General features: G+C 66.3%; 48 protein-coding genes (2 of these 48 running past the window's edge). 32 read left to right on the top strand and 16 right to left on the bottom strand.

Features of this window, described 5'->3' with window-relative positions; all coding sequences use genetic code 11:
• From HTA01S_RS06495 to HTA01S_RS06455, 9 genes are all read left to right on the top strand, one after another.
• Positions 1-757 carry the 3' portion of a hypothetical protein gene (locus HTA01S_RS06495; RefSeq protein WP_157571987.1) on the top strand. Its footprint begins 653 nt before the window's first position, so only the last 757 of its 1410 coding nucleotides appear in the window; the start codon falls outside the window, past its left edge; it ends in the stop codon at positions 755-757.
• A complete protein-coding gene (locus HTA01S_RS06490; RefSeq protein ID WP_157571986.1) occupies positions 745-1428 on the top strand; it encodes a hypothetical protein in 684 nt (227 codons plus the stop codon). Before HTA01S_RS06495 ends, HTA01S_RS06490 begins: the two co-directional genes overlap by 13 nt.
• Positions 1425-2036, top strand: coding sequence for a hypothetical protein (locus HTA01S_RS06485; RefSeq protein ID WP_068168005.1), 612 nt, complete (start codon positions 1425-1427; stop codon positions 2034-2036). Before HTA01S_RS06490 ends, HTA01S_RS06485 begins: the two co-directional genes overlap by 4 nt.
• A gap of 17 nt (positions 2037-2053) precedes the next feature.
• Positions 2054-4579: a secretin N-terminal domain-containing protein gene (locus tag HTA01S_RS06480; protein ID WP_068168001.1), complete on the top strand. Its 2526-nt coding sequence runs from the start codon at positions 2054-2056 to the stop codon at positions 4577-4579.
• Complete coding sequence (locus HTA01S_RS06475) at positions 4579-5070, top strand: type II secretion system protein (RefSeq protein WP_068168000.1); 492 nt, start codon at positions 4579-4581, stop codon at positions 5068-5070. Before HTA01S_RS06480 ends, HTA01S_RS06475 begins: the two co-directional genes overlap by 1 nt.
• 37 nt (positions 5071-5107) lie before the next feature.
• Positions 5108-5542, top strand: coding sequence for a type II secretion system protein (locus HTA01S_RS06470; RefSeq protein WP_407656095.1), 435 nt, complete (start codon positions 5108-5110; stop codon positions 5540-5542).
• Between the two features lie 68 nt (positions 5543-5610).
• Positions 5611-6105: a type II secretion system protein gene (locus HTA01S_RS06465; RefSeq protein WP_157571985.1), complete on the top strand. Its 495-nt coding sequence runs from the start codon at positions 5611-5613 to the stop codon at positions 6103-6105.
• A 1-nt stretch (position 6106) separates the two neighbouring features.
• The gene (locus HTA01S_RS06460) at positions 6107-7063 is read left to right on the top strand and encodes a rhodanese-like domain-containing protein (RefSeq protein ID WP_068167993.1); all 957 of its coding nucleotides are present in this window, start codon (positions 6107-6109) and stop codon (positions 7061-7063) included.
• 146 nt (positions 7064-7209) lie between these two features.
• Positions 7210-7962: a transglutaminase-like domain-containing protein gene (locus tag HTA01S_RS06455; RefSeq protein WP_169804747.1), complete on the top strand. Its 753-nt coding sequence runs from the start codon at positions 7210-7212 to the stop codon at positions 7960-7962.
• 178 nt (positions 7963-8140) lie between these two features.
• Here HTA01S_RS06455 and fdhA read toward each other — a convergent pair whose 3' ends face one another.
• From fdhA to HTA01S_RS06390, 13 genes are all read right to left on the bottom strand, one after another.
• A complete protein-coding gene (gene fdhA, locus HTA01S_RS06450) occupies positions 8141-9343 on the bottom strand; it encodes a formaldehyde dehydrogenase, glutathione-independent (RefSeq protein WP_068167987.1) in 1203 nt (400 codons plus the stop codon).
• Positions 9344-9533: 190 nt separating this feature from the next.
• On the bottom strand, positions 9534-10604 hold the full coding sequence (locus tag HTA01S_RS06445; RefSeq protein WP_084235899.1) for a GlxA family transcriptional regulator: 1071 nt from the start codon (positions 10602-10604) through the stop codon (positions 9534-9536).
• Between the two features lie 19 nt (positions 10605-10623).
• The gene (locus HTA01S_RS06440; protein WP_068167980.1) at positions 10624-11496 is read right to left on the bottom strand and encodes an ABC transporter permease; all 873 of its coding nucleotides are present in this window, start codon (positions 11494-11496) and stop codon (positions 10624-10626) included.
• Positions 11489-12526: a quaternary amine ABC transporter ATP-binding protein gene (locus HTA01S_RS06435; RefSeq protein WP_068167978.1), complete on the bottom strand. Its 1038-nt coding sequence runs from the start codon at positions 12524-12526 to the stop codon at positions 11489-11491. Before HTA01S_RS06435 ends, HTA01S_RS06440 begins: the two co-directional genes overlap by 8 nt.
• Before the next feature lie 194 nt (positions 12527-12720).
• Positions 12721-13812, bottom strand: a complete 1092-nt coding sequence (locus HTA01S_RS06430; RefSeq protein WP_068167975.1) for a 2Fe-2S iron-sulfur cluster-binding protein — start codon at positions 13810-13812, stop codon at positions 12721-12723.
• A 36-nt stretch (positions 13813-13848) separates the two neighbouring features.
• Positions 13849-15105, bottom strand: coding sequence for an aromatic ring-hydroxylating oxygenase subunit alpha (locus HTA01S_RS06425; protein WP_068167970.1), 1257 nt, complete (start codon positions 15103-15105; stop codon positions 13849-13851).
• 12 nt (positions 15106-15117) lie between these two features.
• The gene (locus tag HTA01S_RS06420; protein ID WP_068167968.1) at positions 15118-15927 is read right to left on the bottom strand and encodes an adenine nucleotide alpha hydrolase family protein; all 810 of its coding nucleotides are present in this window, start codon (positions 15925-15927) and stop codon (positions 15118-15120) included.
• The gene (locus tag HTA01S_RS06415) at positions 15924-17027 is read right to left on the bottom strand and encodes an electron transfer flavoprotein subunit alpha/FixB family protein (protein ID WP_068167964.1); all 1104 of its coding nucleotides are present in this window, start codon (positions 17025-17027) and stop codon (positions 15924-15926) included. The genes HTA01S_RS06420 and HTA01S_RS06415 overlap by 4 nt, the downstream gene beginning before the upstream one ends.
• Complete coding sequence (locus tag HTA01S_RS06410) at positions 17024-18910, bottom strand: (Fe-S)-binding protein (protein WP_068167960.1); 1887 nt, start codon at positions 18908-18910, stop codon at positions 17024-17026. The genes HTA01S_RS06415 and HTA01S_RS06410 overlap by 4 nt, the downstream gene beginning before the upstream one ends.
• Positions 18911-19053: 143 nt before the next feature.
• Complete coding sequence (locus tag HTA01S_RS06405) at positions 19054-21114, bottom strand: NADH:flavin oxidoreductase (RefSeq protein ID WP_068167957.1); 2061 nt, start codon at positions 21112-21114, stop codon at positions 19054-19056.
• Positions 21115-21124: 10 nt separating this feature from the next.
• Complete coding sequence (locus tag HTA01S_RS06400; RefSeq protein WP_068167953.1) at positions 21125-21658, bottom strand: DUF5943 domain-containing protein; 534 nt, start codon at positions 21656-21658, stop codon at positions 21125-21127.
• A 188-nt stretch (positions 21659-21846) separates the two neighbouring features.
• On the bottom strand, positions 21847-22728 hold the full coding sequence (locus tag HTA01S_RS06395) for a glycine betaine ABC transporter substrate-binding protein (protein WP_068167945.1): 882 nt from the start codon (positions 22726-22728) through the stop codon (positions 21847-21849).
• A gap of 64 nt (positions 22729-22792) precedes the next feature.
• The gene (locus tag HTA01S_RS06390; protein WP_068167943.1) at positions 22793-23764 is read right to left on the bottom strand and encodes a dipeptidase; all 972 of its coding nucleotides are present in this window, start codon (positions 23762-23764) and stop codon (positions 22793-22795) included.
• A 259-nt stretch (positions 23765-24023) separates the two neighbouring features.
• On the opposite strand from HTA01S_RS06390, the gene HTA01S_RS06385 reads away from it, so the two are divergent.
• The 12 genes from HTA01S_RS06385 (at position 24024) to HTA01S_RS06330 (ending at position 39076) form a co-directional block, all read left to right on the top strand.
• Positions 24024-24950 carry a DMT family transporter gene (locus HTA01S_RS06385; RefSeq protein WP_068167941.1) on the top strand — a complete coding sequence of 309 codons (927 nt, stop codon included), beginning with the start codon at positions 24024-24026 and terminating at the stop codon, positions 24948-24950.
• Between the two features lie 282 nt (positions 24951-25232).
• On the top strand, positions 25233-26165 hold the full coding sequence (locus HTA01S_RS06380; protein WP_245638020.1) for a choline ABC transporter substrate-binding protein: 933 nt from the start codon (positions 25233-25235) through the stop codon (positions 26163-26165).
• Between the two features lie 95 nt (positions 26166-26260).
• Positions 26261-27718, top strand: coding sequence for a betaine-aldehyde dehydrogenase (gene betB, locus HTA01S_RS06375; RefSeq protein WP_068168204.1), 1458 nt, complete (start codon positions 26261-26263; stop codon positions 27716-27718).
• 49 nt (positions 27719-27767) lie between these two features.
• Complete coding sequence (gene betA / locus HTA01S_RS06370; protein WP_068167937.1) at positions 27768-29438, top strand: choline dehydrogenase; 1671 nt, start codon at positions 27768-27770, stop codon at positions 29436-29438.
• Positions 29439-29741: 303 nt separating this feature from the next.
• Positions 29742-31001 carry a serine hydroxymethyltransferase gene (glyA, locus tag HTA01S_RS06365; RefSeq protein WP_068167935.1) on the top strand — a complete coding sequence of 420 codons (1260 nt, stop codon included), beginning with the start codon at positions 29742-29744 and terminating at the stop codon, positions 30999-31001.
• A 16-nt stretch (positions 31002-31017) separates the two neighbouring features.
• Positions 31018-32394: an L-serine ammonia-lyase gene (locus tag HTA01S_RS06360; RefSeq protein WP_068167931.1), complete on the top strand. Its 1377-nt coding sequence runs from the start codon at positions 31018-31020 to the stop codon at positions 32392-32394.
• A 25-nt stretch (positions 32395-32419) separates the two neighbouring features.
• On the top strand, positions 32420-33664 hold the full coding sequence (locus HTA01S_RS06355) for a sarcosine oxidase subunit beta family protein (protein WP_068167929.1): 1245 nt from the start codon (positions 32420-32422) through the stop codon (positions 33662-33664).
• Between the two features lie 180 nt (positions 33665-33844).
• Positions 33845-34153, top strand: a complete 309-nt coding sequence (locus HTA01S_RS06350; RefSeq protein ID WP_068167926.1) for a sarcosine oxidase subunit delta — start codon at positions 33845-33847, stop codon at positions 34151-34153.
• On the top strand, positions 34150-37143 hold the full coding sequence (locus HTA01S_RS06345; protein WP_068167924.1) for a sarcosine oxidase subunit alpha family protein: 2994 nt from the start codon (positions 34150-34152) through the stop codon (positions 37141-37143). The genes HTA01S_RS06350 and HTA01S_RS06345 overlap by 4 nt, the downstream gene beginning before the upstream one ends.
• Complete coding sequence (locus tag HTA01S_RS06340) at positions 37136-37756, top strand: sarcosine oxidase subunit gamma (RefSeq protein ID WP_169804746.1); 621 nt, start codon at positions 37136-37138, stop codon at positions 37754-37756. Before HTA01S_RS06345 ends, HTA01S_RS06340 begins: the two co-directional genes overlap by 8 nt.
• Entirely contained in the window at positions 37753-38205 is a 453-nt protein-coding gene (locus tag HTA01S_RS06335; protein ID WP_068167920.1) for a dihydroneopterin aldolase, read from the top strand. Before HTA01S_RS06340 ends, HTA01S_RS06335 begins: the two co-directional genes overlap by 4 nt.
• Positions 38186-39076: a formyltetrahydrofolate deformylase gene (locus tag HTA01S_RS06330; RefSeq protein WP_068167918.1), complete on the top strand. Its 891-nt coding sequence runs from the start codon at positions 38186-38188 to the stop codon at positions 39074-39076. Before HTA01S_RS06335 ends, HTA01S_RS06330 begins: the two co-directional genes overlap by 20 nt.
• A gap of 222 nt (positions 39077-39298) precedes the next feature.
• Here HTA01S_RS06330 and HTA01S_RS06325 read toward each other — a convergent pair whose 3' ends face one another.
• On the bottom strand, positions 39299-39934 hold the full coding sequence (locus tag HTA01S_RS06325; RefSeq protein ID WP_245638012.1) for a L,D-transpeptidase: 636 nt from the start codon (positions 39932-39934) through the stop codon (positions 39299-39301).
• An 865-nt stretch (positions 39935-40799) separates the two neighbouring features.
• Between HTA01S_RS06325 and HTA01S_RS06320 the strand changes: the two genes are divergently transcribed.
• Together HTA01S_RS06320 and HTA01S_RS06315 are read left to right on the top strand one after the other, a co-directional pair.
• Entirely contained in the window at positions 40800-41729 is a 930-nt protein-coding gene (locus HTA01S_RS06320; RefSeq protein WP_068167916.1) for a hypothetical protein, read from the top strand.
• A gap of 38 nt (positions 41730-41767) precedes the next feature.
• On the top strand, positions 41768-42082 hold the full coding sequence (locus tag HTA01S_RS06315; protein WP_068167915.1) for a hypothetical protein: 315 nt from the start codon (positions 41768-41770) through the stop codon (positions 42080-42082).
• 221 nt (positions 42083-42303) lie between these two features.
• Here HTA01S_RS06315 and fusA read toward each other — a convergent pair whose 3' ends face one another.
• Positions 42304-44364 (bottom strand): elongation factor G, encoded by a 2061-nt coding sequence (fusA, locus tag HTA01S_RS06310; protein WP_068167914.1) that lies wholly within the window; start codon positions 44362-44364, stop codon positions 42304-42306.
• 576 nt (positions 44365-44940) lie between these two features.
• Between fusA and pyk the strand changes: the two genes are divergently transcribed.
• Positions 44941-46374 carry a pyruvate kinase gene (gene pyk / locus HTA01S_RS06305; RefSeq protein ID WP_068167912.1) on the top strand — a complete coding sequence of 478 codons (1434 nt, stop codon included), beginning with the start codon at positions 44941-44943 and terminating at the stop codon, positions 46372-46374.
• Between the two features lie 209 nt (positions 46375-46583).
• Here the strand turns inward: pyk and HTA01S_RS06300 are convergent, their stop codons facing one another.
• Positions 46584-47351, bottom strand: coding sequence for a DUF481 domain-containing protein (locus tag HTA01S_RS06300; protein WP_068167910.1), 768 nt, complete (start codon positions 47349-47351; stop codon positions 46584-46586).
• 203 nt (positions 47352-47554) lie between these two features.
• On the opposite strand from HTA01S_RS06300, the gene fba reads away from it, so the two are divergent.
• From fba to HTA01S_RS06260, 8 genes are all read left to right on the top strand, one after another.
• Positions 47555-48619 (top strand): class II fructose-bisphosphate aldolase, encoded by a 1065-nt coding sequence (fba, locus tag HTA01S_RS06295; RefSeq protein WP_068167908.1) that lies wholly within the window; start codon positions 47555-47557, stop codon positions 48617-48619.
• Positions 48620-48720: 101 nt separating this feature from the next.
• Positions 48721-49629 (top strand): phosphoribosylaminoimidazolesuccinocarboxamide synthase, encoded by a 909-nt coding sequence (locus HTA01S_RS06290; RefSeq protein ID WP_068167906.1) that lies wholly within the window; start codon positions 48721-48723, stop codon positions 49627-49629.
• Positions 49630-49873: 244 nt separating this feature from the next.
• Entirely contained in the window at positions 49874-52078 is a 2205-nt protein-coding gene (locus tag HTA01S_RS06285) for a TonB-dependent receptor (protein WP_068167904.1), read from the top strand.
• A 99-nt stretch (positions 52079-52177) separates the two neighbouring features.
• Positions 52178-53581, top strand: a complete 1404-nt coding sequence (locus HTA01S_RS06280) for a Y4yA family PLP-dependent enzyme (protein WP_068167902.1) — start codon at positions 52178-52180, stop codon at positions 53579-53581.
• Positions 53582-53606: 25 nt separating this feature from the next.
• Entirely contained in the window at positions 53607-54602 is a 996-nt protein-coding gene (locus HTA01S_RS06275; RefSeq protein WP_068167897.1) for a PLP-dependent cysteine synthase family protein, read from the top strand.
• Positions 54603-54616: 14 nt separating this feature from the next.
• A complete protein-coding gene (locus HTA01S_RS06270) occupies positions 54617-55750 on the top strand; it encodes an NAD/NADP-dependent octopine/nopaline dehydrogenase family protein (protein WP_068167894.1) in 1134 nt (377 codons plus the stop codon).
• Between the two features lie 11 nt (positions 55751-55761).
• Positions 55762-57669: an IucA/IucC family protein gene (locus HTA01S_RS06265; protein WP_068167891.1), complete on the top strand. Its 1908-nt coding sequence runs from the start codon at positions 55762-55764 to the stop codon at positions 57667-57669.
• Positions 57666-57671, top strand: the 5' portion of a protein-coding gene (locus HTA01S_RS06260; protein ID WP_068167888.1) for an MFS transporter. It continues 1251 nt past the right edge of the window; only the first 6 of its 1257 coding nucleotides appear in the window; its start codon is at positions 57666-57668; the stop codon falls past the right edge of the window. Before HTA01S_RS06265 ends, HTA01S_RS06260 begins: the two co-directional genes overlap by 4 nt.

Below are 57671 nucleotides of genomic sequence, written 5' to 3'. Positions count from 1 at the left end.
TTCAGACGTGGTCCAACAACTGGCGCACGGATGGCGCCGGCTGGCTTTGCGGTTTCCGCAGTGGGCGTCCACCACCGACCTGCCTTTGCTCGATGGCAGATTGGGCGATCCCCGCCGCACGGAATGGCCGGCCCCGTTTGTGTCCATGAAGACCCGGATGGCATCGACGGGTGAGCTTGATCCTTCGCTGGGCGATGTGCTGGTTGGATTGGTCGACGCTGCGCCTCCCCACGCGCTGGATGCGGTCTCGGACCGTCGCCCCAGAAAAGCCGTGCTGGTCCCGTTGGCGGTGGGCTTGTGCCTGGGCTTGCTGCTGCTGGGTTCGATGGCAGGGAGCCGGGCCCGTTTGACGGCGTCGATCGAGGCCTCGGTGGCCCAGCACAGCCAGCCCGCAGCCCTTTCTGTGCCGGCGAATCCGCTGACCAAACAGGAGCTGGCGCGCATTCCAGCGGTCAATCAGGCGATTCGACAACTCAACTTGCCGGTGCACGCCTTGCTGCATTCTCTCGAACCTCCCCAGGACCTGAGGGTGGCGGTCTTGAGCGTTGACAGCGTGGGTCGGGGAGGGCCGTCGAGGCAATCGTCCAGCGTGCGCATCGTGGCGCAGGCGCCCAGCAGCGCCGACATGATGCGCTACGTGGCCTTCGTGTCGGGGCGAAGGCCTTTCACGGGTGCCTATCTGCGAAAGCATGAGTGGGTCGACGGCGCGACCGAGAAGCAGGTTCGGTTCACCTTGGAGGCGACGTGGAACAACTGATCGTCGGCAGTTCCCGGAATCGCCATCCCGCGTCCCGGTTCGGGCGGGTTGCGCTGTGGAAGCTTGGCCAGCTTGCCATGCGGTTCAACCTCCGGCACGGTGTGTGGGGCTGGCTCAATCTGTCGTTGCTGCTGGCATCGTTGGCGCTGCTGGGGTTTCTGGCGCTGCAGCAAGACGCGCTCAAGCGCTTGCAGCGGCAGTTGGCCAACGCGGAGGCGTCCACGGCATCCCGGCCGACGACCGGTGCCGCTTCGACGCCGTCTTTGCCGGACCCCAGACGAGAAGCGCGGGCGCACCTGCTGGCTTTTGAGAAACACCTGTTGGCGCACGACGCGATTGCGCAGGCGGTTCAGGATCTGCTCCGGAACGCCGAGGATCAAGGGTTGTTGATCGAACGGGGGGACTACGAGTCCCAGGCCGACCCCCAGGGTGAGTTTCTGCGGTTCCGGATGAACCTGCCCGTCAAGGGCCCCGCAGAGGCGATCCACCGGTTCATCAAGGCCGCTTTGCTGGCGCAACCCCAACTGGCGCTGGATGGGATCCGCTTCAAGCGGGAGGGGGTGCAGACGGGCGACATCGAGGCGCAACTGAGCTGGGTGCTGTTCACCCGGACGCCCGCCCACAGTGCTTCGGGTCGTGGGTCCATGTCCGAAGAAGGAGTGGGGCGATGAACCGTACCCGATGGGTCCTGTTGCTCGTGTTGATGGCCACCTTGATCGCAGCTTGGCTGGCGCCGCCTGCGGAAGACCCGGCAGATGTCGCCTTGAGTCCGCGAGCACGAGACCAGGTTTCTCGTCCGCAGGCTCAACCAGCGGTCGCACCGGGCAACATGGGGCGCGCCGCAGAGAAGCAACCTGGCAGGGAACCATCTGGCCGGGAAAGCGCTGGCTCTGCCGCTGACAAAAACGAGGCCGAGGTCCTGGTCATTCGCGCCCGTTTTGACGCAGAGGACTCGGACCCGCTGAGCGATCTGTTTGCATCGCCCGCCTGGGCACGAAAGGCGCCTCCTTCAGCGCCGGAGGCCGCCGGGCCGCAGGATGCGGTCGCCGATCCCCCTGCGCCCACCGCGCCACCGCTGCCGTTCACGGTGATCGGCAGCATGAACGAGGGCGGACAACCCAAGTATTTCCTTCGCTACGCAGAGCGGAGCTTCGTGGTCCAAGTCGGCGATACCTTGCTGGAGCAGTATCGGGTCGAAGCGATCGAAGGCAGCAAACTGATGCTGCGCTACCTGCCCCTGGACCAGTTGCAAAGCCTTGAGTTGGGCAACCCGTCATGAAACCCAGAACACTTCACATGATCGCGTCTCCGAATCCAACAAATCACATCGAACTCAAACGCGGTTGGGGCCTCGTGTTGTCGCTGAGTGCCATCGCACTGCTGCTCACGGCCTGCGCGGGCATGGCTTCCTTCAAAGAGGGTAAGGCCTTGGTGGCGGAAGGAAAAGCCGAGGAGGGGCTGCGCAAGCTGGAAGAGGCGGTTCAGCTGGAGCCCAAGAATGCGGAGTACCGCATTCACCTGGCCAACAGCCGCACATCCGTGATGAACCGCCTGTTGGATTCCGCGGACTCGGCGGCCCGAAGTGGGCAGATCAGCGAGGCGGAGAAGCTGCTGCGCCGGGCCCAGAACCTTGATCCCCGCAATGATCGGATCCGCCAGGGGCTTGATGGCCTGGTGAAGGAACGGCAACACAGGCAAATGGTCCAGGAGGCAGACGCGCTGTTCAAACAGGGGGCGCCCGGTTCGTTGGCCGGGGCGCTTGAGAAAGTGCGGGTGGTGCTGGCCGAAAACCCTGCGCAGCGCGATGCGCTGGCGTTGAAGGCGCGCATCGATGAGCAGCGCGCCAAACTCAAGCGACCCGACGCGGTGCTGGCCGCTTCATTTCGAAAGCCGATCTCTCTGGAATTTCGAGAGGCCCCTTTGCGAGCCGTGTTCGATGTGGTGGCCAAGGTGTCGGGTCTGAACTTCTACTACGACCGCGACATCCGCCCCGATCTCAAGGCCACGATCATGGTCAAGAACACGTCCATAGAAGACGCGATTCGCATGATGCTGCTGACCAACCAGCTCGAGATGAAGGTGCTGAACGAGAACTCGGTTCTCGTGTACCCCAACACGCCGCAAAAGCTCAAGGACTACCAGGCGCTGTCGGTGCGCACGTTCTTTCTGACCAACGCGGACGTCAAGGCGGTGTCCACCTCGATCAAGACGCTGGTGAAGACCAAGGACCTGGTGGTCGATGAGCGGCTGGGGGTCATCATCATGCGCGACACGCCGGAGGCCATTCGCATGGCCGAGCGCATCGTGGCCCTGCAGGACATGAGCGATCCGGAAGTGGTTCTGGATGTGGAAATCCTGGAGGTCAAGCGCTCGCGGCTGCTGGAGCTTGGGATCCAGTGGCCGAGCCAGTTGTCGCTGTCGCCGGTTCTGGTGGACGACCTGCCGCTGCGATTGACGGACCTCGCACGCATTCGACCTTCGACCATCGAGGTGGGTGTCGGCAAAGGACTGGTCAATGCCAGAAAAGAAGACCAGGATGGTCGGATCCTGGCCAACCCGCGCATCCGTGTCCGGAACAAGGAAAAGGCCAAGATACAGATCGGCGACCGCGTGCCGGTCATCACCACCACCTCCACCACGACCGGGTTTGCTTCGGAGTCCGTGAGCTATGTGGACGTGGGCCTGAAGCTGGAGGTCGAACCCAACATCTATCTGGACAACGAGGTGGCGATCAAGGTCAATCTGGAAGTCTCCAACCTGGTTCGGGAGATCACCAGTGCGGCCGGATCGCTGTCCTACCAGATCGGCACGCGGGGTGCCAACACGGTCCTCCGGCTCAAGGACGGGGAAACCCAGGTGCTGGCGGGTCTGATCAGCGATGAGGATCGCAGCACGGCCAACAAGGTTCCGGCCCTGGGTGAGCTGCCCGTGGCGGGCCGCCTCTTTGGAAGCCAGAAGGACGATACACAGCGCAGCGAAATTCTTCTGTCGATCACCCCGCGCGTCGTCCGCTCCATTCAGCGCCCTGATCTTCTGGATGCACAGTTCGAGAGCGGAACGGAATCCAACGTGGGCGCCGCCGATTTCCGGTTGGGGGCTGCAGAACCAGTGGATGCCGGGGGCACCGACACGCCGGCACTGGCTGCGAACCCCGCTTTGCCATCACCCAAGGCAGCACCTACGACCGCACCAAAGGCCGTACCAACGGCGCCGTCGCCGATTGCTCCACGTGAGCCGGCACCAGTTGCAGGCGACAGCACAGCGGCGACGGAGCGGCCCGAGGTTCAGGGCGGCACACAACCGGCGTCAGCGGCGCCCTCGGCGACTCCTGCTTCGGTTGCACCGAAGGGGAACTCGTTGACAAAGCCACCCGCATCGAATGGCCCCGCGGTGGCGGGTGATGGGCCCAAGCTCTCCTGGCAGGCTCCTGCTCAGATACGGGTGGGAGAGCAGTTCAGCATGGTGCTCCAGTTGAGCAGCCAGACACCCTTGCAGGGCATGCCTCTCCTGTTGGCCTTCGATCCCCTGCTCCTGCAGGTGGCCCATGTCAAGGAGGGGGACTATTTCAGGCAGGGGGGCGCGCGCACGACGTTCAATCAGCGGGTCGACCCGGCGCAAGGAAAGCTGTTCCTGTCCCTGGTTCGTCAGGGTGCCAATGGGGGCGATCCCGGGATCAATGGCAACGGCAGCGTGGTCGTGGTGACCTTCAAGGCCATCAAGGCGTCGTCCGAACCCAAGGTGCAGGTGCTGTCGGCATCGCCGGAACCGGCCGGTGTGTCGATGGTTTTGCCGCCGCCGCAGGCTGTGCGTGTGACACCGTAATGGCGCGGCTGCCAAGACTTCGAGGCGACGCCGGCTTCACGTTCGTGGAGCTCATGGTGACCTTGGCCATCATGGCGATCCTCGTGACCGTGGCCGTCCCCTTCGCCCAGATCGCGGCACAACGGGAGAAGGAGCGTGAACTCCGGACCGCGTTGACCGAGATACGGGAGGCGCTGGACGCCTACAAGCGTGCGACGGAACAGGGCAGGATCGCGGTCCATCTCGGGGAGTCCGGGTACCCCAAGTCGCTTGAGCTTCTCGTCGAGGGTGTTCCGGACCAACGCAGCCCCACCGCCAGGAAGCTGTATTTCCTGCGGCGCCTGCCAAGGGACCCGATGGCGGCCACAACCAGCGAGGAACCCGCGCAGACCTGGGGCTTGAGAAGTTATGAGTCACCGCCCGATGATCCGCAGGAGGGTGACGACGTGTTCGATGTCTATTCGAAATCCGAGAGGGTGGGGCTCAATGGCGTTCCCTATCGGGAGTGGTGACGGTTCAATGATGCATTCGAGATTCGGATTCCTGGTTGTGTTCCACCAGGACCCAAAACTTCGTGGCGCCGGGCGACGGACCGTGCGTGGTGGATGGGCGCGCAGGGGCCTCGGATTCACGTTGATCGAGTTGCTGGTCGTTTTGTCGATCGTGGCGCTGTTGTTGACAATCGTGACCCCGAGATACATGGGGTCCATCGACCACGCCAAGGAGGTGGCCTTGAAGGAGGACCTCAAGGTCATGCGGCTCAGCATCGACCGGTTCCACGGCGACAAAGGGCGGTATCCCGAGTCGCTGGCCGAACTGGTCGAAGCGCGTTACCTCCGCGCCGTCCCCCCGGATCCGATCACAGACTCCGCAACGACCTGGGTGGTCGTTCCGGTGGATGACCCGGAGTTCGAAGGCATTTCGGATGTCAGCAGCGGTGCGCAGGGTGTCGCCAAAGACGGTTCGGCGTTCGCGGAATGGTGATGCCTTGTTCCGTTCCCCACGGGTCCAGAGGGAGGCGGGCCCAATCCGGGTTCAGCTATCTGTGGCTCTTGCTGCTGGTCGGTTTGATGGGGTTGGGTCTGTCCGTGGCCAGCGACGTCTACAGCACGGTTGCCAAGCGGGAGCGAGAAAAGGAGCTGATGGCCATCGGGCGACAGTTCCAGGAAGCGATCCGCCGCTACCGTGAGTTTCGATCCGACGGTGGGCGGCGCGAATACCCTGCTTCCCTGGAGGATCTGTTGCTGGACCCGAGATCGCCGGGCAAGCTCAGGCACCTGCGCAAGATCTTTGTCGATCCCATGACGAGGAAAGCCGAATGGGGGTTGGTTCTGAAGGGTGGCCGGGTGGTGGGTGTTCACTCTTTGTCCACCGACGCGGTGCTCAAGAAAGACGGATTCGATCCCGATCTGATGGCACTCGCGGACAAGTCCAACTATGCAGAATGGTTGTTCGTTGATCCTTCCGTGCCGGAGGCCGTCCCCCCGGAAAGACAGAAGGATGGCGAGAACGCCGATCCCATGGACCCACCGCCAGTTGCCAAGTGATATGACCCATCCACCGATGTTGAGCGTTTCTACCGATCGACTCTGGCCACGTGAGTTTCGACAGCTGCTCCTGTCGATCGTCATCGTGACCTTCGCGTCCCTGGCCGATGCACAAGCTCTCTCGCCGAGTGAGCTGCCCAAGGTTCTCAAGGAGTTGCCGAGGGCCGGTTCCATGTGCCGAAGAGACGCGCCGGAGACGGCTGCACTGCTGGCGTCGGGAGAGGTGGCCTCCGAAGCGGATCTGGGTTGTGTTCGCTCCCCTGCTGACGTGCAGGCGGAGTGGCATCCATCAACGTCCGTCTTGTTCGATCTGCGTTCGCGCGCGAAGTACGAACAGTTTCACGTCGAGGGCGCCATCTCGTCCAACGAGGCCGAGCTGCTGGCCAAGCCGTACTGGCGTGACAAAAACGTTGTCCTGATGGGTGGAGGCACCGATGACCTGCAACTGGCCATGGTGTGCGGCAGGCTCAAGCGGAAGGGGTACCGGCATGTGGTGGTCATGCAGGGGGGCGCGCTGGGCTTGGTGAGAGACGGGGCCAGCTTGCGTGGCGTGGCCGACCGATTGAGCGACCTGGTCAGACTGACCGCTCCTGAGGCCTGGTACCTCGGCAGGCAGCCACAGGTGTTGGTGTTGGCCGGTGCCGATCGGTCCGAATTTCTCAAGGACATGCGGCATGTGCGGCCGTTGCCGGCAGTCCATGAGCAGGATCTGAAAAAAGCGCTTTCAGCCTACGTCTCTGTGGACAAGAAGACCCCCAGGACGCCGATGGCGGTCGTCTTGTTGACGTCCAAGGAGCTGGGTGACGAAGCCTTGCTCAAGCTGCAGAAGGCCGTGAGCCCCACACCACTGCTAATCTACCCGGGTTCCTATGCGGACTACACGCGAGAAATCGCGAAGCAGAACGCGGTGTGGAAATCCCATGAACGCGGTCCCAAGAAGACCGCCTGTCTCGGTTGAACATGTCGCAGAGTCGGCGCGCGCTTCTGTTGACCGCAGCGGCGGGGGCCGGTGTGCTTCACGGTGGCCCTTTGCTGGCTGCGGTGGCTTCCAGTTGCCCATCCGACCGGGCGGGGGATGGCTTGACGCAGGACCGGCGCTTGCGAATGCAGGTGCTGTTCCACAACCCGCTTCCTCGCGAGTTGCGTGACCAGCGCTTCTGGTGCTATCTGCCCATGACGGATTCGGGGCAGACGCTGTCCCAGGTGACGGCATCTGTGGAACATCAGATGACGATGGACGCCTGGGGTCATCAGGTGCTCTCGCTGCGTTTCGATCGTTTTCCCGCGTATGGAAGCCAAACGGTCGGCATCTCGGTGCTTGTCAGGCAGAGCGAGATCCCGTGTGCTCATGCCTCCGACGATCCACACCGATGGTTGCGACCAGGGCTGTTCGTCGAATCCGACGCCCCCGAAATCCTGACGCTGGGCAATCGGTTGCGCAGGTCCACGGAGATGGAAACCCTGCGATCCATTTACCAATGGGTCAAAGAAGAAATGACCTACGAAGGCTACGTGCCCCAGGATCGGGGGGCCCTGCATGCGCTGCGCACGAAGACGGGAGATTGCACCGAGTACGCCGCGTTGGTGGTCGCGCTTTCAAGAGCCAATGGCATCCCGGCACGCATGCTGGGGGGATATGTGGTGGATCGCGACGCCCTGCTGCGCGCCGTGGACTATCACAACTGGGCCGAGGTGCTGCTGGACGGGGGCTGGCGCATTCTGGATGCCCAAAAAGGGCAATGGATGCCATCACACAAGCAGTACGTCCCATTCGAGGTCTACCGCGATCAGGTCACGAATGACATGGGATCGGCGCACCGGTACAAGGTGGCGGGCGATGTGGAGGTCACGGTCTGATCGCATGCCATGGGTAAAGACCCTAAAGTCAGTCGCCACCCTTGTTGCCAACGAAGCTCTGCACAACACCCGCCGCGGCGTGGGTTGATGCATCCGATTTCAGATGACGGCGATTTCCGGCTTCGAGGTTCCCCACCATGGCGGGGCACCGACGGTGGGGAGCCTGGCCTGGTGAGGATCAGGCGGCCAGCTTCAGCTGGTCATGGGGATCGATGACAAACTTCTTCGGCGCGCCGGCGTCGAATGCCGCATAGCCCTTGGGCGCGTTGTTGAGAGAAATCACCTCGACGCCCACGATGTCGGCGATGTGGATCCGGTCCCACAGAATCGCTTGCATCAGTGCGCGGTTGTACTTCATGACCGGCGTCTGTCCGGTGAAAAAGCTGTGCGACTTGGCCCAGCCGAGGCCCAGGCGGATGCTCAGTGAACCTTGTTTCGCTGCCTTGTCGGTGGCGCCAGGGTCCTCCGTGACGTACAAGCCGGGAATGCCGATCTTGCCCGCGGCCCGCGTGACTTCCATCAGAGCGTTGAGCACCGTGGCAGGGGCATCCTCCTGCGACCCGGCATGGCCATGGCCGCGCGCCTCAAAACCCACGGCGTCGATGGCGCAGTCCACCTCCGGTGTTCCCAGAATCTGGGCAATCTGTTCACCGAGCGTGGCGTCCCGGGACAGGTCCACCGTCTCGAAACCCACATGGCGCGCATGGACCAGGCGCGCGGGATTGACATCGCCGACGATCACCACGGCCGCGCCCAGAAGGCGTGCGGATGCCGCCGCAGCGAGGCCCACGGGTCCGGCACCGGCCACGTACACGGTGCTGCCGGTGCCGACCCCGGCCGTCACGGCGCCGTGGTAGCCCGTGGGAAGGATGTCGGAGAGGCAGGTCAGGTCACGGATCTTCTCGAACGCCTGTTCGCGATCGGGGAACTTCAGCAGGTTGAAGTCTGCGTAGGGCACCATCACGTACTCGGCCTGCCCGCCGATCCAGCCGCCCATGTCGACATAGCCGTAGGCGCCGCCGGCGCGAGACGGATTCACACTCAGGCAGACACCGGTGTGTTGTTCCTTGCAGGTGCGGCAGCGTCCGCAGGCCACGTTGAACGGCACCGACACGATGTCGCCGCGCTGGAGCGTCTCCACATCGCGACCGACTTCGAGCACCTCGCCCGTGATTTCATGACCCAGCACGAGCCCGGTCGTTGCCGTGGTGCGGCCACGCACCATGTGCTGGTCCGAGCCACAGATGTTGGTGGTGAGCACCTTCAGGATCACGCCGTGTTCGGCGGTTCGCCCCAGCGGGCTCAGCAGTTTGGGGAAAGGGATGGACTGGACTTCGACCTGACCCTGGCCCAGATACACGACGCCTCGGTTGTCTGACATGGCTGTCTCCTCTGTTGGTTGGTTGTTCCACGTTGGGTGGCCAGCGGTTGCTGCCACCCTCGGGCCATCCACGCGGCGCGTGGGGATGACCCGTGGGGAACTGTCACAGATCGGAGAGGGAGGAATTGATCCCGTGCGACGCCAAATTGTGTTGTGTCGGCAAGGGAGGGCCCAGGCGCCCGCCCGAGTGTCACGCCGCCCGGACCAGTTCGGGTGGGCGTCTGTCCTGGGGTGCGCGTCCCGTGCCTGCCTCGGCCGCCTGACGCCGGCGTTCGTCGCTGGGCGCATGGCCGAACAGGCAGCGATAGGCCTTGCAGAAATGCGAGGACGACTGAAAGCCGCACGCCACCGTGACCTGCATGATCGGCAGGCTGGTGTGCGTCAGCAATTCCTGGGCGCGGCGCAGGCGAAGGTTCAGGTAGTACTGGGCCGGGTTCATGCTGAAGTAGCGATTGAACAGGCGCTCGAGCTGCCGCAGCGACAGCCCGACCAGGCCGGCCAGATCGATCAGCGACAAAGGCTCTTCGATGTTCGCCGCCATGATCTCCGCGGCTTCGGTCAGGTGCTGATAGCCCGGGCCGATGCACTCGGGTTGCGGGATGCGCTGGCGGTCGCTGCTGGCGCGCAGCCGCTCCACGATGAACTGCTCGGAGATCGCCATCACCAGCTTGGCGTCATGGTGTCCGCGGATCAGATGCAGCATCAGGTGCAGCGGCGCGGTGCCGCCCGAGCAGGTGATGCGGTCGCGATCAAAGATGAAGACCTCCGGCGTGAACCGGACCTTGGGGAACTCTTCGCTGATCGCCGCCAGGTTCTCCCAGTGGATGGCACAACGGTATCCGTCCAGCAGACCCGCGCTGGCCAGGGCAAACGAGCCCGTGCACAGCGCACCCATGACGGCGCCCTTGGCGGCACATTGGCGCAGCAGCCTGCGCACGGCTTCATTGGTGACCTGTCGGATGTTGAGGCCCCCGCAGACGAACACCGCGTCGCAGGTGGCCAGGTCCTCCACACCGCCGACCGGGGAAATGGTCAATCCATTGCTCGCCACGGGTGGCGACTTCTCGGGTTCCACGACGGTCCATCGGTACAGGGTGCGCCGGCTGATGTAGTTGGCCATGCGCAGCGTCTCGACCGCGTTGGCAAACGCGATCATGGAGAAGTCCTGGAGCAGGACGAACCCCACGTGAAAGCCTTCCGGGGAGGGGGGCTCCCGGTGGACGGCGCCGGGTGACAAGGGCTCAGGCGGGGGGCGTGTCATGGGGCGCTCCTGAGGGCGTTCAGCCCTTGTTGCTTTCGCGGCCGGCACCGAAACTTTCGGTGATGCGGTCCAGGATGATGGCCAGCAGCACCACGGCCAGCCCGCTCTCGAAACCCAGGCCGATGTCCAGCCGCTGGATGCTGGCGAGCACGTCGTTGCCCAGACCGCCGGCGCCGACCATCGAGGCGATGATCACCATCGAGAGCGCCATCATGATGGTCTGGTTGACGCCGGCCATGATGGTGGGCAGGGCAATCGGCAACTGCACCTTGAACAGCAGCTGGGTCGATGTGCAACCGAAGGCATTGCCGGCTTCCACCTGCTCGGCACTCACCTGGCGGATGCCCAGGCTGGTCAGGCGCACCACCGGTGGCATGGCGAAGATCACCGTCGCCAGGATGCCGGGCACGCGCCCCAGACCGAACAGCATGGCGGCCGGTATCAGGTAGACAAAGGCCGGCATGGTCTGCATGAAGTCGAGCATGGGCCGCACGACCGCATTGACGCGGGGCGCACGCGAGCACCAGATTCCCAGCGGGATGCCATAGAACAGGCTGATGAAGGTGGCCGAGAGCGTGAGCGCCAGGGTGACCATGGTCTGCAACCAGAACCCGGTCACGACGATCAGCATCAGAGCCAGCGCCACGAACGTGCCGAACCGCCAGCTCACCCTGCGGACGCTGACCCCCACCGCGACCAGGATCACGAGCCAGAAGGGGATGGCCAGCATGGCGGTCTCGACCCATTGGGCGAACTGTTCGACCACGAGGCCGATGGCGTCGAACAGGGCGGCGCCGTTGTCCAGCAGCAGCTTCACCCCGGCGTTGACCCATTGCCCGAGAGGCAGCATGTTCTCGGAGGCCTGGGTTACCTGTGAAAGCAGATCAGACATGGCGGGCCTCTTGAGCGATTTTCTGGAGCAGGCTGCGGGCGGAAATGCCGCCCAGCAAGCGGTTGGTTTCGTCGAACACGCCCACCGGGTGCTCGATGCCCAGCACGATCTTCATGGCCTCGGGAAGGGGTGTCCGGGAGGACATGCGGTGGTGGTCGCTGAACGTGTGACCCTGCAGCGAAGGGTCCAGCAGGTCCCCGGCTGTCAGGTAGCGCGAGGTGTCCACGCCCTTGAAGAAGCGGCGCACGTAGTCGTTGGCCGGCCGGGTGATGATCTCGTGGGCCGTGCCCTCCTGCACGAGATTGCCGCCTTCCATGATGCCGATCCGGCTCCCGATGCGAAGCGCCTCCTCGAGGTCGTGCGACACAAAAATGACCGTGCGCCGGTGCTCGCGTTGCAGGTCCAGCATCAGGGACTGCATCTCGACACGCTTGAGGGGATCGAGGGCCGAGAAGGCCTCGTCCATCAGCAGGATGTCCGGGTCCACCGCCAGCGCCCGGGCCAGCCCCACCCGTTGCTGCATGCCGCCCGAAAGCTGTGCCGGGTACTTGCCTGCATAGGTCTGCAAGCCGACCTGGCTCAGCACGGCCATCGCGCGTTCCTCGCGCGCCTTGCGTGGGGTGCCCGCCATCTCAAGACCGAAGGCCGCGTTGTCCAGCACGCTGCGGTGCGGCATCAGGGCGAACGATTGAAACACCATCGCGACCCGTCGGCGCCGCCACTTGACCAGCGCGTGTGGCGGCAAGGCAGCGATGTCTTCACCGTCGATGTTGATGGAGCCGGACGAGGGCTCGACCAGGCGGTTGATGAGCCGGATCAGGGTGGACTTGCCCGAACCCGACAGCCCCATCAGCACATAGATATCGCCGGGCGCCACGTCAAAGCTGACGTTGTTCACACCGACCACATGGCCGGTCTTCGAAAACACTTCGTCTTTGCTGAGCCCCTGGGCCAGCAGCTTCTGTGCTTCTGCAATGTTGTTGCCGAAGATCTTGTACAGACTTCGAACGCTGACTTTGGGTTGTTGCATCGTGGGCCTCTGGTTGTCTTCTGTCGGGAACTGTTTTTTTTATGAGCAAGCTGCATGCCATCGACGTGGCCACCGATCCTCTGTCAAGTCGGGGGTTTCGGGTATGGGACAAGCCCCAGTGACGCGTCGGTGCACGGTCTCGGCGGTGTCGCGGAGGTTCGGGGTGACTGAAACCGTGCATGCATGTTCCGCACTCACCGTTCCAGTGCGACATCGCTGAGCGGCTTGCTGCAGCAGGGCAGGATCCAGCCCTGATCGACCTCGCGTGGCCGGATGCCGCCGTTGTGTTTCATCTCGACTTCACCGGACTTCTTGCGTGTCTTGCAGGTGCCGCACACGCCGTTGCTGCAGGAGGAGGGCAGACGCAGGCCCGCCGCCTGGGCCGCTTGCAGCAGCGTCTGATCGCTGCGGCACGAGAAGGTCTGGCCGCTGGTCTGCAGCACGATGTTGTGCACAGCCGACGTGCCCTCGGCCTGAGGGGCCGGTTCGGGCAAGGCTGGCGCGGCAAACGAGAAACTCTCTTCCCGGTAGCGCGCCATGTCGTAACCCGCGACCGACAGGAGCTGACGGATCGCGGCCATGAACGGTGCCGGGCCGCAGGTGTAGATGTCGCGCGCCATGAAGTCGGGCGCGATGTGCGCCAGGCGCGCCGCGTCCATGCGGCCGAGGTGCCCGGCGTACGCGCTGCCCGGGGCATGCTGCTCGCACACCATGGCCAGCCGGAGCTTCGCCATGTTGCGCGCCATCAGCGTGAGTTCTTCGGGGAAGATCAGGTCGACCGGCGAGCGGGCGCAATGGGTGAACACGATGTCGGCCTGGCTGCCGAGGTCGTGCAGCGCGCGCGTCATCGACATCAGCGGTGTGATGCCGCTGCCACCCGAGAGGAAGAGGTAACGCGGTGCGGGTGCGTGGTGGAAGCAGCTGAAATCGCCCGACGGACCGATCGCGCCCAGGGTCATGCCGACGGACAGGTGGTCGTGCAACCAGTTGGACACCGGGCCACCCGGCACGCGCTTGACGGTGATGCTCACCAGATCGGGGCGGGTGGGTGTGCTCGACAGCGTGTAGCAGCGGTTGACCTTGCGCCCGCCGATGTCCAGTTCGAGGGTGATGAATTGTCCCGGCAGGTAGCGGAAGTGGCGGGGACCATTGGCCGAGAGCACGAAGGTCTTGACGTCGTGTGTCTCCTGTCGAACCTGTACGCAACGCAGGGTGTCGTCCCGATCAGAGTTCCACACCGCCGGGGGCGGCGCGGCAAGGTCGTGCGCGTGGGAGGGGGTGACCATGGGGAGGATGCTGGCGCGTGGTGGGTGATCGGGCGGTCAACGCGAGTGGGCGTTCAGGCGGTTGACGTACCAGTTGCAGAACTTCTCGACCAGCCCTTCGGTGTAGGGGGAGTAGGGGCCGGGCTGGTAGGCGCCGGTGGCAATGCCGATCTGGGACTCTTCGACCAGGCGGCGGTCCTGCGCGTTGGTGGCGTTCCAGACGGCGGTGAGGTTCTCGACCGTGTAGTCCACGCCTTCCACCGCATCCTTGTGCACACACCAAGTGGTGCGCACCAGGGTCTTGGTGGCCGAGATCGGCAGCACCGAGAAGCTGACGATGTGGTCGCTCATGAAGTGGTGCCAGGAGTTGGGCTGGGTCCAGAAGGACAGCCCGCCCAGCGCGGGGTCGGTGAAGTCGGCCAGCAGCTTCTTCGACGCCACTTCGGTGTTCATGGTCTGCGACTGGCCGGCGCGGTCGATCGGCAGGCGCTGTGTGCGGTAACCGGTGATGCGGTCGTCCAGCCGTTCGATTTCGGCCGAGGGCAGGCCCATGCTTTCCCAGCGTTCGCACGCGGCGTTGGTGATGTCGATGAAGCGCTGCTGCTCGGCGGCGTTCTCTGCGCTGGGCTGGTAGCCGAAACCGAACTCGTAGAGCGAGATGGTCAGCTCGGGGTGGTTGGCCACGCAGTGGTAGCACTCGCGGTTGTTCTCCATCGTGAGCTTCCAGTTGCAGTCCTCGATGATGTCCACCTGCGCCGCCACCTTGCAGTCCTGCAGGCGGTGTGGTGCCAGGTAGGGCGTCATCTCCGCCGCCATCTGCTCGAAGTCTTCCGGGGGATCGTCGGCCAGGCAGATGAAGATCAGGCCCGACAGGGTGCGCACGTGCACGGTCTTGAGGCCCATTTCCGAGGGGTCGAAGTCGGCGCCCATGTGCTTGGCGTGGATCAGCTTGCCGGTGAGGTCGTAGGTCCACTGGTGGTAGGGGCAGACGATGTTGCCCAGCTGGCCCTGGTGGCTCTCGCACAGCCGTGAACCCCGGTGCCGGCAGACGTTGTGGAAGGCCCGCACCCCCATGTCGTCGTCGCGCACGATGAGGATGGACTTGCTGCCGAATTCAATGGCGACGTAGTCGCCGGGCTCGGGGATCTGCGGTTCGACGGCGACGAACAGCCAGTGCTTGCCGAAGATGTGTTCCATGTCGGCCTGCAGCACCGTGTCGCTGAGGTAGAAGGGGGCTTCCAGGCTGTAACCCGGGCGGCGGCGTTCCAGCAACTCGCGGGTGAGCAGTGTCTGAGCAGAGATGGTTCTTGTCATGAGGGTGTCCCTTCAGAAGTGAACGAGAGAATGGGTTCGCAGGTAGTCCAGCACCGCCTGTGCCTTGCTGCGCGTGTCGCCGGTCTGCAGCACCGTGCCGCCGGTCGACGTCGATTCGATGGCGCCCAGCATCCGGGCATGCCCACTTTTCTGGCTGCGGGCTTCCAGCACTTTTCGGCGCTTGGGGCCTGGCACGAGCGGGCCTTCTGCGAACGCGGTGGTGTTCGCGGCAGAGAGGGGCTGGCGCGTGATGTGCCCGGCCAACGCGCTGGCCAGGGAATGGCGCAGCGGCTGCGGCGCGGCGGCGCTCACCGCCAGCACGGCCGGCGGGTGCACGCGGAGCTTTCGCCGGGCGCCCCTGGGCAGGGCCTGGGTCACGATCCAGACACCCCCTTCGGGCTGGACCGACAGCACGTCGGTGATCACGGGCCGGTCCAGTGCCGCGCCCAGCGCAAAGGGCAGAAACCCTTCGCCGTGTTCGGGCGCCTGGCGGGTGCCGGTCAGCACCCAGGCCACGGACCGCAGCTCGGACTTCAAGGCGGTCGTGAGGTCGGTGGGGGCTGCGCACTCCAGCACCTCGACGCGTGCGGCGCCCAGGGCCAGGTAGTCGCGCGCCACGCTGTCCGGCAGGGTGCCAACCGAGAGCAGCCGGGCCTGGTCCGACAGGCCCAGGGCCAGCGACGCCGCGATGGCGTCGGCCCGGCTGCGCACGGGCCGGCCGCTGACGGGGTGCTCGCGCGCAGCGACCAGTACCGTGATCTTGTTCACGGGCGTACCGTCGCCCTGCGGGCTGCTGTGGGAACGGTCCGGTGCTGTGCTCATGGGGCCTCCTTGTGCTGTCGCACCAGTTCGAGCAGGGCCTGCATCAGGGACCGGCTGTCTTCGATCACCGTCAGGTTTGCGCGGCGCGTGATGGGCGCGGACGCGTCCAGGTTCACCGCGATCACGTGGCGGCAGTCCTTGATGCCCTGCAGGTGTTGCACGGCGCCCGAGATCCCGAGGGCGAGGTAGCCCGACGCGGTGACCGTCTTGCCCGTGGCGCCGATCTGCTGGGCGCGTACGAATCGGCCGTCGTCCACGGCCACGCGGGACGCGCCGACCGCGGCCCCGACTTCCTGGGCCAGCGTGTGGAACAGCGGCAGGTCGTTCACGCCATTGCCGGCGGCGAGGATGAAGTCCGCTTCCTCCAGGGCCATCGTGGCGGGATCGCCGGTCACCACGCCCAGGTCTTCGACGCCGCGCTCGTTCACCACGGGCCAGCGGGGCGCCTCGGCGCGCACACCCTGTCCCACGAAGGGCAGCGCGGTGCTGGCCACGCCCTTGGCCAGCAGCATCACGTCGGTGTGCGGCAGCCGCCGGTCCTGGCCCGTGCCCGCCGGGATGCGCAGGCTGTCGGCGTCCAGCTCCGCGACCCCGCAGGCGCAGCGCAGGCCGGCCTGGGCCGCGAACCGGCGGCCCAGCTGGCCATCGGCGCCGCGCTCGGCAAAGAACCAGCGCCGTGGTGCCAGGCGGGCCGAGAGGTCCTGCAACCACTGCACGCAGGCGCCGGGCTGGTAGCGCTCGGCGTCAAACCCGTCGGCGACCACGGCGCGGTCCACGCCCAGGGCCGCGACGTCGTCGTGGCAAGGGCCCAGCACCGCCAGTACCACCTCGGTGTGGGGTGCCGCCAGGATGGCCGCGGCCGCAATCGCCTGGTGCGCCAGATCGGTCAGCGCGCCCCGGTCCGAGTGAGTCACCACCAGGGTGATCTCGCTGAAGGGGCCGGCGCTGCGAACCGGCTTGGCCAGCGGCGCATGCGCGGCGCTGGTGGCCAGGCGTTCGCCCTCACTGCTGCCCAGGACGATGCGGCGCAGGCCTTGCGGCGTGATGATGGCTGGGCGGCGCGGATCAACGCGGCGCAATGCGGTGGTGTTTGTGCTCATGCGACCTCCAGTGCACGGGCCACGAGCTCGGCAACGTCCAGCACCTCGGGGCGCGGGCCGACCACGCCTTCGAGCATGGCGGTGCAGTTGGGGCAGGCCACGGCCACCACGGTGGCGCCGGTCTGCCGGGCGTCGGCGATGCGGATGTCGGGGATGCGTGTCTCGCCCGGGATGTCGGTGAACGGCGCGCCACCACCGCCACCGCAGCAGCGGCCGCGCTCGGCGTGGCGCTCCATCTCGACGACCCGGATGCCGATGCCTTTGAGCAGCTGGCGCGGGGCATCCACCTCGCGGCCGTAACGACCGAGGTAACACGGGTCGTGGTAGGTCACCACGTCCTGGCCGGGCGCCTTGGTGGGCGTGATGGCGCCCTTGGCCAGCAGGTCGGCCAGCAGCTGGGTGTGGTGCCAGACGTCGTAGCTGCCCCCCATGGCGGGGTATTCGTTCTTCAGCACATGGAAGATGTGCGGGTCGGGCGTGACGATGTGCTGGAAGCTGCGCGCCTTCAGGGTGGCGATCAGCTGGCGCGAGAGCCGCTGGAAACCCGCTTCGTCGCCCAGCCGTCGTGCCAGGTCGCCGCAGTCGGTCTCCGCCGCCCCGAGCAGGGCGATCTTCAGGCCGGCCTTCTGCAGCGTCTTGACGAAGGCCCGCAGGCTGCGCTGGTAGCGCATGTCAAAGCCGCCTTCGCCCACCAGCACCAGCCAGTCGGTGTGCTCGCCGGCGGTCAGCACCGGCACGTTCAGGTCGGCGGCCCAGTGGTGGCGAGCGCTGAGCGGGAAACCACCCACGGTGTCGGTATCGCGCAGCTGTTCCAGCGCTTCCATGCCCTTGTTCGGCACCTCGCCCCGCACCAGGGTGATGTGGCGGCGCATGTCCACGACGGCGTCCACGTGTTCGATCAGCATCGGGCATTCCTGCACACAGGCGCGGCAGGTGGTGCAGGACCACAGCGTGTCGGCGTTGATCAGGCCGTTGACGATGGGCCGATGGGGCGCGCCGCCGTGCTGGCCCACGGGCTGGCCGGGGTAGGGGCTGCCGGCGTAGGCGGCGTCCGTGCGGCCGCTCATGCCGACCACCAGGTCCTGGATCAGCTTCTTGGGGTTCAGGGGCTGGCCGGCGGCGAACGCGGGGCAGGCCGCTTCGCACTTGCCGCACTGCACGCAGGCGTCGAAGGACAGCAGCTTGTTCCAGGCGAAGTCGGCCGGTTGGCCCACGCCCATGTCCTCGGGGGTCAGCTTCAGCGGTTTCAGGGCCGTGGCGAAGCGCTGGTCGCCGAAACGCTCGGGGCGGGGGTGCAGCCCCAGGTGCAGCAGGCCAGCCACGGCGTGCTTCATGGGGCCGCCCAGCCCGATGCCCAGCGCCAGCTCGGCGACGCCGGCGGCGAAGGCCAGGCTGATCAGGCCCGCGAGCCAGGGCGCGAGGGCGGTGCCGGTGAGGGCCACCGCGCCGACCAGGGTCGCGGCGGCGGCGAAGGCCAGCAGGGAATAGGGCAGGCGTTTCCAGGCCCCCTGCGACAGGCGCGGCGGTGCCGCGCGGCGGCGCCAGGCCATCGCAGCGGCGCCCACGATGGCCAGCAAGCCGGCGATGAGCAGCACCACGTCCAGCGCGGCCCAATACAGCCCGAGGCCGTAGTTCAGCGCCACGATGAACAGGGCCAGCAGCGTGCCCCCGGCGACACCGACGTGCGCCCGCGCCACGAAGGGCTCGCGCGCCACGACATCGTGCAGGTCCACGAAGTAGCGCCTGGGGATCTGCAGCAGGCCGCCGAAGTCCACCACCGCGGCACGGCCGCCGCGCCAGATCGCCGCGCGCCGGGCCAGACCGATGACCAGGCCCAGGACGGCCAGCCAGAACACGGCGCTCACCAGATGCTGGAGCAACATCTCAGGCCTCCACGGCGCCGGCGCGCAATCCGCCACGCACGAAGGAACCCAGCCCAAGGGCACCGCCGGGCCGGCTTTGCCGGACGGCCAGTGCCGCCCCTCTGGAGGGGGGAGACGCGAAGCGGCGCAGGGGGTGCTTCATCTCAAAAATCCTTACAGAGGCGCAGCGAGTCGTAGATCGCGGCGTGGATGTTGTGCATCGACACGCAGTCGCCGACGCGGTAGAGCAGGAACTGGTCGCCGTCGGTGTTCAGGCCCAGCGCGGGTTGCGGCTGTGCATCGAACAGGGCGTCGATGTCGGTCTGCCCCTTGTTCAGCGACAGGGGTTTCAACTGGTGGTACAGGCCGTCGTTGGGCAGGATGCCGTTCTCGATCACCACCTGATCGACCGCGCGCTCCTCCAGCGCCTCGGTGTACTCGTTCTTGAGCACGGCGATCAGCTTGTCGCCCTCGCGGTACACCCGCTCCAGCCAGAAGTTGGGGGTCTGGATCACGCCGTTGGCGTAGAGCTGGCGGTAGAAGATCGGGAAGGTGGTGCCGCCGGTGTCGTCGGCCACCTTCACGTCGGGCGTCACGATCTCCACCAGCTTGCCGCGCGCGGCGATGAAGTCGGCCACGCCGGTGCCCGCGTGCGTGCTGATACTGTCGTAGACCAGCACGTTCTCGGCCGGAGCCACCGTGCCCGAGAGGATGTCCCAGCCGCTGACGCACAGGCCTTGGTCCGCGCCCCAGGCCGGGGTCTGGCCCGTGTGCGGCGTGCCGCCCGTGGCCAGCACCACGATGTCCGGCTGCTCGGCGCGGATCATCTCGGCCGTGGCCGCCACGCCCAGGCGCCGATCCACCCCCAGGCGCACCGTCTCCATGTCGAACCAGCGGATGATGCCGGCCATCTGTTCGCGCTTGGGCGGCTTGGCCGCCAGGTTCACCTGGCCGCCCACGGCGTTGTGCTTCTCGAACAGCACCACGTCGTGCCCGCGCTCGCGGGCCACGCGGGCGGCTTCGAGGCCCGCCGGGCCGGCGCCGACGACCACGACCTTGCGGCGCATGCCCGTGGTCTTTTCGATCACGTGGGGCATGGTCTGTTCGCGGCTGGTCGCGGCGTTCTGCACGCACAGAACATCCAGGCCGTTGTACTGGCGGTCGATGCAGTAGTTGGCACCGACGCACTGCTTGATCTGATCTTCGCGGCCGTCGCGGATCTTGATGACCATGTGCGGGTCGGCGATCTGCGCGCGCGTCATACCCACCAGGTCCACCATGCCGGTGGCCAGGATGCGCTCGGCCTGCGACGCATCGCGGATGCTCTGCGCGTGCATCACCGGCACTTTGGAGACCGACTTGATGCCGGCCGCCAGGTGCACGAAGGGCTCGGGCGGCAGGGCCATGGGCGGCATGCAGTTGGCCAGGGTGTTGTGGGTGTCGGCACCCGAGCCCACCACGCTCAGGAAGTCGATCAGGCCGCTCTCGGACATCGCCTGGGCGATCTCCTTGGCCATCTCGTGGCTGATGCCGTCTTCGTGGAATTCGTCGCCGCACATACGCATGCCCACGCAGAAATCGGCCCCCACCTGCTCGCGCACGGCCTGCAGCACCTCCATGCCGAAGCGCAGGCGGTTTTCCAGGCTGCCGCCGTACTCGTCGCTGCGGTGGTTGACGCGCGGGCTCCAGAACTGGTCGATCAGCTGCTGGTGCGCGGCGGAGATCTCGATGCCGTCCAGGCCGGCGTCCTTCACGCGTCTGGCGGCGCGGCCGTAGTCGGCCACGATGCGGCGGATCTCCTCGATCTCGATCATCTTGGCGTTGCCGCGGTGCACCGGCTCGCGGATGCCCGAGGGGCTGACCAGGTGCGGCCAGTCGAAGCCGTGCCAGGCGTTGCGCCGGCCCATGTGGGTCGCCTGGATCATCAGCTTGGCGCCGTGTTTGTGCATGGTCTCGGCCAGGTTGGCCAGGGGCTGGATCACGCTGTTGGTGGCCAGGTTGACCGAGCTCCACCACGACCAGGGGCTGTCGCGCGAGACCGGGCTGGAGCCGCCGCAGATGGCCAGGCCCACGCCACCCTTGGCCTTCTCTTCGTAGTAGCGGATGTAGCGCTCGGTCGGGTGGCCGCCTTCGGCGTACACCTCGGCGTGCGCCGTGCTCACGATGCGGTTGCGCAGCAGCACCTGGTTCAGGCGCAGCGGTTCAAACAGGTGCGGGTAACGCATGGTGGCTCTCTCAGAGGGGGCTGACGGTGAATTCGCAGTGACCGTGGCCTTCCGCCGCACATTGCGTTTCCGCGCTGGTGGTGCGCAGCGCCGAGCCGCTGGTGTCCAGCACCCAGTCCATCGCGCCCGAGAACCAGCCGGCGAACAGGTAGCAGACCTTGCTGTGGTCCACGGGCACGCCGGCGATGCCCTGCGCCAGCACGAACACCGAGTGCTCCAGCCGGATGCGGGCGTGGCCCGTGGTGGCGTCGGCCTCGATGAAGGAGAACAGGCCCCAGCCGCGTTGCGACAGGCGCTTGAGGTAGTGCTCGTACACCGCCATGCCGCTCAGCCCGTGGGTGGCGGCCTCTTTCTGGCACCAGAACCAGGCCGAGCGGTGGCCCGCCTTGTAGAGCGCGGGGGCGTAGATCTCGCGCCCCACCACGGCCTCGGTTTCCACGTGGTTGTTGACGAAGAAATGCCGGGGCACATAGATCATCGGCAGACCGTCGGTGGTCCAGATGCCGGTCTGCGCGTCGACGTCGATGGGGAGTTGGGGATTCATCGTGGGGCTCTTGAAATGACGGATGACGAAATCACTTCGCCACGCGGGCGCGTGACCCGCGACGTGTGAAAGGGTCCAGTTCAGTGCACCCGTGGAACGGGCTTGGCCCGGCCACTGGGTGCGTCCCCCTCCAAGCCGAAGGCGCCCGCGAGGGGGAAGCCGCGCAGCGGCGCAGGGGGTGTTTCCGTTCAGGAGGTCCACTCGGCGACGCGCGCCGCGTTGTCGGCCATCCACTTTTCGGCGGCGGCGGCGGGCTTGCTGCCGCCTTCGACGGCCAGCATCACCGCGCCGATCTCCTCGGGCTTCCAGGAGAACTTCTTGAGGAAGGCCACGACCGACGGGGCCTTGGCGTTCAGGCCGGGGTTGATCACGCTGTCCACATGTTCTTCGGCGCCGTAGATGTTCTTGGGATCGGCCAGGAAGCGCAGCTTGTACTTGGCGAACATCCAGTGCGGGATCCAGCCGGTCACGGCGATGGCCTTGTTGGCGCGGTAGGCGCGGTCCAGCTCGGCCGCCATGGCGGGGCCGGAGCTGGGCAGCAGGCGCATCTCCAGGCCGTAGGCCTTGATGGCCTCTTCGGTCTTCTTCATCACGCCGGCTCCGGCGTCGATGCCGACGATGCGGTTGTCGAAGTCGGCACGGAAGTTGTTCAGGTCCGTCAGGCTGGTGGCCTTGACGTACTCCGGCACGATCAGGCCGATCTTGGCGCCCGGGTAGTTGGCGCCGATGATCTGCACCTTGTCCTTGAAGTTGGTCAGATAGGCCTCGTGGGTGACGGGCAACCAGGCCGACAGGGTCATGTCCAGGTCACCACGCGCCACGCCTTGCCACATGATGCCGGCGGCCAGCGGCACCAGTTCCACCGGGTGACCCAGCTTGCTGCGGATGATGGCCGCGGCCAGGTGCGTGGTCGCCACGCTGTCGGACCAGCCGTCCACGAAACCGATCTTGAGCGCGGACTTGGATTGCGCCAGGGCGCCCATGCCCGTGGCGGCCAGCGCGGTCAGACCCAGCGACTGGGCCAGAAACGTTCGGCGGGGACGGGGGGACGGTTGCTGCGACTTGATCATGATGGGGAACTCCTGCGATGGATAGAAGAAAGCGAGAAAGGCCCGGGGGGCGGGGCGACTTGAACTACACACTCCACACTTCACCAAAAACACGGAGCCAGTTGCGCCCCATGACCTTTGTGATCTTGCTGGCCGGCCAGCCGGCGCGCTCCATGGCGGCCGTCAGGTTGGGCATTTCGCCGATGGTGCGGATGCCCAGCGGGTTCTGCACGGTGCCGAAGTTGGTGAGGCGACGACCACGGCCTTTGTCGTGGGTGATGTGGTCGAAGAACTCCTGTCCGTAGCCCTGCGTGTGGTCGGTGCCGACGCCCACGCAGTCTTCACCGACCAGGTTGATCACGTAGTCGATCGCTTCCACGTAGTCGTCCACGGTGGACTCGATGCCGCGCCGGAGGAAGGGCGGGAACATGGTCACGCCGATGAAGCCGCCGCGGTCGGCGATGAACTTGAGCTGCTCGTCGCTCTTGTTGCGCGGGTGCTCCTTCAGGCCCGCGGGCAGGCAGTGGCTGTAGGTTACCGGCTTCTTCGATTCGAGGATCGCTTCCTCGGAGGTCTTGGCGCCCACGTGGGACAGGTCCACCATGATCCCGACGCGGTTCATCTCGCCGATCACCTCGCGGCCGTAGCCCGAGAGGCCGCCGTCGCGTTCGTAGCAGCCGGTACCGATCAGGTTCTGCGTGTTGTAGCAAAGCTGGACCACGCGCACGCCCATGTCGGCGAAGGCTTCGACGTACCCCAGGTGGTCTTCGAAGGCATGCGCGTTCTGGAACCCGAGGATGATCCCGGTCTTGCCGTCCTTCTTGGCCTGTTCGATGTCGGCCGTGCTGCGCACCAGGGTCAGCAGGTCGCTGTTCTCGCGGATGGACTTCTTCATCTGGGCGATGTTGTGCACCGTGCTCTTGAAATCGTCCCACACGGAGACGGTGCAGTTGGCGGCGGTCAGGCCGCCCTTTTTCATGTCCTCGAAGACCGAACGGTCCCACTTCGAGATGATGAGACCGTCGATGACGATGGCGTCCTGGTGCAAGTTGCTCATGGGTTGAGGGTGGTAAGGGTTTACGCGAATAAGACGTGGTTCTGTGTTAGGCGGTGCTGTCGAGTGCGTTCATTGTTGTGGCGCGGTCCCTGGCGAGCTTGTGCACGACAGACGCGCACTTGCTCAGAAACGACATGGCGGCCGACGGGTACCGACCGCAGGTTTTCAGCCGCTTTTTTCTGCCGGGGCGCCGGACGCTGCTGAGACAATCCGGGCTGTTTTTTCCAGCCGCTCACCCTCCCCCCTGAAAGCACCTTCCATGCGGTCAAACGCAAACATCCGGCTCGCCATGTGGTCCATCTGGCTGATCCCGCTCATGTGGACGGTCAACAACCTGCTGGCCCGTATGGCGCCGGGGGTTGTCGGGCCCTACACGCTGGGTTTCATGCGCTGGGGATTGGCCGGCGTGTTGCTGAGCTGGCTGGTGCGCGACGAGCTGCGGCGGGAATGGCGCCACCTGGTCCAGAACTGGTACCAGTACCTGGTGCTGGGCTTTCTGGGCATGGTGGCCTGCGGGGCGTGGGTGTACATCGGCGGTCGGACGACCAGCGCCACCAACATCGCCCTGATCTACTCCGCTGCACCGGCGCTCATCGCCGTGAGTTCGGCGGCGTGGTTGAGAGAACGGATGGGTGGCCTTCAGTGGACGGGCCTGGTGCTGGCATTGGCCGGCGTGTTGCATGTCATCGTGCAGGGCAACTGGATGAGCCTTTCCGAGTTCCGGTTCGTCGAAGGGGATCTCTGGATTCTGACCAGCGTGGTCTGCTGGGCGCTCTACGCGCTCCTGCTGGAGGCCTGGCGCAGTCCGTTGGGAGCGGCCGCCCGTTTGGCCGCCGCCGCCTGGGGCGCACTGCCTGTGCTGGCCGCGGGGGCGGTCTGGGAGATGTCTTCGCCCTTTGCTCCCGCGATAGGCACCGAGGCCCTCTTGATGGGGCTCACCGCGGCCCTGGTTCCGGGCCTGATGGCCTTCAGCCTGTACGGCTGGTCGCAGCAGGTCCTGGGCGCCAGCAAGGTGGCTGCCACCCTGTACCTGGGCCCGCTCTATGGGGCCGTGGCGGGCTGGTGGCTGCTCGGTGAATCCCTGGGCTGGTACCACCTATGGGGTGGCATGCTGCTCTTACCCGGCGTCTACCTGGCCTCTCGCCCTGTCGCCTTCTCACGCAAGGTGAACGCTGCGCCGCCGTGAGCTTTTTCCGCCAGCGGCTCGTTGCGATGGCGGCCGATTCACGGTGAGGTCGCCCCGTTGCATGTCGGAATCAGGCCAGAAACTGGCGTGTTCAGCGAATCGCCAGGCGCCGATGCCCCGCATCATGGCCTGGCGTTACAAGCCGTTCCAAGCCGTTGGTGGTGGCGGCGGACGCTTCCCGCGCCCCTTGCCCGGGGGTGTGTTCCCAACTGGCGCGGCACGGCCTGGTCAACGACCATCCGGGCGCCTGCGTCGTCTTTTCCAGCTGGAGCAAACATGCAGATGAAGGTAGCAGGAATACTCGCCGCGGTGAGCTTGTTGACGGGGCAGCAGGCCTTTGCCGAAGACGCCGGTTGCAAGACCGTCAACTTTGCGGACGTGGGCTGGAGCGACATCGCGGCCACCACGGGGCTGGCCTCGGTGGTGCTCGAAGGCCTGGGCTACCAGCCCAGGGTCACCATCGCGTCCGTGCCCATCGTCTTCGCGGGCATGAAGAAAAAGCAGATCGACGTGTTCCTGGGCTACTGGAACCCGTCCATGACGCCGGTCATCGAGCCCTTCGTGAAGGCGGGTGACATCAAGGTGCTGGAGACACCCAACCTGGTGGGCGCCAAGTACACGCTGGCCGTGCCGACCTACCTGTACGACAAAGGTCTCAAGACCTTTGCCGACATCGCCAGGTTCGAGAAGGAACTGGGGGGCAAGATCCACGGGATCGAACCCGGCAACGACGGCAACGCCCTGATCGCGGGGATGATCAAGGACAACAAGTTCGGCCTGAAGCCGTTCAAGCTGGTGGAGTCCAGCGAGGCGGGCATGCTGGTCGAGGCGCAGCGCGCGGGCAAGGAGCAGAAGGCCATCGTGTTCCTGGGCTGGGAGCCGCACCCGATGAACGTGCAGATCAAGATGAGCTACCTCGCGGGGGGCGACGACGTGTTCGGGCCGAACCTGGGTGAAGCCAAGGTCTACACGGCGGTCCCGCCGTCCTATGAAAAGCGCTGCCCCAATGTCTACGCCTTCCTCAAGAACCTGCAGTTCAGCACCACCATCGAGAACGAGGTGATGGGCCCCATCCTCAACAAGGTCAAACCCAACGTCGCGGCGCGGGCCTACCTCAAAAAGAACCCGGGCACGGTGGACCAGTGGCTGGCGGGCGTGACCACGTTCGATGGCAAGCCCGGCCTGGACGCGGTCAAGGCCGCTCTCGCGAAATAAACCCGCCCGCACCGCCGGCCTCCATCCGTGTGGGGGTGGCCGGTGTGCGGCCCCGAGCGCCCGGCCTGCATGGGCCGGGCCCCGCAAGGATGGTCATGAATCCCACAACCCTGTTCAGTTTCATCAACGGCCAAACCGTCAACGGCGGGGGGCAGGTTTTTGAGTCGGTCAACCCGGCGACCGGGCGGGCTTACGCCGTCGTGCACGAAGCCACGCAGGACGACGTGAACCGGGCGGTGGAGGCCGCGGGGGCGGGCTTTGCGCTGTGGTCGGCGATGAGCGCCACCGAGCGGGGGCGCATCCTGCGCCGGGCGGCCGACATCCTGCGCGAGCGCAATCACGAGCTGGCGGCGCTGGAGGTGCGGGACTGCGGCAAGCCGATTCAAGAGGCCCTGGTCGTGGACGTGATGAGCGGCGCGGACTGCATTGAGTATTTCGCGGGCGCGGCCGCGACGCTGACCGGCCAGCAGTACCCGCTGAAGAACGCGTTTGCCTACACCCGCAAGGAACCGCTGGGCGTGTGCGTGGGCATCGGGGCCTGGAACTACCCGATCCAGATCGCCTGCTGGAAATCGGCGCCCGCGCTGGCGGCGGGCAACGCGATGATTTTCAAGCCCTCGGAGCTGACACCGGCCACCGCCGTGAAGCTGGCCGAGGTGTACCTGGAGGCCGGCGTGCCGCCGGGCGTGTTCAACGTGGTGCAGGGGCGCGGGGCGGTGGGTGCCATGCTGGCGGCCCACCCGGACGTGGCCAAGGTCTCGGTCACCGGGTCGGTGCCCACGGGCAAACGGGTCATGGAAACGGCGGCCGGCACGTTGAAGCGGGTGACGATGGAGCTGGGCGGGAAATCGCCGCTGCTGGTGTTCGACGACGCCGACCTGGAGCAGGCGGTCGCGGCCGCGATGATGGGCAATTTCTACACCCAGGGCGAGGTCTGCACCAACTGCACCCGGGTGTTCGTGCAGCGCGGCATCGCCCCGCGGTTTCTGGCCCGCCTGAAGGAGCGCACGCTGCTGCTGCGCGTGGGCGACCCGACGGACCCCGACACCGAGATCGGCGCCCTGATTTCCGAGGCCCACACCGCCCGGGTGATGGATTACATCGCCAGCGGACAGGCCGAGGGGGCGACGCTGGTCTGCGGGGGTGAGCGGGTCGCGGTCGAGGGCCTGGGCGACCAGTTCGTGGCGCCGACGATCTTTGCCGATTGCCGAGACGATATGCGCATCGTGCGCGAGGAAATCTTCGGGCCGGTGCTCTCCATGCTGACCTTCGACACCGAAGCCGAGGCCATCGCGCGTGCCAACCAGTCGCGTTTTAGTCTGGCCGCCGGCGTGTTCACCACCGACCTGCAACGCGGCCACCGCGTGGCCGCGCAGATCCGGGCCGGCATCTGCTGGATCAACAACTACAACATCACGCCCATCGAGATGCCGTTCGGCGGCGTCGGTGAATCCGGCATCGGCTCCGAGAACAGCATGGCCGCCCTGGACCACTACACGCAGCTCAAGACCGTGTATGTTGAGCTAGGCGAGGTGGCGACTGGCTACCGCTGAGCCGGTCTTTCCCCTGTCTCCCTCACATCGCCGCACACGCTCTTTCCGCATGACCAAGCCCGCCGCAGCGTTCGACTACATCATCATCGGCGCAGGCTCGGCTGGCAGCACACTGGCCTACCGCCTGGGCGAAGACCTGGACGTGAAGATCCTGGTGATCGAGGCCGGCCCGATGGACCACAACCTGTTCATCCACATGCCCAGCGCGTTCGCCTACCCGATGGCCAACCCGCGCTACAGCTGGCAGTTCGAGGCCGAGGCCGACCCCGGCATGAACAACCGCCGCATCCATTGCCCGCGCGGCAAGACCATTGGCGGCTCCAGCAGCATCAACGGCATGGTCTATATCCGCGGCCACGCCGAGGACTACAACGGCTGGGCCGAGCAGTTCGGTCTGCCCGAATGGCGTTACGCGAACTGCCTGCCGTATTTCCGCAAGTCCGAAACCCGGGAGCAGGGCGGCGATCACTACCGCGGCTCGGACGGTCCGTTGAAGGTGTCCACCGGACGTTGCGAGAACCCGCTCTACAAGGCCTTCATCGAAGCCGGGCAGGAAGCCGGTTATGGCTACACCGCCGACATGAACGGCCACCGGCAGGAGGGCTTCGGTCCCATGGACATGACGGTGCACAAGGGCCGGCGCTGGAGCACGGCCATGGCCTACCTGCGCCCGGCGCTCAAGCGCGGCAACGTCACGCTGCACACCGGCACCGCCGTCTCGCGCATCCTGTTCGAAGGCAAGGACCTGCCCCGGGCGGTCGGCGTCGAGGTGGAGCAGGGCGGGCAGAAGGTGGTCTACCGGGCGCAGCGCGAAGTCATCCTCAGCGCCGGGGCCATCCAGTCACCGCAGTTGCTGCAGCTCTCCGGTGTGGGCCACCCGGACCTGCTGCGTCCGCTGGGCATCCCGGTGGTGGCCGCGCGTGCGGGCGTCGGCGAAAACCTGCAGGACCACCTGGAAACCTATGTGCAGTACGCCTGCAAGGAGCCGATCACGCTGTACTCGGCCACCAAGCCGCTCGCCATGGGCGCCATCGGCGCGCAGTGGCTGCTCACGCGCACGGGTCTGGGGGCGACCAACCACTTCGAGTCCGGCGGCTTCATCCGCAGCGACGCCGGTGTCAGGCACCCCGACCTGCAGTACCACTTCCTGCCGATGGCCGTGCGTTACGACGGCAGCGCGACGGTGGCGGGCCACGGCTTCCAGGCCCATGTCGGCCCCATGCGATCGACCAGCCGCGGCCATGTGCGCATCCGCAGCGCCAGCCACCGCGACGCGCCCGAAATCCGCTTCAACTACATGAGCACCGACCAGGACCGCAAGGAGTTCCGCGCCGCCATCCGCCTCACGCGCGAGGTGTTTGCGCAAAACGCCTTCCACCGCTTTCGCGGCGAAGAGCTCTCGCCCACCGCCCAGGTGCAAAGCGATGCAGAGATCGACGAACACATCCGCAACCAGGCCGAAACCGCCTACCACCCCAGCTGCTCCTGCCGCATGGGGCATGACGATATGGCGGTGGTGGATGGAGAGGGGCGGGTGCACGGCGTGCAGGCCCTGCGTGTGGTGGACGCCTCCATCATGCCGCTCATCGTCAGCGGCAACCTGAACGTGCCGACCATCATGATGGCCGAGAAGATCGCGGACGCGATCAAGGGCCAGGCACTGCCGCCATCGGATGCACCCGTCTGGCTGCATCCGCACTGGCAGACGCAACAGCGCTGAAGTGAAGCACCCCCTGAGCCGCTGACGCGGCTTCCCCCTCCGTGGCGCGCCTTCGGCGCTTCGAGGGGGACGCACCCTGTGGCCCGGCAGAGCCGGTTCCACGGGTGCCCTGGACCCGGGCACGCGCTCCGGGTGGATTCTGTGTGCTCTCCCTGTGTCACTGCCCGTGGCATGTCGGAATCCGACGCGTGCACATGTCGAATCGGGAACAGAAATTGGCGCGATCAGCACAGCGCCTCCAGGCGATGAAAACGAAGATTCATCCCAGTTCGAACCCCCCTACAAGACCCGAGGAAACACCCCATGTTCAGCTACCGCGATCAGTCTCTCCAGGCCACCGACCCCGCGCTGTGGTCCATCGTCCAGCAGGAGCACCAGCGCCAGGAACAGCACATCGAGCTGATCGCCAGCGAGAACTACACCTCGCCCGCGGTGATGATGGCCCAGGGCAGCCAGCTCACCAACAAGTACGCCGAAGGCTATCCGGGCCGCCGCTACTACGGTGGCTGCGAGTTCGTCGACCAGGCCGAGCAACTCGCCATCGACCGCGTCAAACAACTCTTTGGCGCCGACCAGCACGGCTGGGCCGCCAACGTGCAGGCGCACTCGGGTGCGCAAGCCAACGAGGCCGTGTTCATGGCCTTCATGAAGCCGGGCGACACCTTCATGGGCATGAACCTGGCCGAAGGCGGCCACCTCTCGCACGGCATGGCGCTGAACATGAGCGGCAAGTGGTTCAACGTGGTCAGCTACGGCCTGAACGACAAGGAAGAGATCGACTACGACGCGATGGAACGCAAGGCCCACGAATCGAAGCCCAAGATCATCATCGCCGGCGCCTCGGCCTACGCGCTGCGCATCGACTTCGAGCGTTTCGCCAAGGTCGCCAAGGACGTCGGCGCGCTGCTGATGGTGGACATGGCTCACTACGCCGGCCTGATCGCCGCCGGCGAGTACCCCAACCCGATCCCGCACGCCGACATCGTCACCAGCACCACGCACAAAAGCCTGCGCGGACCGCGCGGCGGCATCATCCTGATGCGCCCCGAGCACGAGAAGGCGATCAACAGCGCCATCTTCCCCGGCCTGCAGGGTGGCCCGCTGATGCACGTGATCGCGGCCAAGGCCGTGGCCTTCGGTGAGGCGCTGAGCCCCGAGTTCAGGGCCTACCAGCAGCAGGTGGTGAAGAACGCCGCCGCGCTGGCCGACACCCTGGTGGCGCGCGGCCTGCGCATCGTCAGCGGTCGCACCGAAAGCCACGTGATGCTGGTGGACCTGCGCGCCAAGGGAATGACCGGCAAGGCCGCCGAAGCCCTGCTGGGCAGCGCCCACATCACGGTCAACAAAAACGCCATCCCCAACGACCCAGAGAAGCCGATGGTGACCAGCGGCGTGCGCCTGGGCTCGCCGGCCATGACCACGCGCGGTTTCAAGGAAGCCGAGGCCATCCAGGTGGGCCACCTGATCGCCGACCTGCTCGACCACCCCGAGGACGAGGCCGTGATCGCCCGTGTGCGCGCCGACGTGGCCGCGCTGACCGCGGCCTTCCCGGTCTACGGCTGAACCCCGGTCACCCACCATGGCACTGAGCACCTTCGACCTGTTCAAGATCGGCATCGGGCCGAGCAGCTCGCACACGGTCGGCCCCATGCGCGCGGCGCTGCTGTTCGCGCAGGCCCTGCGCGATGGCGGCCTGCTGCCCGCCGTGATATCGGTGCGCTGCGAGCTGTACGGTTCCCTGGGCGCCACCGGCAAGGGCCACGGCAGCGACAAGGCCGTGCTGCTGGGGCTGGAAGGCGAAGCGCCCGACCTGATCGACCCCGACGCGATCGCTCCTCGCCTGGCGGCCCTGCGCGAGTCGCAGTCGCTGAACCTGCTGGGCACGAACCGCATCGCCTTCAACGAGCGCGAGGGACTGAAGTTCCTGCGCAAGGCCTTGCCCTTCCACCCCAACGGCATGCGCCTGTTCGCCTTCGATGGCAGCGGCGAGGTCTTGCTGGAGAAAACCTACTACTCCATCGGCGGTGGTTTCGTGATCCAACAGAGCGAAGCGGGTGAACCCGCGCTGGTGCCCGACGCCACGGTCTTGCCGTACCCCTTCACCACCGGCGACGAGCTGCTGCAGCGCTGCGCCGAGAGCGGGCTGAGCATCGCGCAGCTGATGTGGCACAACGAGCTGGCCTGGCGCGATGCGGCGGCGGTGCGTTCGGGGCTGCTGCGGATCTGGGCCGTGATGCAGGCCTGCGTGAAGCGTGGCGTGGCCACCGAGGGCGTGTTGCCCGGCGGCTTCCAGGTCAAGCGCCGCGCGGCCGAGCTGTACCGCTCGCTCACCGCGCACCCCGAGGCCGCGTTGAAGGACCCGCTGCAGGTGATGGACTGGATCAACCTGTACGCGCTGGCGGTCAACGAGGAGAACGCGGCCGGCGGTCGCGTCGTGACGGCGCCCACCAACGGCGCGGCCGGCATCGTGCCGGCAGTGCTGCACTACTACACGCGCTTCGTGCCCGGCGCGAACGAACAGGGCGTGATCGACTTCCTGCTGACCGCCGCGGCGATCGGCATCCTCTACAAGGAAAACGCCTCGATCTCGGGCGCCGAGGTCGGCTGCCAGGGCGAGGTGGGCGTGGCCTGCTCGATGGCGGCCGGTGCGCTGGCGCAGGTCATAGGCGGCACGCCCGAGCAGGTGGAGAACGCGGCCGAGATCGGCATGGAGCACCACCTGGGCCTGACCTGCGACCCCATCGGCGGTCTGGTGCAGATCCCCTGCATCGAGCGCAACGCCGTCGCCTCCGTCAAAGCCATCAACGCCTCCCGCATGGCACTGCGTGGCGATGGCACGCATTTCGTCAGCCTGGACAAGGTCATCCGCACCATGCGGCAAACCGGCGCCGACATGCTGACGAAATACAAGGAGACCTCGCGCGGGGGTCTGGCCGTGAACATTGTCGAGTGCTGAAGAGAACGAGAGAAGGAACCCCCCCATGCAACATTTTTCCATCTGGTCACTGCTGCGCAACAGCATGTCCTACCACGAGGGCTGGCAGAAGCAGTGGCGCTCGCCCGAGCCGAAGCGTGAGTACGACGTCGTTGTCGTGGGCGGCGGTGGGCACGGACTGGCCACCGCCTACTACCTGGCCAAGGAACACGGCCTGCGCAACATCGCGGTGATTGAGAAGGGCTACCTGGGCGGTGGCAACACGGCGCGCAACACCACCATCGTGCGCTCCAACTACTTGTGGGACGAGTCCACCGCGCTGTATGAAAAGTCCATGCAGCTGTGGGAAGGCCTGTCGCAGGACCTGAACTACAACGTCATGTTCAGCCAGCGCGGGGTGCTCAACCTGGGCCACACGCTGCAGGAGATGCGCGACATCGAGCGCCGCGTCAACGCCAACCGCTTGAACGGGGTGGACGGCGAGGTGGTCACGCCGGCGCAGATCAAGGAAATGATCCCCTACATCAACCTGAACACGCGCTATCCGGTGTTGGGCGCTTCGTTGCAGCGCCGCGGCGGCGTGGCCCGGCACGACGCGGTGGCCTGGGGTTTCGCCCGCGCTGCCGATGCGCGCGGCGTGGACCTGATCCAGAACTGCGAGGTCACCGGCATCCGCCGCGAAGGCGGTGCCGTGGTCGGGGTGGACACGGTCAAGGGCTTCATCAAGGCCAAGAAGGTCGCCATCGTCGCGGCCGGGCATTCCAGCGTGATGGCCAGCATGGCCGACATCCGCCTGCCCATCGAAAGCAAGCCGCTGCAGGCGCTGGTGTCCGAGCCGCTCAAGCCCATCTTCCCCTGCGTGCTGATGAGCAACGCCATCCACGCCTACATCAGCCAGTCCGACAAGGGCGACCTGGTGATCGGCGCGGGCGTGGACCAGTACAACGGCTACGGCCAGCGCGGCAGTTACCACACCATCGAACACACGCTGCAGGCCATCGTGGAGATGTTCCCGATGTTCTCGCGCGTGCGCATGAACCGGCAGTGGGGCGGCATCGTCGATGTCTCGCCCGACGCCTGTCCCATCATTGGCCTCACGCCGGTCAAGGGCCTCTACATCAACTGTGGCTGGGGCACCGGCGGCTTCAAGGCCACGCCCGGCTCGGGCTGGGCCATGGCCCACACCGTGGCGCAAGACCGCCCGCACGCGCTCAACGAAGCGCTGTCGCTGAACCGTTTCTACAACGGTCACTTAATTGATGAGCATGGCGCAGCAGGCGTTGCTCATTGATATGAAGCACCCCCTGCGCCGCTGCGCGGCTTCCCCCTCCGTGGCGCGCCTTCGGCGCTTCGAGGGGGACGCACCCTGTGGCCCGGCGAAGCCGGTTCCACGGGTGCCCTGGACACAGGCACTTCGCGCCGGCGGCGCTTGTGCTAACCCCCTGCGCCCCGTTCTTTGAGAAAGAAAACCATGTTGCAAATCAACTGTCCCTTCTGCGGCACCCGTGCCGAGATCGAATTCACCTGCGGCGGGGAGGGCGGCATCGTCCGTCCGCTGAACGCCGAGGCCATGAGCGACACCGAGTGGGGCGACTACGTGTTCATGCGCAAGAACCCCAAAGGGCTGCAGCATGAGCAGTGGCGCCACGCCAGCGGCTGCGGTCGCTGGTTCAACGCGCTGCGCCACACGGTGAGCTACCGCTTTGAAGCGACCTGGAAGATCGGAGAGCACCCGCCAGCCGAGTTCGCGGCCATCGTCAACGAAGGAGCCGCGCAATGACCGCCCGCTTGTCCACCGGCGGCCGCATCGACCGCCGCCGCACGCTGAACTTCAACTTCAACGGCAGGGCCTACCAGGGCCTGGAGGGCGACACGCTGGCCTCGGCCCTGCTGGCCAATGGTGTGAGCATGGTGGCGCGCAGTTGGAAGTACCACCGCCCGCGCGGCATCCTGTCCGCCGGAGTGGAAGAGCCCAATGCGCTGGTGCAGCTGTTCGACGGTGCCCGCACCGTGCCCAACGCGCGCATGACCGAGGTGGCGCTGGTCGAAGGCCTGAGCGCGCGCTCGATCCACGCCAAGCCCAGCATCGAGTTCGACACCGGCGCGGTCAACGGCTGGTTCTCGCGCCTGATCCCGGCCGGCTTCTACTACAAGACCTTCATGGCCTCGCAGGCCGCATGGCACTTCTTCGAGAAGCACATCCGCGCGGCCAGTGGCCTGGGCCATTCGCCCACCGAACACGACCCCGATCGCTACGACAAGCGTTATGCGCATTGCGACGTGCTGGTGGTCGGCGCCGGCATCGCCGGCCTGACGGCCGCGCTCACGGCGGCCCGCGCCGGTGCCCGCGTGGTGCTGTGCGATGAGCAGGCCGAGGCGGGCGGCTGGCTGCTGTCCAGCGACGAACAGGTGGACGGTCAGTCGGCCGCCCAGTGGGTGGCCCAGGCGCTGGCCGAACTGGCAGCGCTGCCCGACGTGACCGTGCTGCCACGCACCACGGCCTTCGGTTACCAGGACCACGATCTGGTGACCCTGGTCGAGCGCCGCGGTGACCACCTGCCGGCCGAGCGGGCCCCGGTGTTCCGCGAGCGCCTGTGGCGCGTACGGGCCAAGCGGGTGGTGATCGCCACCGGTGCGCACGAGCGCCCACTGGTGTTCGGCAACAACGACCTGCCCGGCATCATGTTGGCCGGCGCCGTGTCTACCTACATCCGTCGCTACGCGGTGCTGCCCGGCCGCAACGCCGTGGTGTTCACCAACAACGACGCCGGCTACGACGCGGCCCTGGCGCTCAAGGCGGCGGGCGCCAGCGTGCAGGTGGTGGATGCGCGTGCACAGCCCAGCGGTTCGCTGAGCCAGCGGGCCAAGGCCCAAGGCATCTCGGTGCTGGCCGGCCACGTCATCACCGAAGCGCGCGGCGGCCAGCGCGTGAGCGGCGTGCTGGTGCAGGCCATCGACGGCCAGGACCGGCTCAGTGGCTCGGTGCGTGACATCGCTTGCGACCTGGTCGCCCTCTCGGGCGGCGTCAGCCCGGTGGTCCACCTGCAGTGCCAGGCCGGCAGCAAGGCGGTCTGGAACGATGCGCAGGCGGCCTTCCTGCCGGGCGCGCCGGCGCAGTCCGAGATCTCGGCCGGCGCCTGCGCCGGTCAGCTCACGCTCAAGGCCAGTGCCGACGACGGCGCGGCGGCCGGTGCCCAGGCGCTGAAGGCGCTGGGTCTGTCGGCGGGCGCGGCGGCGGCCCCGGCCGTGGCGGCGCAGGACGCGGGCAGCATCCGCGCCCTCTGGCTGGTGCCGCACGCCAAGCCGGTCAGCCGCGCGCCCAAGCAGTTCGTCGACCTGCAGAACGACGTGGCCGCGTCCGACATCCACCTCGCGGTGCGCGAAGGCTTCGAATCCATCGAGCACGTCAAGCGCTATACCGCCATGGGCTTCGGCACCGAGCAGGGCAAGACCGGCAACATCAACGGCATGGGCATCGTGGCCCAGGCGCTGGGCAAGTCCATCCCGCAGGTGGGCACGACCACCTTCCGCCCGAACTACACGCCGGTGACCTTCGGCGCGGTGGCCGGGCTGGAGCTGGGCGATGCCTTCGACCCGATCCGCACCACCGCCATGCACGAGTGGCACGTGAAGCAGGGCGCGTTGTTTGAAGACGTGGGCCAGTGGAAGCGGCCCTGGTACTACCCCAAGCCCGGCGAAGACCTGCACGCCGCGGTGGCGCGCGAGACGCTGGCGGTGCGCAACGGCGTGGGCACGCTCGACGGCTCCACGCTGGGCAAGATCGACATCCAGGGTCCGGACGCGAGCGTGCTGCTCAACTGGATCTACAGCAATGCCTGGTCCAAGCTGGAGATCGGCAAGTGCCGCTACGGCCTGATGCTCGATGAAAACGGCATGGTGTTTGACGACGGCGTGACCGTGCGTCTGGCCGAAAACCACTACCTGATGCACACCACCTCGGGCGGCGCGGCGCGCGTGCTGGCCTGGATGGAGCGCTGGCTGCAGACCGAGTGGCCGCACCTCAAGGTGTTTCTCACCAGCGCCACCGACCACTGGTCCACCTCCATCGTGGCCGGCCCCAAGAGCCGCGCCGTGCTGCAGAAGATTTGCAGCGACGTGGACTTCGACGACGCGGCCTTTCCCTTCATGTCGTACCGCGAAGGCACGGTGGCCGGGTTCAAGGCCCGCATCATGCGCATCAGCTTCTCGGGCGAGCGCTGTTACGAAGTCAACGTGGCGGCCAACGATGGCCTGAAGGTCTGGGAGGCGATCCACGCCGCGGGGGCCGAATTCAACATCACCCCGTACGGCACCGAGACCATGCACGTGCTGCGCGCCGAGAAGGGCTACATCATCATCGGGCAGGACACCGACGGTTCCGTCACGCCGATGGACCTGGGCATGGGTGGCCTGGTCACCAAGACCAAGGACTGCCTGGGCAAACGTTCGCTGACGCGCGAAGACACGGCGCGCACCGACCGCAAGCAGCTGGTCGGTCTGCTGCCGGATGACCCCGCCTTTGTGTTGACCGAGGGTGCGCAGATCCTCAACGAGGCGCCCACCGGCCCCACCGCGCCCATGGTCGGCCACGTGACCTCCAGCTACATGAGCCCGACCCTGAAACGCTCCATCGCCATGGCCCTGGTCAAGGGCGGCCTGACCCGCATGGGCGAGAAGGTCTATGTGTCCATGCAGGGCGGCCGCACCGCCACGGCCACCATCGCCAGCCCGGTCTTCTTCGATCCCAAAGCGGAGCGCCAAAATGCTTGATACCCTCCAGCGCCCTATCTCTGAACGCTCCTTTGCGCCCATGGGCCGCGTGCCCACCGCCCGCGCCTCGACCGAGCAGTCCCTGCTGGCCGGCTGGCGCCACGGACTGTCCGTCCTCAACCTGCGCGGCAACCCCGACGACCCGGCCTTCCGCGACGGTGTGTCGCAGGCCCTCGGGCTGACGCTGCCCACGCAGGCCTGCACCACCGTCACCAACGATTCGCTCCGCCTGGTCTGGGTCGGTCCGGACGACTGGTTCGTCATCGGCCCCAAGGGCGGGGCCGCCGCCGTCGAGGCCAGACTGCGCCAGCCCCTCGCCGGACAGCACTTCGCCGTGACCGACGTCAGCAGCGGCTACACCGCGCTGCACCTGAGCGGCCAGCCGGTGCGCGAGGTGCTGGCGCAAGGCTGCCCGCTGGACCTGCACCCCAGCGTGTTCCGCCCGGGCTCCGCCGCCGGCTCCGTTTTCTTCAAGGCATCGGTCTGGCTGTGGCAGACCGATGAGGCGCCGGTGTACGAAATGCTGGTGCGCAACAGCTTCAGCGGCTACGTCTGGCTGATGCTGGAGCGTTGCACGCTGGAATGTGGCCTGGTGACCCGGCGCTTCCCATGAACGCGACCTGGACCGTCCGCATCGAGCGGCTGGAGACCCAGCTGCCGGTGGGCATCTACGCGAACGAACAGGCCGCGCAGCCGGTGTGGGTCAGCCTGACCACCACCGGCGAGGCCAGCGCCATGCCCGGTTCGTTGGATCAGTGCTTCGACTACGAGCCGCTGTGCCGCTGGCTGACCCAGGAGTGGCCGCAGTCGCCGCACACGCCGCTGCTGGAAACGCGGGTCAACCAGGTCATGGCCTTCGTTTTCGCCTCGGACCCGCGCGTGCGCCACGTCTGGGTCGGTCTGTACAAACAGCGCGTCAGCCAGCAGGCGCTGGTGGTGGGCATGGAGCGCGCCTCCTCGCGCGCCGAGTTCGAGGCCCTGCGGTTGCAGGCGGCCGAGACGAGCGCCTTTCTCCAAACCCTCACGCATCACGGTGACACCCATGCAAGCCTCACCCAATGAATCCACCCGTGAACCTGCCCGCTATGTGCTGACGCTGGCGGTGGCCAGTGCGCAGGGCCAGGTGGCGGCCATGGTGGCCTTGCTGGAGCGGCACGGTGCCTACATCGAAGAGTTCGCGGTGTTCGACGACGCGCTGGTCTCGCGCTTCTACGTGCGCATCGTGTTCCGCCTCGATGGCGACAAGGCCAGCGGCATCGCCGCGCTGCGCGAGGCCTACGCCCAGCTGATGGATGGCTTCGACGGCGCCGAGGGCGCTATCCACGACCTCAGCCGCCCCACGCGCGTGATGATCATGGTGTCCAAGGCCGACCACTGCCTGCGCGACCTGCTGGCCCAGTGGCGCCGCAAGGAACTGAACATGGACGTCGTCGCCGTGGTATCCAACCACGCCGACCTGGGGCCGCTGGCCGTGGCCGAGGGTATCCCGTTCCACCACCTGCCCATCACCGCCGACACCAAGCCGCAGCAGGAAGCGGCACTGCTGGCCTGCATCGAGCAGCACGAGGCCGAGCTGGTGGTGCTGGCGCGCTACATGCAGGTGCTGTCGGAGGAGATGTGCGAGAAGCTGGCGGGCCGCGTCATCAACATCCACCACTCGTTCCTGCCCGGCTTCAAGGGTGCACGGCCCTATGAGCAGGCGCACGCGCGTGGGGTCAAGCTGATCGGCGCCACGGCCCACTTCGCCACCAGCGACCTGGACGAAGGCCCGATCATCGAACAGGCCCTTGAGCGCGTGGACCACGCCTACAGCCCGGAGCTGCTGTTGAGCACAGGCAGGAGCGTGGAATGCCTGGCTCTGGGGCGCGCGCTGCGGTACGTGCTGGAGCACCGGGTGTTCCTCAACGGACTGCGGACGGTGGTGCTGCGGTAGGTCCAGCGGCATCGAAACGACTGGCTCAGTTCAGCCTGCAACAGTCGGGAATGCACGCCATCGGACTGGCAGTTCGTGAGCGAAGTTCACTCAGTCACGACCAGGGTCGGGTCAAGGCTGGGTGCAGCCGGTCTGGTTCTGCAGCCCTATGACAGCTGCCACTCGGCCTCTATTTATGCCAATCAGTCCCTGCAGAAACTGCGGGGCTCACCGGCGACATGCTCAGGCGTTGCTGGGGGCCAATAGTTTGTCCGCCGCCCCGCCGGCTTCAGGCATCACGTAAACGACAGCGCGGCTGCGACCAAGCACAGGCGATACGACAGCTTCATAGAAGGCTACCGGCACCACCACGCAGCCGGCCGATACGCGGCGCGCTTGCGGGTCAGCCGAGGCCAGGCGCGTCGCGCGGTGCTGCTGCGACGGTCCTGGGCGCAATCGGTGGATAGCCAGCGCGCTGTCGTAGTCGATCCAGACCACGGATTCGCCCCCGATATTGCGGCCAGGCTGGGAGACGAATCGGCCTGCTGTGGTCACGCGGTCGCCCTTTCGCAGTTGTCCGCTCTGGGTGCGTGCCCCTACGCCCGGCACGGCCCGGTCGCCATAGTCCGCCCCCAGCAGCACCGGCGTGGAGCCGACGAGTTGGCCGTTGCCCAGGAAAACCGCGATCACGGCCGCCTTTTTGTCGACGACAGCGAACGGCAGGCCTCCGTGGTCTGCCGAGGCAATCACCTGTCGGGCCAGCGCCAACGCAGCGACAGCTGGCATGTTGGGTGACGGCGTGGCCCCTGCCGCCAGGGCCGGCCCGCCGAGCAGGGCGACGAATAGCGCGACTGTGAGCCCAGAGATCAAGAACCGCATGTTGCAAAGCCACCGCATTTGAACGCGGAAAGGTTTGCACCTCCCGCGACTGCCACGAGTGACGACCCCGAAAGACCGCCGTGTGGGCAAATGCTATTGGCCCTGCGGGATGGCAAGACGCGCAAAAGCAGGCGAAAGGCAGCGCAAATGCTCCTTCAGTCCAGGGGCGCATTCATCGTAGGGCGCCACAGCAACTGCTCTGGGACATTCAAAAAATCAAGGGTTTCCAAAACCTCGTGCCGTAGGGTCGGCCCGGTCTGGGTCAAAGTTGATGCGACTGGCTTACTTCGCCGCCAAAGTTCTTACGACTGGACCTCCGGCGTGAATCTTCTTCCATTCATCTCGACAGTCAGGCCGCAACCGCTGCCTGACTTTGACCAGCCGGCTTCTACGATTCTTTGGAGGCCCAAATGCTTGAGCAGATCAACTCACCAACCGCTCAAAATGCTGTCGGACATAGGGAACGCTTGGCTGACTTTCCGCTTTCGGCCTATTCTGTTGAAAAACTCATCAGGGACACAAAGAGCAGTTTTTTTGGGGTCCTTGAACCCTTGGGCAGCCTGCGATCGTCGATCCTGGATCGATCTGAGAGGTCGACTTTTGCCCTGAGGCGTGCCCAACTTCGCGGGCCGAGTTTTTCAACAGAATAGGCTGTCAGCGTAAGTTCGCCTGGCGCCTGCGGCCGGCAGCATCCCGCTGCATAGCGGTCATGCGCTATAGATAAGCTTCGACTGGATTGAGACTCTCGGGCGACGCGCAACGCGGTTGTGCACCGGATTGAAAATCCGTGTAGTCCAGTTAACCGCTTACCCTTTTTTGGCTCACATCGCCGCCACTTGACCACGCCCGTCGAAACGTCAGGACCATGTTCAAGAGCACCTACACCCATCTGCCCTTCACCTATAACGACCGCACGGTGCAAGCGCTGCGCCACACCGCGATGGATCTTGAGCGCGGAATCCGCCTCATCCGCATTGGCCGCCGGTCTGGAATCGACGATGACGACCTGGACCTCTTCTGCCTGATGGACGCGCAACGGAGCATCCCGTTTTCAGCCCGGGTCGTCACAGAGGTTGGCTGGAAGCCCTTGCGGGAGTTCCGCGTGAGTGCGTGGACCCCGCCGCCGCGCCTCGACCTCGGCATCCGGATCATCGATGTGTGTGTCGACAACATCGGCGCTCACCCGAGCACCATCCGGAAGGGGATCCGATCCATGGTCAATTTCGAGGACCTGTGGGCCGTGGAAGGCGCACCTCCCTTGACCGTCCCTCCCGAGGCGGAACGCCGCCAGGTCTTCCTCGACATCCAGGAGGCCCTGCCCGTCTGGTGGTTCGACAACTACGTAAGCGTCGAACACCCGGACCCCGCGGTATGTCGCCATGTTACGGCGGCAAAACCTGAATGGTCCGACGTCGCCGATTTGAGCGGCAGCAGGGAAATGGCAAGCGTGATGTTGGTGCCGCCGCCTCTGTCTATTCAACCGCATCAGGAGGTCGAGGCGTGGCTGGCCGAAGTCGAGGGGAAAACCTTGACGATCGAGGAGATCATGGCACAAGTCTTGGACTTCGAACGGGGCACGCTCTTCTACGACCACCTGCTGACCTGGGGACTGAGTGACAACGCTCGCTTCTGGCAACTGCTGCGCGATTCCCATCGCGCGCATTACGCCGACCACTACGATGGCTTCGAGCGCTTCCTAGTCAGAATCCACGATCTCATGACTAGTCGCCTGGCGGGGCGGCGGGTGCTACAGACTTATCCGAGCTGCCGCCGTCGCACCCTAGGCGATACCTGAAGCACTACTGAGGGCGACGGAACGGCACTCGACTGGCCTTGGACCAAGCCCTCGCGCAAGAGAAAATTCTTGATGGCGTCGAAGCTCCTGCGGGCTTGCAGGTAATGAACTTTCACAAGGCCAAGGGCAAGCAGTTCGACGGGGTCGTCATCGTCCGCAAAGCGAGGCGCACGGCAGCGGACGTGGATTCCTCTTTCACCTGGCAAGGCAACGACGCGCCCCATCCCAAAAAGCCGAAAAGTTCTGCGGGTAGGCATCATGGGGGGCGCGTCCATGCATTGATCGTCAACCCCATGTGGCCACCATGCCCGCTTTTAGAAGGGCACAAGCTGTTGTTGGTGGCGTGCATCTAGCGCAAGCGAGCATGGGAATCACAGTCAGCGACCGCAAAGCGCCTTAAACCGTGCTTCTGATCGCGCCCGCCGAGCGGCAGCCTGCGCTGCGTATCGGACATTTGCCACAAGAATTAGGGTGATCGCAATCGCCGGGCGAGGGAGCATTTTGATCTCACGGTACGCCCAAGTCGATTGCTCGGCAACGCGCGTGCAAGCTGAGCCTCGGCGCTGCGCTTTTCCTAGTCGTCTTCGCGCACCCGGTACCGTCCCATCAACGTCTGTTGGACGGCCGGCGGAACGGCCTCGTAGTGCGACAACGCGACGGTGTAGCGCCCCTGGCCGCTGGTCATCGCATTGAGCCGCGACTGGTAGTCGGCCAGCTCGGCCTCTGGCACCTGACCGCCGATGGCCACGGTGCCGGCCCCCAAGCCCGATGTGCCTGTGACCAGGCCGCGCCGCAACGACAGGTCGCTCGTGACGTCGCCCACGGAATGCTCGGGCACGGCGATCTCGATCTGGACAATCGGCTCGAGCACAACCGGCCGGGCCTCGCGAATCGCCGCCATGAAGGCCTTGCGGCCGGCGGTCGCGAAGGCGATGTCCTTGCTGTCCACGCTGTGGTGCTTGCCGTCGTACACGACGACGCGCACGTCGGCCACGGGGAAGCCGGCGATCGCGCCGTACGCCAAAACCTCGCGCACGCCTTTCTCGACCGCGGGGATGAACTGGCCCGGGATCGCACCGCCCCTGACTTCGTCGGCGAACTCGAAGCCCGCGCCGCGCGCGAGCGGCTCGATGCGCAGGAAGACTTCGGCGAACTGGCCGGCACCGCCGCTCTGCTTCTTGTGGCGGTAGTGGCCCTCGGCCGGCGCGGTCACGGTCTCGCGGTAGGCGATGCGCGGTGGCCGAGTCTGGACATCGAAGCGGTAAACCTCGCGCAGGCGTTCGAGCACGATGCGCAGGTGCAGCTCGCCGAGCCCGTAGAGGACCGTCTCGTTGGTCGCGGCCACATGCTCGATGCGTAGGCACGGGTCCTCGGCCGCGAGCTTGCCGAGGATTTCCCAGGCGCGCTGCTCGTCGCCATGCCGCTTGGGCTCCACGGCCAGGCCGTACACCGGCACCGGGAACGGCAGCGGAGCGAGGTGCACATGGCTGTCTTCGGCCGCATCGTGCAACACGGCATCGAAATGGATCTCATCGACCTTGGCCACCGCCACGATGTCTCCGGGCAGCGCGTGCGACACCTCGACGTGGTCCTTGCCCTGGAGCATGAACAGGTGCCCGACCTTGAACGGCTTGCGGCCGTCGCCGATGTAGAGCTGGCTGTCGCGCGTGACCGTGCCCTGGTGCACACGAAAGATGCCCATCTTGCCGACAAAGGGGTCGATCGTGACCTTGAACACGTGCGCCAGCACGTGCAGCGTCGAGTCAGGCTTGGCCTCCATGGGCATGGCCTCAGCGCCCTCGCCAACGATGAAGCTCGGCGGGTTGGCTTCGGTCGGATCGGGCAGGAGTTTGACGATCACGTCAAGCAACTCGGCCACGCCGGCGCCGCTGCGCGACGAGGCGAAACACACCGGGATCAGGTGGCCTTCGCGCAGCGCCTGCTCCAGCGGCGCGTGCAGCTCCGACGGGTCGACGTCGCCTTTCTCGAGGTAGCGGTCGACGAAGGCCGCGTCGACCTCGACCACCTGCTCCACCAGCGCGCGGTGCGCCGCTTCGACGGGGCCGAAGTCGGAGCGTCCGAAGCGGTTGAAGAAGCAGTCGATCACCTGCCGGTTGACCCCGTCGGGCAGGTTCAGCGGCAGGCATTCGCGGCCGAAGGTGGCCTGGATGTCGGCCAGCAGACCCGACAGCGAGACGCCCTGCGCGTCGATCTTGTTGACGATGATCATGCGGGCGAGTCGGCGCGAGGCTGCGTATTCCATCATGCGCACCGCCATCGGCTCGATGCCGGTGGCGGCATTGATGACCACCGCCACCGTCTCGACCGCCTCCAGCGCCGGCAGGCTCTGGCCGAGGAAGTCGGGTCCGCCGGGCGTGTCGATGAGGTAGATGCGCGTGCCGGCATGCGTGAGGTGCATCACCGAGGCGTTGAGCGAATGCAGCATGCGGCGCTCGAGCGGGTCGTGGTCGCTAACGGTGCTGCCGCGCTCGACGCTGCCCCACGCGCCGATGGCGCCCGCCTTGTACAGCAAGGCCTCGGCCAGCGAGGTCTTGCCGGCGACTGCGGCGCCCACGAGCGCCAATGTTCGCACGGCTCTCATTTCGGCCGTGAGGCCGTTCGATCGGCTTGGCATGGTTGGACTCCTTTGCACGTCCGGAAGGCCGGCCCGGTGGCCCGCATGGGCTCGGGCGTTGCGTGTGGACGTCGGGGCAGCGTACGGGATTGACCACGCTAACGCAAATTGATTGCGCCGCCGATTTCCAATACCTGACCGGCATGCATGCCGCGTTGACCTCCCCCTTGTTGCCAGCGTGCTGAGACATGGGCTCACACTCAAGATGTCTCAACAACAACTCTCTGAGCCCGTCATGACCACTGTCACCGTCGACGGCTGCGGGTCGACTGCTGTATTCGTTGAGAGACGCCTTCGATGGGTGTCTGAAGATCCGTTCTCTGATGAGGCTCAACCCAGCTTGGCAACTTCTACGCCCCGGGGTCACCTCGCCAGCAAAATCAGTCCCCGTATCCGTTTTTCACGATGTGAGATTGCGACGACTGACTTTATTGTCTGTACACACGCATGCCGCCGGTCCGCAGCCTGAAACTCGGATGTAACTGGTTTCATTGATAATTGAAACCAAATTACAAGGCCGCCGCCCGTACCGCCGGGTGGTGGTCGTTTTTTCGTCCAACAGCCCCGGAGACAAGCATGCCCCAACGCGCCACCAAAATCGTCGCCACCCTCGGTCCCGCTTCGAGCGATCCCGCCTTGCTGGAGGCCATGATCCGTGCCGGGGTGAACGTGGTGCGGCTGAATTTCTCGCACGGCACCGCGCAGGACCACATCGACCGCGCCACCCTGGTGCGCGAGGCGGCCCAGCGTGCCGGGCGCGAGGTTGGCATCATGGCCGACCTGCAGGGCCCCAAGATCCGCGTGGGCAAGTTCGCCGCAGGCAAGGTGATGCTGGAGCCGGGGCAGCCCTTCGTGCTCGACGCTTCGCGCACCGAGCCGGGCGACATCGACGGCGTGGGCCTGGACTACAAGGAGCTGCCGCGCGACGTGCGGGCCGGTGACACCCTGCTGCTGAACGACGGACTGATCGTGATGACGGTGAACAAGGTGGTCGGCCCGGCGGTGCACACCACCGTGAAGCTTGGCGGCGAGCTGTCGAACAACAAGGGCATCAACAAACAGGGCGGCGGCCTGACCGCGCCGGCCCTGACCGCCAAGGACATGGAGGACATCAAGACCGCCATGGGCCTGAAGGCCGATTACGTGGCGGTGAGTTTTCCCAAGAACGCCACCGACATGGAGCTGGCGCGCCAGTTGTGCAACGTGGCCGGCGAGGCCGTGGGCCACAAGCCGGCGCTGATCGCCAAGATCGAACGCGCTGAAGCCATTCCCGAGCTGGCCAACATCCTCAGGGTGTCCGACGGCATCATGGTCGCCCGCGGCGACCTGGCGGTGGAAGTGGGCAACGCGTCCGTGCCCGGCCTGCAGAAGCACATGATCAAAATGGCGCGCGAGATGGACAAGGTGGTGATCACCGCCACGCAGATGATGGAGTCCATGATCGTCAACCCGGTGCCCACGCGCGCCGAGGTGAGCGACGTGGCCAACGCCGTGCTCGACGGCACCGACGCCGTGATGCTCAGCGCCGAAACCGCCGCCGGCAAATACCCGCTGGAGACCGTGCGCGAGATGGCCAACATCTGCCAGGAGGCCGAGAAGGCCGAATACGCCGAACTCAGTGCCGACTTCAAGGGCAAGACCTTCAAGCGCATCGACCAGTCCATCGCCATGGGCGCGCTCTTCACCGCCCACCACCTGGGTGCCAAGGCCATCGTGGCGCTGACCGAGTCGGGCTCGACCGCGCTGTGGATGAGCCGGCACAACGTGCGCATGCCGATCTACGCCGTCACCTCCAGTCTCACGGCGCAGCGCAAGATGACGCTCTACCGCAACGTGCGCCCCCTGCTCATGGACACCAGCGCCGACCGCGACACCGCCCTGGCCGACGCCGAGGCCTACCTGAAAAACAAGGGCATCGTGCAAAGCGGCGACGTGTACGCCATCACCGTCGGCGAGCCCATGGGCCAGCCCGGCGGCACGAACACGCTGAAAATTTGTCGCGCAGCGTAGAAGTCGCATCCCTGCGTCGCGTCTTCTTCCACTGTGGCAACAAGAGGAAACGACAAACCTTCTGATCAGTTTCTACAACGCTATGCGTGAGGCGGTCCCATCCAGGGGCACCGTGGAACTGGCTTTGCCAGGCCACGGGTGCCGTCCCCCTCCAAGCCGAAGGCGCAAGAGAGGGGGAAGCCGCATCAGCGGCGCAGGGGGTGCTTTTTCTAGTCCAGCCGGAACGACACCCCCGTCACGAACATCGCGTCGCCCTTCTTGATGTCCGGGCCGGGTTTGCTGTCGTGGCGGTAGCTCAAACCCGCCGTGACGTTCATCGTCTCGGTCATGGCCACGGTCAGGCCGGTGTCGAGCACGGCGCGGTACCGGCCCGATTCACGCAGGTCCGGGTACAGCGTGAACTTCTGGCGCAGGCTGGTGTTGTCGGTCAGCCGGTGGCTGGACTCTTCCGCCAGCACCAGCTCCAGCCGGCCGTAGGTGTCGCGCGGGGTGCCGCCGATGTCGGTGGGTGTGACGTAGCGATCGTGCGAATAGCCCAGGCCCAGGGACACGTCGAAGTAGCCGCTGTCTTCGCGCCAGACGTGGCGCCCCACGCCGCTGGCCAGCGAATGGCGGGCCGCGATGTTGGCCAGCTTGTCGCGCAGAGTCTCGCCCGAACCGAAGCCGAACCAGTCGGGGGACAGATCGCGGTCGTACTGGGTGCGCAGGCCGTAGCGCTCGGTGGTGGCCACGCCCGCGTTCTGCGCCCGGTCGGCCTTGGCGGTCCAGGTCCATTTGTCATCGCTGGTCTGCTGGGCGCCCTCGGCCGCCAGGTTGATCGAGCCGGCCTTGTTGTTGCCGGACGAGACGTTGGCGCCCGCCGTCAGCAGGTAGCGCCATTGCCCGTCGGGGATGAGAGTGACCTGGGCCTGCGAAAGCATGGGCACGAGCAGCGTCGCGGCCGACGTCAAGCTCACGATCAGGGGGCGGCATGGCATGAATGTGGGTCCTTCCTCTTCCAATGGGTGGGGTTGTTCGAACAGGAAGGGTCATGGTTTGTAGGCCGCAGTTCCCCGGTGTTTTGTGACGAATGGTGTCCGCACGTTGCGAGCGACCTCAAAGCCGGCATGGCGGGATGCACGGGCGGTAAAATTCCCCCGAGTTACAGACCGGTTACCAACTTAGCCTTAGGGGATTTTTCATGGCTCTCGTTTCCATGCGCGAACTGCTCGACCACGCCGCCGCCAACGGCTACGGCATTCCGGCGTTCAACGTCAACAACCTCGAACAGGTGCAGGCCGTCATGGCCGCGGCCGACGAGGTCGGCGCACCCGTCATCCTTCAAGCGAGCGCCGGCGCCCGCAAATACGCGGGTGAAGCCTTCATCAAGCACCTGATCCAGGCCGCTGCCGAGATGTACCCGCACATCCCGATGGTGATGCACCAGGACCACGGCACCAGCGTCAAGGTTTGCGAAGGCGCCATTCAGCTGGGCTTCGGCTCGGTGATGATGGACGGCTCGCTGATGGAAGACGGCAAGACGCCGGCCAGCTTCGACTACAACGTCGACGTGACCCGCAAGGTCGTCGAGATGGCGCACAAGAGCGGCGTCACGGTGGAAGGCGAACTCGGCTGCCTGGGCAACCTGGAAACCGGTGACGCCGGCGAAGAAGACGGTATCGGCGCCGAGGGCAAGCTGGACCACAGCCAGATGCTGACCGACCCCGAAGAAGCCGCCACCTTCGTGAAAGCCACCCAGCTCGACGCCTTGGCCATCGCCATCGGCACCAGCCACGGCGCCTACAAGTTCAGCCGCCCGCCCACCGGCGACATCCTGGCCATCAGCCGCGTGAAGGAAATCCACGCCCGCATCCCCAACACCCACCTGGTGATGCACGGCTCCAGCAGCGTGCCGCAGGAGCTGCTGGCCATCATCAACCAGTACGGCGGCCAGATGAAGCAGACCTACGGCGTGCCGGTGAAAGAGATCCAGGAAGCGATCAAACACGGCGTGCGCAAGATCAACATTGACACCGACATCCGCATGGCCATGACCGGCGCGGTGCGCAAGTTCATGGCCGAGAACCCCGAAAAGTTCGACGCCCGCGAATGGCTCAAGCCCGCACGCGAAGCCGCCAAGGCGGTGTGCAAGCAGCGCTACCTGGAATTCGGCTGCGAAGGCCAGGGCAGCAAGATCAAGGGCGACACGCTCAGCGTGATGGCGGCGAAGTACGCCCAGGGCGAGCTGGCGCAGAAGGTGGTCTGACCCCGTGACCGACCTGCGATAATCGCCCGGAATGGTTCGGAGCCCGTTGACTGTTCGGTCACCGGGCTTTTTTCTTGGCTGTCACTCTTCTGCGCCCGATCATGACTTCCGCCCTCCACACCTCCGCCCTGAAATCCCTGCCCCTGCTCGCGCGCGGCAAGGTGCGCGACAACTACGCCGTGGGCAACGACCGCATCCTCATGGTGGCGTCCGACCGCATCAGCGCCTTCGACGTGATCATGGGCGAGCCGATTCCCGGCAAGGGCGCCTTGCTCACCAAGCTCTCGCTGTTCTGGTTCGACCAGCTCGGCCCCAAGGGCCTGAACATCTGCCCGATCCACTTGACCGGCGATGCGCCCGAGAGCGTGGTCTCGCCCGACGAGGTACCCCAGGTGGAAGGCCGTTCCATGCTGGTGCAGCGCCTCAAGCCGATTCCGGTCGAGGCCGTGGTGCGCGGCTACCTGGCCGGCAGTGGCTGGAAGGAATACCAGGAAAGCCGTTCGGTCTGCGGCGTGAAGCTGCCCGAGGGCCTGCAGAACGCGAGCAAGCTGCCCGAGCCGATCTACACGCCGGCCGCCAAGGCCGAGATGGGCGAGCACGACGAGAACATCACCTTTGAAAAGACGGTGGAGATGGTCGGTGCCGACATCGCCGCGCAGATCCGCGACAAGGCCATTGCGCTGTACAAGGCCGCGGCCGAGATCGCGCTCAAGAAGGGCATCATCATCGCGGACACCAAGTTCGAGTTCGGCCTGGACAAGGCTGGCAACGTGGTGCTGATGGACGAGGTGCTCACGCCCGACAGCTCGCGCTACTGGCCGTTGGAGAGCTATGTGGTGGGCCAGAACCCGCCCAGCTACGACAAGCAGTTTCTGCGCGACTGGCTGGAAACCGCCCAGGTCGGCGGCAAGCCCTGGGACAAGACCCCGCCTTCGCCGCGCCTGCCCAAAGAGGTGATCGAGAAGACCTCGGCCAAGTACCAGGAAGCGCTGACGCGGTTGATGGGCTGAACGCGGTTTCGTTCACCCCCCCACAAAAAAGCCCGGGCATGCCCGGGCTTTTTTGTGGGTTCGGCGGGCCGCCAGTAGGGCGCCATCGGTGGTTTGTTCCGAAGATGTTTTAATGCATAATGCGAATCATTGGCATTTGCATAACGGAAATAGAGCGGAAATCCATCGGATGACGACACCGACCGGTGTGGTCCGAGATCCTGCTCGAGCTGCTCACCTCTCTCCATCTTCCAAGCTGACAACCATGACTTACAGCAACTCCACCTCCACGACAGCCCCTTCACGCCCCGCGCCGCTGGCGGTGGCCGCGCACCTCGCGTTGGCCGGCTGGATGGCACTGGGTGCAGGCGCCGCGGCGCACGCGCAGGCCACCCCAGGCGACACCTCGGGGGCCAAGCCAGAGCAGCAACTGCCCACGGTCGAAGTCCGGGCCAGCGCCACGGATGGCAAGCTGCCCGGCGGCCAGCTGGGGCGCGATGCCCGCCTGGGCCTTCTGGGCAGCACCGGCGTGATGGACGCGCCCTTCAGCACGACGAGCTATACCTCGCAGGTTGTGGCTGACCAGCAGGCGTCCACCGTGGCCGACGTGATCGGCAACAGTTCCGCGGTGCGCTTCTCGGTGTCGCCCGGCGGCATGCTCGACGCCTTCTACATCCGCGGTTTCCCCGTCAACGAAGGCAATCTCGGCGAGTTCGGCTTTGACGGCGTATACGGTGTGGCGCCGAACTACCGCGTCTTTTCGGACTACATCGAACGTGTCGAGATCATCAAGGGGCCGACGGCGCTGCTCCATGGCATGTCGCCCAATGGCAGCGTGGGTGGCAGCGTGAACGTCGTGCCCAAGCGCGCCGACGGCAAAGACGTGACGCAGCTTGGCCTGGATTACAGCTCCGAGTCGCAGCTGGGTACCCGCGTGGATCTGAGCCGGCGCATCGGTGAGTCGCGCGAGTTCGGTATTCGCTTCAACGGCAGCGTGCACGACGGCGACACCGTGGTGGACAAGCAATCGCGCAAGGCCGGCGTCGGGGCGCTGTCGCTCGACTACGCGAGCAACAGGATGCGTGCCACGCTGGATCTCGTGTCGCAGCACGAGCGCTTCGATGCGCCTTCTCGCCCCGTCTTCCTCGGCACGGCCGACGCAGTACCGGAGATCCCTTCCGCGCCGGATGGCAATCTCAACGTGACCAACCCGTGGGAATGGTCCAAGGTGGACGACCAGTCGGCGCTGCTGCGTGCCGAGTACGACCTGAACGAGAACGTGAGCGTGTTCGCCGACGTCGGCGGCGCGCACACCGAGGTGGATCGCCTGTTCGGCAACCCGGTGCTGACCAACACCGCTGGCGACGTGACAGCGACGCCATCGCGTTTCCGGTTCGACGTGTCCCGCGACACCTTCAATCTGGGCTCGCGTGCCCGGCTGCGCACCGGCGGTGTGGACCATGCGATGTCGCTGCAGGCCTCGCTGTACCGCGACCGTCTGGGCCGTGGATCGGTCGCTGGGACTGCGATCACATCCAACCTGTACGCGCCGTTCGACAGCGCAGTCCAGTCGCTGGCCGAGCCCCCGGTTGCGAAGATCTCCGAGAGCGAGCTGAGCGGCCTCGCGCTGGCCGACACGCTGTCGATGCTGGATCGCAAGCTTCAGGTCAGCCTGGGCGCGCGCATGCAGCAGGTGAAGTCGGACAACTTCAGCGCAGCGGGCACCGTATCGCAGAGCTACGACGAGCGCGCGACGACGCCGTTCCTCGGTGTGGTGGTCAAACCGTGGGGACAGAACCTCTCGCTCTACGGCAACTACATCGAGGGCCTGAGCAAGGGCGACATCGCCCCGGCCTCTGCGGCCAACGCCGGCGATGTGCTGGCGCCGTACCGGGCCAAGCAATACGAAGTGGGGGTCAAGTACGCCCTCGGCCGCGTGACCACCACGGTCGCGGCCTTCCAGATCTCCAAACCGAGCGGCATGCTCAACGCCGGCAACGTCTACACGGCCGATGGCGAGCAACGCAACCGCGGTCTTGAGTTGGAAGCCTACGGCGAGATCGCGCCCCGCGTGCGCCTGCTGACTGGTCTGACGTTGCTGGATGCAGAGATGACACAAAGCAGCAGCGCTGCCACCATCGGCAAGCAGCCGATCGGCGTACCCCGGGTGCAAGCGAACATGGGTGTCGAGTGGGACACGCCGTGGCTCTCCGGCATCACGCTGACCATGCAAGTGGCCCACGCCGGCAAACAGTACGCGGACAGCACCAACCTGCGCAGCATCCCGGCGTGGACGCGCGTGGATGCCGGCGCGCGCTGGCGCACCAAGGTGCAGGGGAAGACCACCACCTTCCGGGCCGGTATGCGCAACCTGTTTGACAAAGATTACTGGTCTGGTGTGTCGAGCTACGGTGGGCTCGCACAGGGCGCACCGCGCACGCTGCTGTTGTCCGCGGCGGTGGACCTCTAAACATCTGGACATTGAGCGCCATGTCATGGGCGCTCAATCCGAGCGCCCAAACCGCCCAAACGGTCGATCCAAGAACACAGCTCAGGGAGGCTGCCGACCATGCAATACGAAGCAACGTCCATACCGGTGGACGACACCGTGGCGGCGCGTGCGTGGTCACCATCCACGCTGCCGCCTCTGCTGGATGGAGAGGTCGCGCGCGTGGCGCTTGGTCAGCCGATCCGGCTGAAGGCGTGGGTGGAGCGCTACGGATCGCCGCTCAACGTGGTGTGGCCCGAGTTGCTCAAGCGCAATGCCGAAGCGCTGCAAGCCGTGCCCCGGCGCCACGGCGTGGTGCTCGACGTGTACTACGGCGCCAAGGTCAACAAGTCGCAGGCGCTGGTGCGCGCCGCGGTCGAAGCCGGCATCGGCGTGGATGTGTCGAGCGAATACGAGATGCGCGACGCGCTGCGTGCCGGTGCCGACCCGCGGCGCCTGGTGGCCACCGGCCCGGCCAAGACCGAGCGCTTCCACCGCCAGCTGGTGGCCTGCGGCTCGCTGATCTCGGTCGATTCCGTCGAGGAGTTCGAGGCCCTGCAGGCGCTGGAGCGGCAGAGCCAGCCCAGCCGGCGTGCCCGCCTGCTGCTGCGCTACCGGCCGGCATCCGCCCGCGCCAGCCGCTTCGGCATGGGTGAGGCCGACGTCGCCCACTGCCTGCGCCAACTGGCCGCCGCGCGCGACAGCTTCGCCTTCGAGGGTTTTCATTTCCACCTGGGCGGCTACGACCATGCGTCCCGCGCCCAGGCCCTGCGCGAGGTGATGGTGCAGGTGGCCGCCGCGCGCGAGATCGGGCTGGCGGCGCAGGTCATCGACATCGGCGGCGGCCTGCCGATCCGCTACGTCGAGGCCGAGCGCTACGCGGCCTTCCTGCAATCGCAGGACGCCACGCACTACCGCAACGGCAAGCTGCCCACGTCCTTCTACCCCTATGGCGGCGGGCTCGACGCACCCACCTGGCTGGATGAGCTGCTTGCCGCGCCGTTCGACGCCACCACCACGGTGGCCGAAGCGCTCATCGCGCAAGGCCTGCGCCTGGCCATCGAGCCCGGCCGCAGCCTGGTGGATCAGGCCGCGATCTCGGTGTTTCGCGTCAACCGCGTGAAGGCATTGGCCGACGGCCGCCACGTGGTCTACGTGGAAGGCAGCAGCTTCAGCGCCTGTGAAACCTGGTTCGCCTCCGAATACCTGGTCGACCCGATCCTCCAGAGCTTCGGGTCGCCGCACGGCGAAGCGCCGATGCGGGCCTACATCGCCGGCCACAGCTGCCTGGACGACGACGTCATCACCAACCGGCTGATCGACTTCGCGACGAGGCCCGCGCCCGGCGACCTGCTGGTCTTCGCCAACACGGCGGGCTACCAGATGGACCTGCTGGAAAACGAATTCCACCGCCACCCGATGCCGCGCCGCATCGCCGTCAGGAACGGCGCGGCAGGCGGTGTGGATGTTTCGCCTGACGATTGATTGAACTGAAAGAAGGGAGTCGAGAATGATATTGAGCAAGGTCAGCGATCTCATCGGCCACACGCCGATCCTGGGCATCCCCGTGCCCATACGCAACTCGATGCTGCTGTTGAAGATCGAGAAGAACAACCCCGGCGGCAGCATGAAGGACCGCATGGCGCGCAGCATGGTGATGGCGGCGCTGGAGTCGGGGCGTCTGAAGCGCCCGCATGGCGTGATCGTCGAGTCGTCGTCGGGCAACACCGGCATCGGCCTCACGCTGGCCGCCATCGAGTTCGGACTGCGTTTCATCGCGGTGGTGGACCACCACGCTGCGCCCGACAAGATCGAGGTGATGCGTGCGCTCGGCGCCGAGATCCGCTACGTCGAAGGCCAGTACGGCGAAGACGAGGTGGCCGTGGTCGAACGCCAGCGGCTGGCGGCCGAACTGGCCGTGCAGGTCCCGGGCGCGATGTTCATGAACCAGTCGGACAACCCGGCCAACCCCGACGGCTATGCCGGCTTCGTGCGCGAAGCGATCGAGCAGACCCACGGCCGGGTGGACGCCTACGTGGGCTGCGTGGGCACCGGCGGCTCGATGGCCGGTATCGCGCGCGGGCTCAAGCAGCACGACGCTCGCACCACCGTCATCGGCGTGGAGCCCGCGGGCTCCATCATCTTCGGCCAGCCCGGGCATCCGTACTACCAGTCGGGCACGGGCACACCCAAGGGCGACACGGTGGGCCTGGTGGTGGACCACACGACCATCGACCAGGGCGTGCAGGTCACCGATGCACAGGCCTTCGAGACGGCCCGCTTCATGGCGCGCCGCACCGGCCTGCTGGTGGGCGGCTCCACCGGGGGCGCCATCTACAAGGCGCTGGAGTTCATCCACAGCGGCGTGATCAGTGGCAACGTGCTCGTGCCGGTGGCCGACGGTGGCGAGAAGTACCTGCACACGGTGTTCAATGAGGAGTGGCTGCGCGAGCGCAAGCTGCTCGACCCGCGGGTCACGGCCAACCTGACGCGGTGGCTGAATTGAGCAGCGCCCCGACCATGAAGGTGGCCGTCGTGGGCGGCGGGCGCACCGGGCACCTGAATGCGGTGCTGTTCAAGCAGCGGCCCGGTGTGCACGTGTCGCTGTTGACGCAGCATCCGCAGGTGCTGGCTGCGCATGCGGGCAACGCTGCGCACGCCATCACGGCCTGGCTGCCCGATGGCAGCGCACTGCAGGCACGGCCCGACGTGGTGAGCGAAGACCCGCGCCAGTCGGTAGGCGATGCGGACGTGGTGGTCATCACCGTGCCGGCGCATGTACGCCCCGCCGTGCTCAAGCGCATCGCCGGCTGCCTGCCTGTGCACAAGCCGGTGTTCGTGGGCGCCATTCCCGGCTTCTGCGGCTTCGACTGGCTGGCCGAGCAGGCGCTCGCCGGGCGTCCCAACGCCGTGATCTGGGGCATGAAGGATGTGCCGCACACCGCGTATGAACTCACGCCCGGTGCATCGGTGCGCATGGGCGGCCCCAAGGCCGTGCTGCACATCGCCACGCACGCGCGTGAAACGGCGGCCCTGCAGCAGCAGGCGCAGGCCCTGGTGCAGCGGCTGTACGACGCACCGGTGGAGCTGCTTCGGCACTACCTCGAAATCACGCTGACACCCGGCAACCCCATCATGCACAGCTCGGTGGTCTACGGCCTCGTCGGCCCGTACGCGCAGTTTCATGAGCGCCCGTTGCCCCAGCCCATCCGCTGGTGGACCGAATGCCCCGAACTCGGCGCCTACTTCCTGGAACGCAGCGACGAGGAGAACCAGCGCCTGTGCCGGGCCGCGGAGCAGCGCCTGGGCATCGACCTGTCGTCGGTGAAGCCGCTGCGGCAGGAGATCGTCGAAGCCTACGGCGACCAGATCCGCGACCCGCGCACCATGCTCTCGGTGCTGCGCACCAACAAGGCCTACGACGACATCCTCGCGCCCCTGGTGCGCGACGAAGCCGGCGGCCACTGGATCGACAAGCGCAGCCGCGCCTTCGAGGAAGACGTGGCCTACGGCCTCGCCACCCTGGTGGAGATGGCGCGCAGGCTGGCCGTGCCCATGCCGCACATCGAAGAGATCTCTGCCTGGACCTCGGCCTACATGGGGGGCTTGCGCCATTCCCCGCGCGACTACCTGCCCCAGGCCTGGCCCCACTGAAAGAACCCGACATGAGTTTCGAATCGATTCCCGACCCGGCCGCACTCGCAGCGCCCGCAGCCGCCGAGCAGCGCGCCGCGATCGCGCTGTCCGAACGCAACGCCCTGCGCCGCCTGGTGCGCTGCCTGTTTGCCGAAGGCGTGCTCGACCACCGCGCGCTGCTGTTCGCGCCGAACGGCCGCACGGCCTGGCTGCCGCTGTGGGAGCAGCGCGCGCTGGTGCACTTCGAGCGGCTGTGGGCCGCACCGGCCGACACCTTCGTGAACCAGGGCGGCATCAGCGTGCTGATGCCCGGCCAGGACCCTCGGCCCATCGAGACGGCCGGGCAGCTGATCGACCTGCTGCGCCCCGGCTTCGACTTCACCCCCACCGACGAAGGCGTGGCCGCGCTCAAGGCCGACGTGGCCAACAGCGTGGGCAACGACGCGCAGGCCCGTATCCACCGCGAGGCGTGGAATGCGGCGCTGGGCCAGAGCATCCGCCACAGCGGCTCGGCTGGTCTGGTGGACTACCTGCGCCGCAACGGCAGCACGCGCCGCGCCGCCATGCTGCTCGACCAGTGGGGTTCGCTCGAAGGCCACCCGTTCTATCCCACCTGGAAAGCCAAACCCCACCTCGACGCTGCGCAGGTGGCCGCGCTGTCGCCCGAGTTCGGCGCGCGCGTGCCGGTGCGCATTGCCGCCCTGCGCGCCGACATGGCCTACATGGAGCGCATGCCGCACGTCAGCAGCCTGCACGACTACTTCGCCACCGAGTTCCCCACGCTGTGGGCGCCATGGAAGGCCGGCCTGCGCTCGCGCGGCCTGAACGAAACGCAGTGGCTGCCGCTGCCCCTTCATGCCTGGCATCTCGAGAACTTCGTGAAGCAGCAATACGCAAGCGAGATCGAAGCCGGCCTGCTGATCACAGAGGGCCCCGAGGTGGCCACGGCGCCGACGATGTCGTTCCGCACCATGTTGCCCGACACGCCGGACACCGCGCCCTTCATCAAGCTGCCGGTGGCGCTGTGGCTCACCAGCGAGCAACGCAGCCTGCAGGCGAAATCCATCCACATGGGGCCGCGCATCAGCCATGTGATCCAGCGCATCCTCGCGGCCGAAGGCGGCTTCGAAGGGCGGCTGGAGATCTTTGCCGAGGAGGTGGCCTTCCACTACCGCAACGCCGTCACGCAGGAAGACGCGCCCGGCCGCTACCTCTCGGTGGCCTTCCGCCAGAGCACGCGCGCCTTCGAGCGCAGGGACGGGCTGCTGCCCGTTCCCGTGGCAGCGCTGCTCACGCAGGCGCCGCTCACGCACCGGCCGCTCATCACCGAGCTGATCGAGCGCTCCGGCCAGCGCGCCTCCGCCGACGCCGTGGAGAGCTTCTTCCGTTGCTATGCGCGCGTGGTCACGCAGCCCGTGATCGCGATCTACATGCTCTACGGCATCGGGCTCGAAGCGCACCAGCAAAACACCTCGGTGCTGTTCGACGCGAACGGCGAGCCCAAGGGCCTTCTGATCCGCGACTTCGGCGATGGCCGCACCTATGCACCGCTGCTCAACGAACGCGGCCTCACGCTGCAGCCTTACGTGCACAAGGGCATCCTGCCCACCGTGTTCACCGACGACATCGAGCCCGTGCGCACCTTCGTGATCGACGCCTGCTTCGTGTGCCACCTGCACGAGGTGGCCTTGCTGCTGACCGACGAGTATGGGCTGGCGCCGACGCGGCTGTGGGAGATCCTGCGCGAAGAAACCACGGCGGCGTTCGACGCCGTCGCGTCGAGAACCACGTCCCAGGCCTTCTGGCTGGCCGAGCGTGACGCCTTCCTCGTGCAGCCGTGGCCCACCCGTTCGGTCTTGCGCATGCACCTGCAGCGCTACGCCGACTACCGCTTGCAGCACCTGCTGCCCAACCCGATGGCCACCGCCTCCACGTGAGC

This window comes from Hydrogenophaga taeniospiralis CCUG 15921 (genome assembly GCF_001592305.1).
Lineage (GTDB): Bacteria > Pseudomonadota > Gammaproteobacteria > Burkholderiales > Burkholderiaceae_C > Hydrogenophaga > Hydrogenophaga taeniospiralis.
This window is presented reverse-complemented; position numbering and strand designations above follow the sequence as displayed.

Excerpts from the sequence above, each read along its gene's own strand:
- HTA01S_RS06485 (WP_068168005.1), top strand. The coding sequence starts at position 1,425 with ATGAACCGTACCCGATGGGTCCTGTTGCTCGTGTTGATGGCCACCTTG.
- HTA01S_RS06480 (WP_068168001.1), top strand. The coding sequence starts at position 2,054 with ATGATCGCGTCTCCGAATCCAACAAATCACATCGAACTCAAACGCGGT.
- HTA01S_RS06475 (WP_068168000.1), top strand. The coding sequence starts at position 4,579 with ATGGCGCGGCTGCCAAGACTTCGAGGCGACGCCGGCTTCACGTTCGTG.
- HTA01S_RS06460 (WP_068167993.1), top strand. The coding sequence starts at position 6,107 with ATGACCCATCCACCGATGTTGAGCGTTTCTACCGATCGACTCTGGCCA.
- HTA01S_RS06455 (WP_169804747.1), top strand. The coding sequence starts at position 7,210 with ATGCAGGTGCTGTTCCACAACCCGCTTCCTCGCGAGTTGCGTGACCAG.
- fdhA (WP_068167987.1), bottom strand. The coding sequence starts at position 9,343 with ATGTCAGACAACCGAGGCGTCGTGTATCTGGGCCAGGGTCAGGTCGAA.
- HTA01S_RS06445 (WP_084235899.1), bottom strand. The coding sequence starts at position 10,604 with ATGACACGCCCCCCGCCTGAGCCCTTGTCACCCGGCGCCGTCCACCGG.
- HTA01S_RS06440 (WP_068167980.1), bottom strand. The coding sequence starts at position 11,496 with ATGTCTGATCTGCTTTCACAGGTAACCCAGGCCTCCGAGAACATGCTG.
- HTA01S_RS06435 (WP_068167978.1), bottom strand. The coding sequence starts at position 12,526 with ATGCAACAACCCAAAGTCAGCGTTCGAAGTCTGTACAAGATCTTCGGC.
- HTA01S_RS06430 (WP_068167975.1), bottom strand. The coding sequence starts at position 13,812 with ATGGTCACCCCCTCCCACGCGCACGACCTTGCCGCGCCGCCCCCGGCG.
- HTA01S_RS06425 (WP_068167970.1), bottom strand. The coding sequence starts at position 15,105 with ATGACAAGAACCATCTCTGCTCAGACACTGCTCACCCGCGAGTTGCTG.
- HTA01S_RS06420 (WP_068167968.1), bottom strand. The coding sequence starts at position 15,927 with ATGAGCACAGCACCGGACCGTTCCCACAGCAGCCCGCAGGGCGACGGT.
- HTA01S_RS06415 (WP_068167964.1), bottom strand. The coding sequence starts at position 17,027 with ATGAGCACAAACACCACCGCATTGCGCCGCGTTGATCCGCGCCGCCCA.
- HTA01S_RS06410 (WP_068167960.1), bottom strand. The coding sequence starts at position 18,910 with ATGTTGCTCCAGCATCTGGTGAGCGCCGTGTTCTGGCTGGCCGTCCTG.
- HTA01S_RS06405 (WP_068167957.1), bottom strand. The coding sequence starts at position 21,114 with ATGCGTTACCCGCACCTGTTTGAACCGCTGCGCCTGAACCAGGTGCTG.
- HTA01S_RS06400 (WP_068167953.1), bottom strand. The coding sequence starts at position 21,658 with ATGAATCCCCAACTCCCCATCGACGTCGACGCGCAGACCGGCATCTGG.
- HTA01S_RS06395 (WP_068167945.1), bottom strand. The coding sequence starts at position 22,728 with ATGATCAAGTCGCAGCAACCGTCCCCCCGTCCCCGCCGAACGTTTCTG.
- HTA01S_RS06390 (WP_068167943.1), bottom strand. The coding sequence starts at position 23,764 with ATGAGCAACTTGCACCAGGACGCCATCGTCATCGACGGTCTCATCATC.
- HTA01S_RS06385 (WP_068167941.1), top strand. The coding sequence starts at position 24,024 with ATGCGGTCAAACGCAAACATCCGGCTCGCCATGTGGTCCATCTGGCTG.
- HTA01S_RS06380 (WP_245638020.1), top strand. The coding sequence starts at position 25,233 with ATGAAGGTAGCAGGAATACTCGCCGCGGTGAGCTTGTTGACGGGGCAG.
- betB (WP_068168204.1), top strand. The coding sequence starts at position 26,261 with ATGAATCCCACAACCCTGTTCAGTTTCATCAACGGCCAAACCGTCAAC.
- betA (WP_068167937.1), top strand. The coding sequence starts at position 27,768 with ATGACCAAGCCCGCCGCAGCGTTCGACTACATCATCATCGGCGCAGGC.
- glyA (WP_068167935.1), top strand. The coding sequence starts at position 29,742 with ATGTTCAGCTACCGCGATCAGTCTCTCCAGGCCACCGACCCCGCGCTG.
- HTA01S_RS06360 (WP_068167931.1), top strand. The coding sequence starts at position 31,018 with ATGGCACTGAGCACCTTCGACCTGTTCAAGATCGGCATCGGGCCGAGC.
- HTA01S_RS06355 (WP_068167929.1), top strand. The coding sequence starts at position 32,420 with ATGCAACATTTTTCCATCTGGTCACTGCTGCGCAACAGCATGTCCTAC.
- HTA01S_RS06350 (WP_068167926.1), top strand. The coding sequence starts at position 33,845 with ATGTTGCAAATCAACTGTCCCTTCTGCGGCACCCGTGCCGAGATCGAA.
- HTA01S_RS06345 (WP_068167924.1), top strand. The coding sequence starts at position 34,150 with ATGACCGCCCGCTTGTCCACCGGCGGCCGCATCGACCGCCGCCGCACG.
- HTA01S_RS06340 (WP_169804746.1), top strand. The coding sequence starts at position 37,136 with ATGCTTGATACCCTCCAGCGCCCTATCTCTGAACGCTCCTTTGCGCCC.
- HTA01S_RS06335 (WP_068167920.1), top strand. The coding sequence starts at position 37,753 with ATGAACGCGACCTGGACCGTCCGCATCGAGCGGCTGGAGACCCAGCTG.
- HTA01S_RS06330 (WP_068167918.1), top strand. The coding sequence starts at position 38,186 with ATGCAAGCCTCACCCAATGAATCCACCCGTGAACCTGCCCGCTATGTG.
- HTA01S_RS06325 (WP_245638012.1), bottom strand. The coding sequence starts at position 39,934 with ATGCGGTTCTTGATCTCTGGGCTCACAGTCGCGCTATTCGTCGCCCTG.
- HTA01S_RS06320 (WP_068167916.1), top strand. The coding sequence starts at position 40,800 with ATGTTCAAGAGCACCTACACCCATCTGCCCTTCACCTATAACGACCGC.
- fusA (WP_068167914.1), bottom strand. The coding sequence starts at position 44,364 with ATGCCAAGCCGATCGAACGGCCTCACGGCCGAAATGAGAGCCGTGCGA.
- pyk (WP_068167912.1), top strand. The coding sequence starts at position 44,941 with ATGCCCCAACGCGCCACCAAAATCGTCGCCACCCTCGGTCCCGCTTCG.
- HTA01S_RS06300 (WP_068167910.1), bottom strand. The coding sequence starts at position 47,351 with ATGCCATGCCGCCCCCTGATCGTGAGCTTGACGTCGGCCGCGACGCTG.
- fba (WP_068167908.1), top strand. The coding sequence starts at position 47,555 with ATGGCTCTCGTTTCCATGCGCGAACTGCTCGACCACGCCGCCGCCAAC.
- HTA01S_RS06290 (WP_068167906.1), top strand. The coding sequence starts at position 48,721 with ATGACTTCCGCCCTCCACACCTCCGCCCTGAAATCCCTGCCCCTGCTC.
- HTA01S_RS06285 (WP_068167904.1), top strand. The coding sequence starts at position 49,874 with ATGACTTACAGCAACTCCACCTCCACGACAGCCCCTTCACGCCCCGCG.
- HTA01S_RS06280 (WP_068167902.1), top strand. The coding sequence starts at position 52,178 with ATGCAATACGAAGCAACGTCCATACCGGTGGACGACACCGTGGCGGCG.
- HTA01S_RS06275 (WP_068167897.1), top strand. The coding sequence starts at position 53,607 with ATGATATTGAGCAAGGTCAGCGATCTCATCGGCCACACGCCGATCCTG.
- HTA01S_RS06270 (WP_068167894.1), top strand. The coding sequence starts at position 54,617 with ATGAAGGTGGCCGTCGTGGGCGGCGGGCGCACCGGGCACCTGAATGCG.
- HTA01S_RS06265 (WP_068167891.1), top strand. The coding sequence starts at position 55,762 with ATGAGTTTCGAATCGATTCCCGACCCGGCCGCACTCGCAGCGCCCGCA.